We start from the raw sequence: 48,471 nt of genomic DNA, 5'->3' as shown, positions 1-48,471 counted from the left end.
CAAAGAATGGCGGACCGGTGGCACCCGTCTTTTTGGGATCCGCCTCTCCGCTGCTGAGTCGCCTGAGCAGTGACCTCGCGATCAACGTGGGTGCTTCTTCAGGTAGGCAAAAACCGTTTGGTCATGAGCCGTCGTCCAAGACTTGCGCCCGTGCATCGCAATCGCAAATTCAACAGCATCGATTTGCCGCTGTTTCTCACGGTGCGATGCAGAGTCGATAGTGCGCATCATGTACTCGTTCATCAGACCCCAAAGGTGGCATTCCTGACCTGAACCACCGCTGTCCTCAGTCATCAGTAAACAGTGCTTGAGGGAGTACAGGGAGCCTCTTCAGCACAAATGCGTCAGACACCAGCAGATGCAATGCGGCGTAGACCTACTTCACCTTTATCTCTCGCCAATCACTACGCTAGTACCAAAAGTGAGACCGAGAAATGGTGAAGAGCCTGTCAGCATTCCTGATCACACTGGTTGCAGCATTGCTGCTCAATGTAGCGCTAGTTTCTCGACACTATGATCAAAAGCCGCGTCCATATGAACCCAAGAGAATAACCAGTGGAGACATAGTCCAGCTCAGCGTGCAGGAGTTGCTCCCCCTAGAGATCGATCCAATCTTCGAACCTTCGACACGACGTCAACGACAAATCCAATAGCAGAAGAGACTAATACTTCGGATCTGCAGCCTCCCTGTTCCGATGCCAGGAAAAGTGGCGATGACTTGGTTCTTTTCATGAACCCATCGGCTGCTGGATTGCCCGAGCATCCGCTGTCATGAGCGTTGGACGAATGAGTGAAGCAGACCGACGCACCCTTGCGATCGGCCTGACAAGCGGTGCTGTTGGCCTTGCCGTTGGCTATGGAGTTGCTCGGATCAGGCGCTGAGGATTGCACCCGCAACCCCACCTAGGCCATAACCGAGTTGGAGGCGCGGTGAAGACAGCGCTGTCCGAGCGGGGGCCCACCACATGGCCCCCAACAACTCGAACCTGAGGGTCAGCGTGCTGTTGCGCTCACCATCAGGCCTCCCCGTGGGATGGGACTGGGAACCAGCTGCAGCGAAAGATCTTGATCCGGCTCCAGTTCCAGCTGAACCTGCTGCAACAAGCCAACGACCATCAAACGAATTTCCAATTCGGCCAGGGCTTTACCGAGACAGACCCTCTCGCCACCGCCAAAGGGCAGCAGTGTTTGCCCAAACGAACCATCGAGATAGCGCTGCGGACGGAACTCCGTCAGGTCTGTGCCGCTGCTGGTCGCCGTTGGAGTGAGCGCCACCTGGATCACACTGTTCGCTGGCACGGCCACATCAGCCAGCTCAATCGCCTGCAGGCTGCGGCGAAAGAACCCACCCACCGGCGGGGTTTGCCGCATCACCTCGAGCACGGTGGCATCCAGCTTTTGTGACTGCACTGCTGTGGTCGCAGGCCACCCCGTGGCCATGACATCGCTCTGCAGCCAATCCATCACCTCCGGATGCAGCAGCAAGGCGCGAAACAAGCAGCTCAGCGATGACGCGGTGGTTTCGTAACCAGCGAAGAGCAGCAGCAGCAGTTGCTCCGCCAGATCGTCGTCCTCCAGAGGAATCCCCGCCTCATCCAGGCCACCACTGAGGAGGTCAAGGCCACCTTGATTGCGGCCCTCCTTCAAGACATCTTTGATGCGCTTCAGCAGCCGCTGGCGAGCTGCCAGGGCTTTGGCAAAGGGTGTGCCCGGTATCGCCAAGGGAATCGAGAACAGAGCCTTGGTCCAGATCTCAAAGTCAGCGAACAGGGCGTCACGGCGATCCGGATCGAGCCCCAACACCGTGGAGGCGATCACGGCAAAGGCGAAGCGGCGCATCCTCCCGGCCAGGGGAACTGGGCCACCAGCCGAGGTCAGCTCCTCTGCGAGCTCATCCACCAGGCCCGAGATCGATGGGGTGTAGCGGGCTAGGGCTGCACTGGAGAACAGCTGACCGACCACACGCCGGCGGGCCTTATGACCCGCTCCACTGCGGTTGGCGAGGGAACGACTGCCTAGCAGCTGTTTGACACTCTCAGGCCACCAGCCCTCAAGTAACTCGCCTTGGCGAAAGAGATCGTTGATCGCCCGTTCGCCTCGGATGAAGACGATGGGCTGGGTCAGCAGCTTGGTGGCAAAGACATCGCCATAGGTCTCAAAACGCCGCTGGGCAAAGCTCGGATCGCCGAAGAAATCAAGGGTTTCCTTCAGGCCGCTCACCGCACCGGTGTTGGGCAGGGGCTTGACAGGCATGGGCCCAGGCGCGCGCAGGCGATCAACTTATCGATTGGATGACGGCGTCAGCCAGAGGGGACTGGGCCATCAACACAGGGGCCGGATCCGTCAACGCCTTCAGATAGCGACGACGCTGCGCGCTGTCCTCTGGACGAGCCTCCTGTTTCGCGCCATCCAGGCCGGAAGGGCGCTGTCCATTCAATGGCTGCCGCAGTGAAGTCAAAAAAATCCCCCTGCCCACCGGAAAGTGTCAGGGGTGAGCTATTCCGTCCCCCCGTTTTGGGGTTGAGCGAATCATCGGATTGATCGTCACGATCGCGATAGCCCCATTTGGGGGTAATTACACAGCAGCAGCCGTAGTGGTCTTGCGTTGTTGGACGGCGTAAACGGCAGCGCCTGCGGCTGCAACGGCCAAGCCACCGCTGACCGCAAAGAAGACCAGGGTCTGAAGAAGCAGCAAGAGGGCGCCCAGGCCTGAGAAGGTCGCAATCCGAATCTTGGACTTGATCAAAAGCGTCAGCAACAGAATCACCGTGGCCTTCAGACTGAGGATCTTGGCTCCAGCAATGGGGCAAAAGGGGTTGAGCAGCATGACGGACCGAGCACTCCACCCATGCTGGTGCCGCCATCGCAGGAGCGCGAGGACAGCAGCAAGCAACACCCTCTGCCCTCGGCACTCCCTGATAGCGTCCAGCTCACACGGATGGGCGGCAATGCTGACTGGACTCTTTGGCGTATTACTCGCGGCCCTCTCCTTCGTTCAAGTGCCTCAGTGGGACAACGACTGGACAAAGTGCTCTGTGTCTGTCCCCGACACCGCATGCCACTGGTATGTCGTCAATCCGGACAACACCTTCGGGAAAGGATTCAGCTGGATCACCGCTCCCAAATTGGATGTTGCGGCGCTGCAAGATGTCGCAGCACAACATGAATTCACCGTTCAAAACGGTTACCAGACGACGGTTGAACTGATGGATGCCACCTCTTCAGTGAAGTTCGGAGACGACTACTAAGCCCCAAGACCATCCTCGGGCCGGAGGCAGGAGGATGGAATCACTTTTTAAGGTGCGGCTTATACCCCCTTCGTCGAGCGATAGTTGACACCGCGGTGCATCAGATTCGCTTCTTGAGCTGTACATTGAAAGAGGGCATGGTGCCTGTCAACACACCAGTTTTCATGACCATATCCCCAAGGCAAGCCGAGTTCAGATGACGCCTCATGCTGGACACTGTTCAGCTGCGCAAGAGAAATCGCGACGATAATCTGATCATCTAAAGGATCAACGTTGTAATCGAGCACAGTTCCCCCCAGTGCGATGGATGAAGAGGGGCCTCTGCAGAGGATGATCCCCGAGGAGAACCATGGAAGCGAAGGATTCTCCCTATGCCTTGAGGTGGCACACCTCAGTTATGGCCTGCAAGGAGGAAAAGGGCTATGAGCATTTGAACGGATGCAGAACGCCACCAAACGATGCACGGCTCCAGAAGAGCCTTTGCTCAAGGCTCTAGAGATCGCTGCCCATCGAACTGATGGCCTCTAAAGGACCATGAAAAGCTGGCCCTGACGTGAGCGCCGGAAGGAGCTCAGGATCCAAAACAAGCCGCTGATAACGCTTGGCCTGCGCGGACCAAAGGTCATCATGGCTGCTGTCCAATACAAGTGACCGATCTCCGGCAACAGGAAGCAGAATGAACTGATCAAACACGTGAAGAACTCAATAGCAAAAAGACTTTTTGACGACAATCGGCACGCAAGAGGAAACGAGAAAACGAATGGTGCCCAGGAAAACAGCGGAGATATCAGAAAGAAAGAACGTTCTTCCCTTGTTGATCAGCCAAGAACAGGCCCGAGAAGCTCTATCCGCAGTCAGCGGGGAACCGCTCGGAACAATGAAGCCGTAAAAACCCTGTCCTTGATCCAGACAAACCCGAATGCGGAGAAAAGACGCTTGAACACTGCCGTCACGCGCCCGCAATGGGGATTGGAATGAACGGGCCGTGGTCGCTGTGGGCGACAACAAGCCGATATCTGAGCCTTACTCCGTGTATTTCAGTCGATGTGAGCGGCGACCATGCAGTGAAGGGCCGACGCAGCACGCCTGTGATGTCACAGGTCAACCTAACACCGCACCGACAACAACCTGACTCTGCACAAGGGGCATCAGCATGGATGTCAGCGGCCAGGTCAGATCGAAGGACAACGGAAATTCTTCTAAAGCTTTTGGAACCCAGCACCAGAACGGCCTATCAAGAGTGTGGTTTCTGTTGCCTCAGGCAATGCTCGGTTTTGATGTGACCGCCCAAACTCCCCACGGTGAGAAGCGGGTGCACCTGGTCGCCATCAACGAATCCGTGGCCCTGAGCCTGGCCAAACGGGCCTTTGGCGACCATCCCCTGAGCATTCGCACCTGCACCGGGCCAACCCGCCGGCAGCGGGATTCAATCCCCATCGAGGACTGAGTCGCCAACTGACGCCTTGCCAGAAAAAAGCGCCCCCGAAGGGGCGCATCCAGCTCTTGCGGCAACGATCAGAAAATCGGCACCACAACCCGGCTTAAACCGGCCAACTGAGCCTGCTCAAGACGCTTGGCCTTGAGGATCTGGGCGCGGATAAGGGCGAGAGTGTTCATGGCATGAGCCTCGAGATGACAGCCCCGTTCCCTGCTGTCAAATCATGCATCCCCAAAGGGGACGAACGTCTTCAAACTGTAGCGACTGCTACTGCTCAAAAGTGTGCCCTAGTGTACTCAGTCCTGCATTAAGGATTGCAGATGCTCAATGGCGCACGGCTCATTGTACGCTGTTCTGAATTTTCAGAAGTGCCTTGCCATCTGAACTGACGGAGACCTCGGTGATCACTGCAGGAGACCGTCCTTCCGTCTCCCAGCCAGGAGGGCCGCCGGAAAAGCGAAAGACGAAACCCAGGGCATCGGCTCGCATCAAACAACGTTGACGCGCAAGCGTTGTCGAAAACATGCAGGCCGCCGGCACGTACTGACCCAACCCACCGTTGAGTGCCACTGCTTTTGTCCGCGCCAGATTCATTGCACGCTGAAACGCTGGCCCCTCCTTCTGCAAGCGCTCGATCTGATCAAAGGTCTGCTGAACGCCCTGTGCACTGACCTGGATGGGCATCCAGGGCACAGCAGACAGGAGCAACAAGGCTTTCAAGAGAAAGCGTTTCATCTCTTTCCCTGCCAGAACAGAACGAAGAATGAGCGAACTCTGGTGCAAGCCAGACCTGGAAGCAAGCACAGAAAAAAGCGCCCCCGAGAGGGCGCTCAGATCAGAAGAGAATCACCCCCGGATCACCAGAGACCGCGCACGGGCTGCTTGACCGGCTCGGGAGCTTCGGCGGTGTAAGCCGCGATGCAAGCCGGGGTGTTCATGAACCAGCTGAGCAGCGAGGTGGCCTGCTGGCTGTTCTCAAGAGCGTTGACATCACAGACCTTCATTGAGCCCTGGAGGCGCTGGTCAGTCGGCAACATCTTCATCATTCCGTAGCTCGAGAGCTTGCCGTCGGCTGAGTCGAGAATGATGGCGCTACGCACGGCCTGCAGGCTGTTCTGCTGGCTGTAGTAGGGGGTGTAGTTGTTCTCCTGAATGCTCTCCTTCAGGAACTGCTCACCCTTGGGGGAATAGAGGAAATCAGCCACAGCGACCACGTCCACGCTGTATTCCTGCTGGAGACCAGCCTGAAGCTGTTGCCTGGACCAGCCGGACAGATCCGAGAGGTTCTCAGGAACGGGGTTATCGATCACCTCGGCACCGCCCAGGGGCAGCAGGGTGTTGGAGCGAACAAAGCCATAGCCGACAGCACGAGCCGTCATCCGTGGCCCGCCATGGGGAGGAATAAAAACGGCTTCCCCATAGGCAACTCCAGACTCATCCGAGGAGAGAGGCAAGGGGGCCTGGGGATTGGCCTGGGCCGAGAGGCCCAAGAACAAACAACTTGCACCGGCAAGAGGAACAATCAGTTTCAACATGGAAGGCAACTCGAGAAGGACTCTGCAAATGAACCCTTCCCGATATGGAAACCCCAAGAACCAGGCAGCTAAGATTAACTCTTTGTCTTTATTTTTGAACTCCAAGGGGCGTAGATAACAGACAAATTGGCTACAGAAAGACCGCAAGATGTAGCGAGAAGAACAAACGCGTCCAGGAAAATATTTCGCGGGAAAGAAAAGCATCAAGCCAGCCAACCCCTGGCGATTCAAAAGGCGCACGCCGCTTGCGTCATCGGATGTCAATCGGCGGGGTCTGCTTGCTGGTGATCCGCTCCACCTCTGCTGCTCGACGCGCCGATCCCGCCTCGCCCAACTCAACCGGAAAGCGGTTGGTCTTGAGGTTGCTCTGAAAGCGCCTCCAGAAGGAGCGGAACTTGTCTTTGCAATGGGCAGCCATCTCACCTCTGTCGAAACAACGACTCAAAGAAAGGATCAGCTGATCACTGTCGAATGCTTTCGCAGCTCAGGCAATGGGTATTCAGGCCGATTGCCATTGGCTCAAGCAACCGCCGGCTGATCCAACTGCCAGCAGCGGGAGCCCTGCTGCGTGAAGACGCAGAGGGTGCTCAGCTCCGGACTGGTGACGCGATAGGTGCGGCCATCGGCCTGACTCTTGAGCATGGCCTGCAATTCGGCGAGTTCCCGCTGCTCGTGCTCCTCTGACTGACTCCAGCCCTGGGGTGTGAGTCGTTCAATCCTGAACATGAAACCCTGCATGTGGTGGAGCACAAGCTCGGTCGCTCCAAGCCATTTAGGGGCAATCGACAGAAAAGCTTCGGGATCAAGCCAGCAGCAATCACCCTGCCGGGGAACGGGGAGCCAGCCCCAGATGAGCAACACTTCCGCTCCGCGGCCAAGAACCCAACCAACATCTCGATACCTATGAAGTGACCAAGACCGAGGGCCACTTGATGAGTCCCATTGCCGACGTCGTCTTAATCGTGCTCTTCCTCTGGGCTGCTTTTGCGGTCGTGCGCAGGCGCACAGCACGCAAAGGGGGCGCCTAAGCGGACCAGCCCTAAGCAGAAATACTCAACCAGGGGAAACGGTTCGACTTGAACCAGTCGACCGATCCGCTTCAGCAAAGGTCTTGCGATTGCAGGAGAGCCATGGGGTTCATCGCCGTCTTTGCCGCTTGCTACGCCGCAGGTGCGGCAGCCGTGCAACTTCAAAACACCGGCAAGGCCCGCGCCAAGAGCGCAGCCGGAATCTGGGAGACCGGCTCACGCTTCTCCGCCCTGAAGCAAAACAGCTACTGAGCCACCCCGAGAGCAAAGAGCGATCCACAGCCCCGGCCCGCGCGAGACAGAATGTAAAGACTTCGTTACAGATCTCTCATGTCTCTCGGGGCTGTCTTTCTGAGCTCAATCGCCACAGGGGTGGTCACCGAAGCCGAGGTGTCCTGGATTGCTTCCCACCAGGGCTCCTTCAACCGGCGTGAAGCGGCAGTGGCCCTACGGCTTGGGCGCCTGCTGGATCAAGGCACGGTCAACCTTGGCTGCCGCCTGGGTTAGCCCCATGTCGAGCGAACAAACCCTCGAATGGACCGAGGAGGAGACCCTCCAGTACTGGTGGTCCATGCGCCGAGCGATGGAATCAGCCGGTGACCGCTCCAGCGCGATCTATTTCCGCTCGGTGGCCATCACCGAAGGGGAACCGGACCCACTCGCAATCGAGATCAACAACCCAACCCGTTGACAGCCGCTCAAGACCAGGGCCATAACCGCTGAGGAGACGGGCGAGTGCATTCCCCCGTTGTCCGATCCGGGGGGCCTATTCCGCCCCCCAACCAACACTCCCCACCAGCCAAGCGATTCGGGAGCTGTTGGCTACACGTCACACTGAAGCGAGCGTCCGCAGGGGAATGAAGCTCGACAAACAACAGCCTTGGGGAGTCTGGGCCTTTGTCATCGGCCTCAATCTCGTCGGATTCACTGGCTACTTCATCCTGCGGGCCATGGGGATCACCCTGTACTCGATCCACGCCCACTGAGCTCAGCCAGGCCGCTCTCTCGTCTCGAGCCACGGGCCTTGTCACCTGCCGAAATACTGCTGACCAGACGGAAAAAGAGACCCGTAGGACAACTCCTTCATGCCTTCCATCCATGGCAGAACCCAAGCGGATATGCCGCACCTCCCGCGGCTCCACGATTGATGCGGTCGGCAATGGTCGCTATCGCGTCTGCGATCGCAACCTGAAGTGTGCCGAAGTCGAAGGACTCTGGAAGGCCTACGAAGCGCTCAAAGATCAGGAGTGCCGCAACCCCGTCGCCTGGCACCACTAAGGCTCAACCCGCGACGCAGCAGCCCAAGCTGCGATGAGACAACGAAGCGGGGATCTAAAGGAAGACCTGACTGACGGTGCTCTCAAGAATGTGCCCGGAGGAAGCAATCATCTCGGCATTGCCTGCGATGAATTGCTCCATGACACCGCTTTGCGCCTGCATGACGGCGCAGACCTTCGTCGGGTCGTCCTTACTCAAGCCGCGAAACAAGCTCTTGATTCCAGCCGCCTCCTGCATCGCGGTGGAAGAGTCATAGGTCTCAACCCACTCCTCGAAGGGCTTGCTGATCGAGAAGGTGAGAACGTGAGTTTCGAGCATGCTCAGGTGTGTTTCGTCGAGTCAATCACGGCTGTCAGGACTGGGGCGTGTTGAACACAACAGGACATCTCAGACCAATGGCCTAGCGGCGATGGGGTCCTGAACCCGCCAACCGACGCCGCTTGAACCGCTCGTAATAGACAAACATCGCTAGCCAAACCCAACCCAAACCGCAGGTGGTCAGGCCCACCAAAGCGATCTTGAGCAGTCGCAAACACCAGTGACCAAGCCAAGCCAGCAGGGAGAGCCGAGGCAACTGACGCCGCTGGCGCGATCGCTTCGGCAAGCAACCCATCACTTTCGGGCGATTAAGCCTGCAGGGCAATGGGCATTAAGTCCGATTGTCTTCCCCTCGAATCCGACTGAAGCTAGGCCCATCGAGATCGGAGACGCCTCAAATGGTCGACACTCCACCCAACCAGACGTCAGGAGCGAGCTGACTGAAGGCGCCTGCTCCAACAGTCTTCTCAAACCGTGAGCGGGCCGTCAGATCAAACAAACGTGTGCGTTTGAGCTGTCGGCACTCCATCTGCACCGCCACAGGTGCCCCAAGGAGTCACAACTGCTCCACACCTGGACACCTGGCCCCAGGTGACCTCCCTCAGCAGCTCCGACCCACTCTTTCGTCATCCACGAAACGGGTCATTCCATGCATGAACGAGCGAACTAGGCCGTCTCTTCCATCCGGGAGGGGCGGCCTCCTCCTATGGGAGATCAGGCAATCCAGCGGTCCTGATCCATGATTCGTTTGATCAGCAACCCCAGGCGCTTGAACTCGCCAAAGTTCAGCTCCTTCACCGCCCGGTCCAGGCCGCTGTCGACCCACTCACCATCGCGCTGCTCATAGATGGTGAAGTCCTGGTCCAGCGACGCACGCTTAATGCAGTAGGTCACCCCGTCCTCGTGCAGGAAGGCTTCGGAATGCAGCTGCAAACCCATGGATCCCGATCGCGCTGCGGAGAGGCTACGGGGCCTCCCTCAGGGCTCCGACTGACTGGCCTGATCGATCGCGAAGAGTCTCTGTTCGATCTCTCGAGCGATGCCTTGGTAGAGGCCAACCCGCTGCTTGGATCGGATCGCAATCTCGAGGTAGATCAACAGTCCAATGCTCAGCATCCAAGGCGATGCGCCTGGGCTGAAGCTGAACACCACCACAAGGACCGCAATGAAGCCCCGCAGAAAACGGCTGAAGGGATTGCGTTTCTGAGCCAAGAACCGGGCCGAGTCCTCTTGGGCCCGAAGGCGATCGGTGCCTTCCAGGGGGTCGCCATCGGTATCCAACCAATCAATCGGTAGACCACCGCGTCGCTGGTAGACGATGCGATAACTCAAGCCCTCAGGCGTTTCCTGAACACGGGTCCCCGAGTAAGGCGCCAACTGCAGATCTCGTTTGCGTCTCCAAGAGTTTGGCGCGGGATCCAATCGGCCCTTGCAATCGAGCCAGCGGCTGGGCCATGACTGCCTTGGAGACGGCTCGACGTCACGGACCGTCCTCATCAGGGGTGCGGTGCAACGCGCCCCACACCCTGGCTGGAGCCATGTCGGAAGAGGAGTTTCTCGAGGCGCTCTCCGGCCTTGACGCACAACTCAGCAGCCACAGCAGCTGGGAGCAGATCAAACGCGTGGCCTCAGACCACCCCTGGTCCCTGGGCGAGACGCCTCTCTCTCCCGGTCAGCAGTGTGTGCTGGCGTTCTGGCGCATTTTCTCGCGGGATGAGCAAGGTCAGTCCACCGCTCCGATGCCTGGACAAGGAACCAGCCAGGACATCCTGCAGAGCCTCAGTGATTTTCAGGAAGACTTTGAGAGCTCGGTCCTGATCAACACCGACCTCGACCTTGACTCCATCCGGGAGTTATTCCAGGCCCTGGCCCCGAACTAAGCCAGGGATCGCGGCGAAGGACGTGAGCTGAGCAGGGATTCAGCCAGCCAGATCTCCGTTGCGGTTTTCAGCACCAAGAGGGTGGCGACCAACGTCAACATTCGGAGCATGGTGAGAACACCGACTGGGGCGACTTTCACACCAACGCCAACCAACAACTGTTGCCGTCACTGCTGAGATCAGCAATCCCACATCTCTGGGCTCAGCCTTCCTGGAAGAAAGGATCCGGGAGCGATGGATCCAGGAGCTTGGCGACGCCGCCTTGTCCCACAACAGGCAGACCCTCAGGCTTCAGCAAGCCCAACTGCACCAGCACCGTGGCCTGATCCCAGTAGATGTGCTCATAGCTCACCCGATCTCCCTCGATCCCAACGATCACCACAAAGGCCACTTCCACACGCCGCCCTGTGGGCTCGACCCCCGGCAGCATCCAATCCATGGGATGGGTATGGGTGAAGCGGATCACCAATTCATCCACCAGCCGCTCCGCCGAATGGGTGCGCGAAATGGGCGCAAAGGTCACATCGGGCGGGAAAAACTGACCGACCAGGCGATTGGCATAAAAACGGCGGACCCCTTGCGGCCCCGAACCACCCACCATCGTGGGGATGTTCACCAGATGGGGATTGGCGCTCATCGTCGCCAAGGTGCCATCCAGATCTCCCGCTAACTCGGCCTGCATGTGACGCTCAAAAATCGCGTCAATGGCCTGAGCTAAGCCATCTGCCGTCATCGGAAAGCCACGAAGACCTCCATTGTCAGCAGCGCATTCGGCACGAACAAGCCCTGCCCCTTGCAATGACACCAAGTCAGTAGTAGTACAGGCGTACTCGCGCAGAGCACATGGATGAGTGGGAGTTCATGGAAGCCAGGCTGCTGCGGGCCTCACGCTCAGGCCGCGTCTGCATCACCTGCCAGCACTTCACCTACGGGACCGACGCCCACTGCCGCACCCTGCTGGGCTGCAAGCTCCAGTCCAAGCAGCTCGCCCAAGGCGAACACCTCACGAAGAAATGCCAGCACTGGCTGATCAGACGAGAGCGTCAGCTGGGCTGGTGCCCCGAGGCAGCCTGACCACAGCTCATAACAAGACAGGACGCCTCAGCCAAATACTGAGAAGCTGTGGTCAGCTCGCCTACCAAAGCCCCTCAACCGTGCCCTGGGAACCAACCGAGGACTTCCTCAACAGCGGCTATCAAGACGTCATCAAGCTGGTCGAACGCTGGCGGCAGCAATACGGCGCCGACCACCACGCCTGCGGAATGATGCTGCGCACGATGGGGCTTTCCTACCTCGAGCATTACGGAGAGGGTGGCGACCACAGCAGCACCCACCCCTTCCCCAATCACGCTGGCTCCAGACCACCAAAGCCCTGAGCAGAACCCAAATCCGCGCAATTTGGAAGAAAAACGGAAGGAACAGGTATTAATCCCTACGCCGCAAGGGGCTGAGCTCGATTAGTCCAGAAGGAAGAGGTGAGTGTCCAATCCTTGTCTCCTCCGGCTCCAGATGACCATGACCGAGAACATCCAGGAGCAGGTCAAACGCTCAGCCCATGAACGCTGGGTGAGCACCGGACTGGCTGGCCGCCTGGTGCGCCTCTGTCCCGCGCTCTTCCCGGACCTGCAATCGGCTGGGCAGTGGGTGAGCGAGCAAACAGGCACGGCGATAGGAGGGATGGGCGGAACGCGGCTGATGCTGCTGCTGCGGGATCACGAACTCAGGCGCATGGTCGAGGAGCAGCACGCCTGCGCCCTGACCTGTGCCATCCAACCCACTCAGTCCTGAGCTCAGGAGCGGGATCTCGAGATCCAGATGCGCTCGAGAACCTGACGGAATTCCGCCTCGCTCAGGGGCTTGGCCAGGGCTCGCCGACGGGCAAGTGCAGTGAGCCACCAGGCCTGCAGAACCAGAAACAGCAGAGCCCACACAGCGAGCTCAATCCATCCGCTCTGCAGTGCCGGCATGACGCCCCGAGTGCTTTGACCATCCAACCGCAGAGACTCGCCCTGGGCATTCAAGCTTGCTAAGAGAAGAGCAGTACCTGCGTGCGGCGATGGGCTACGTCATTGGCCTGTTGATGGTCTGCCTCCCCTGTGGCTTCATCTCGGCTTCGATCTCGCGCGCCAAGGCGCGTCGATGGGCGCGTTGGTTTTGGGCAGGCCTGCTCTTTGGCCCCCTGGGCCTGATCGGTGCAGCAGGGATGCCTGATCGCAAAAGCCAGGTCTGGCTGCGCTTTTTAGCAGAAGCCCAGGGCTATCAACCCCGCCATCACAAGGACAGCGAAGTGCCTGAGTGAAGCGCTGTAGCTGACGACAGAGCGCAGCATGGCTACGACATGGAGATGTGGCTGATCGGCGCCTGTTTTGCCCTGTTTTGATCTCACGGTTCATTTCCCCGATGGGGATTCAGAACTCCACCTCATTGCCTTTAGCGAAGGTCATGCCTTCAACTTGGCCAGACGGCAATTCGGCAATCGTCCGCTGACGATTCGCAAACGTCCCATGCCGCCGCGGCCCTCCAGCACTGGCGACTGAATTTCGTCATGACTGAGCATTTGCACTCATGACGGGAGTCGATGCCAGGGCGTCATAACAGTGCAGGAGACGATCGCCCCGCGACCGCGCTCCAACTCGGGGGCCTCTCTTTGCTGATCCTGGCCCCCACCCCCGAGCCTTGCCATCGCCGGCATCCTGGGGAGAGCTGACGGCGGCAGCATGCGCTCTCCATTCCGCGAGCCTCCCGAGGCGAAGATCTGGCGACTCAGTCGCACCTGGAGCCAACCCTGGCTGAAGAACTGGCGCGGGGACCTCACCGGCGGCATTACGACTGCCGTGGTGGCCCTGCCACTGGCCATGGCCTTTGGCCTGACCTCCGGAGCCGGGGCAATCGCCGGCCTCTGGGGCGCCATCGCTCTGGGCTTCATCGCCGCCCCCCTCGGGGGCACGCCCTCCCAGGTCTCTGGGCCCACCGGTCCAATGACCGTGATCATGGCGGCGGTGATCACGGCGCTGATCGGTCGCTATGGAGCAGAGGCGGGCCTGGCCGTGGCCTTCACCGTGGCCCTGTTGGCGGGCGCCCTGCAGGTGCTCTTTGGGGTCTTCCGCCTGGGGCAGTACATCGTTCAGATGCCCTACTCGGTGATCTCCGGCTTTATGTCGGGGATCGGCGTGATTGTCGTGGTGCTGCAGCTGCCGATCCTGCTGGGCCTCAGCCTCAAAGGCACCATCCCCCAGATCCTGGCGGCCCTACCCGCTCAGCTGCCCAACCTCAACGGCCTGGCCCTGCTGATCGGCGCCCTGACCTTTGCCCTGATCCGCTCCTACCCCCGGCGCTGGAACCGCTGGCTTCCCGCCCCGCTGGTGGCCTTGGTGCTGATCTCAGCGCTCAGCACCCTGTTGCCCGAGGGCTCCATCCCCCGCTTGGGCGCCATCCCCCAGGGGCTTCCGACCCTGCGCTGGCCGCAGCTGCGCTTCGACGACCTCCGCCTGTTGGGCGGTTATGCCATCACCCTCGCCGTCCTGGGCTCGATCGACTCGCTGCTCACCTCCTTGGTGGCCGACAACATCACCCGCACCCAGCACCGCTCGGACCGTGAACTCATTGGCCAGGGGATCGGCAACATGGCTGCCGCCCTGGTCGGGGGTCTGCCTGGAGCGGGCGCCACGATGCGCACCGTCACCAACGTGCAAGCGGGCGGACGCACTCCCCTCTCAGGGATGGTGCACTCACTCGCCCTACTGATCGTCACCCTGGGGGCCGGCTCCTTCGCCTCTGAGATTCCCCTGGCCGTCCTCGGGGGGATCCTGCTGCATGTCGGCCTGGAGATCGTCGACTGGAGCTTCCTCAAGCGCGCCCCTCGCCTGTCCTGGAAAGCCACGGGCCTGATGTGGCTCGTTCTGTTACTCACGGTCTTTTGGGACCTGGTCACCGCCGTCGTCATTGGGGTCTCCCTCGCCAATGTGATCACCATCAAGGACCAGGCCGATGCCCTCCAAAAAGCCAGCCGGCGCATCACCGGCGGCGATGGAGACCCTGACGACCCGTCCCCCGTCAGGCTCAACGCCGAGGAGCAAGTCCTGCTGAGGGAGGCCGGGAGTGAGGTGGCGCTGTTAAGCCTTGCCGGACCACTGAGTTTTGGGGCGAGCCGCTATCTAACCCAACTCCTCCAGGAGAGCTCCGCCTATGCCACCTTGATCCTGGATCTAACCGCGGTTTCCCACCTGGGGGTCACGGCCTCCCTGGCCATTGATGCGGTCTGCCGCGACGCCACGCGCCAGGGACGACGGGTGATCATCGCCGTTCCCCAGGAGCGCTACCGAGAACGGCTCAGGCGGCTCGCCATCACCCGTTTCATCGGCGTCGAGCTCTGCCTCAACCGCCAGGAGGCCCTGCTCAACGCCCGCGCCCATCAGCTTGCAGCCGAATCGGGACAGGCTCCCTAGCTTGACTGCAGTGGACCTGGGCCCTTGACGCGCACCATCCTCAGCCTGAGCAGCGGCAGTCTGCTGCTTCTGACCCTCGCCGCCGCAAGCCCCAGCTGGGCCCAGAAGCGAATCCCCAAGGCCGCAGGCCAGGACCAGTGCCCGCTCGGCTATGTCAACGACCTGGGGAGCCATTGCGTCTCGCCCATCTACTACGAGGTCGCTCCCACCAACGGACAACCCTGCCGCTCCGGCTGGATGAACATCGGAGCGGGCTACTGCAAGAAGAAGACCCTCGGCATCTTCTAGAACCCGTGAATGTGCCTATGGACCAAGGCTCAGGCACGAAGCCATAACGGTTGTGGAAGCGGTCGAGTACCAACCCGCTATCCGAACGGGGGCCGCCCCCCTTGAGGCCCCCAACAACAACCCTCCAGCGCTCCCGCCGAACGCTGGGGGGTTTGTTGTTGAAGCGGGTGCCGGACACTGTTGGGCAGCGATGGCCGCCATCCATGCCCTACCGGATCAAGACCCACGACGCCTGGGGCAGCACCCCGGTTGGCGACTTCCCATCCCTCGAAGCCGCCCGTCAGGCCTTCAGCAGCCTCTGCCAAGACCCCTGGTACCGGCAGGACGGAACCGTCAAAGGCCTTGAGCTCCTCGAGATCCAGGCCGATGGCCAAGGCCAACGCCTGGACTGGTTTGCCTTCGCCTAGGTGAATGCGCTCATGCCATTGCAGCCTTGAACTTTTAGCCCTGGAGAAGTTCACTCGCCCAGGCCGCAATGACCCGCTCCCCCGAGCAACAAGACCAGCTGCGCCAGGAGGTCCTTGAGACCGTAAAAGGTGTACTGCCGCTGCTGATTGCCCTGAGCGCCGCCTGGATCGCGATCGATTTCGCCACCCATCTCGCCAGCTGAGGGGACAGCTAGTCCTCGACCTGGCGCCGCTGGTACTCCATGCAGCCCTTGTAATCACGGGCCTTGAGACAGCGTTCATGGGCTGGCGGCGGCACCTCACCTGACTTGCCAAACAACTGTTCGGTGTCGTCCTCCGACAAGCCAAAAAAGGCAAACAGGACCGGGACCAGGATCAAGCCGCTGAGCATGCGCTGGGGGAAGAAGGCTTCACAACGCCAGTGACGCTGTTGGGATTCACCGTTCGGATCACCCCCGTGTCGACGCAGGCGATCTGAAAAAAGCTATTGCCATTGTCCCTGGCCCCGCCTTCGCGGTGAATCACCTGACCGACCCACCAGTCCTGCTCAGGGGGCTCCACCAGCACCACATCACCAAGACGCACCGAGAGAAAAGCGGGCATCAGCCACCCCAAGCGAACTAGTACAGGCGTTCTAGACTGCTTGGGCTTTGGTGTCGACCTCGGCCAGGTTGTGGTCCACGCGGGCCAAGCGCTCCATCACCCGATGGAGGTCCAACTCGGAGAGCTCGCCGCTGGCGGTCCACTTCATGCAGGTGGACCCCAGACAATCACGGGCCGCTCCACCGTTCTTAAGGGCTGCCATCGCGACCTCCCGCTTCCTGATGGAATCACTCTCAGGGAGCATCCACCGGTCGGCCTACCCCCAGATGGGGGCAGTTCAGCGGACGTAGGTCTGGGCCAAGGCCGTGAGCAACTCAGCAATGAAAGCCTCCGGACAACCCAGCTCCTGCTGCAGCTCATCGCATTCATCGCGGAAGAACTCCAACGTGCGTGCGATCACGCCATCGCGCTGCTCAGGGGTGGGTGTCCAATCGGCCATGGTCGACGCTGGAGGGGAGGGGAATGATGATCGATGCAGCCCTCCGAGTCCCAGTGAGTCAGCCGCCCAAGATGGCTCGCCGCAACATCCCCTGGGTGCTGTGGGAACTGCTGCTGCGGATGCGCCTGGACCTGCTGCTGATGCTGGTGCTCTGCGGGCTAGCCCTGGCCATCAAGGCCGATCCCCAGGTCGGGGACCTCTCGATCATTGATGGCTCGGGCCTCTCCATGCTGGGGATCGCGGTCTCGATCTTCGTGGGCTTTCGCAACACCCAGGCGATCAACCGTTGGTGGGAGGCCCGAGTGCTCTGGGGATCGATCACCAACGAAGCGCGGCAATGGCGCGACACCCTGCAGACCCTGATCGGCAGCCAGGAGTCCTGCCGCCAGCAACAGCAGCAACTGGTGGCGCTGCAGGTGCTGCAGTGCTGGGTGCTGAATTTTGAGCTGCGTGGGATCTGGTGCAGCGATGCCCGCACCCTGGTGGATGCCCTCAGCCGCAGCCTGGGACTCCCCGCGGACACCAGCCTGCAGCGCAGCCTGCAGCACAGGGCGCAGCTCATCGGATCGCTCTACAGCCAAGGCGCCATCAACGACTGGGGACGCGATGCCCTGCTGCGCTGCAGCAGCGCCTTCATCAATTCCCTGGGCGGCCTGCAGCGCATTCGCAACACTCCGCTACCGCCGACCTACGACGTCTTCATCCGCCTGATCTGCTGGCTCTATGGCTACGCCCTCTTCGCCAGCTTTGCCAGCCGCGACTCCGCCTGGACCGGCGCGGTGCTCTTTCTGGGCTTCATCACCGCTGAGCGAATCGGCGCCTACGTCGAGGGGCCCTTTGATCAAGACGGCAGCAGCTTTTGCGTGCCGATGGATGCGATCTGCAGCACCATCAGCGCCGACCTCCTGCCGACCTCTCCCTTGGGGCGGCTACCCATCAGCCGGGACCCCAGCCGCTGGTCCTAGGGCAAACCTCAGCTTTTTTAAAGGTCCGCTGTAGCAATCAACACGCTGCCCTTCTGACGAGCAAGGCCACGATCAAGGAGCTGGCGGAGCGCCACGGCGCACGCGGAGGAAGACACCCTGCGCCGTCAGCACCCTCTTAGGTGGGAAGGGTGAAGCCCGACTGCATGTTCTTCACGTCGAGCATCACCCAGGTGAGCCAGACCAACAGGCCGATCACACCGGAGACAGCCGCGACCTTGCCGGAGAGGCGCAGGAGCCATTCCCAAAAACTGATCTCTTTCACCGGCTTCAGCGCAACTGCTGCATCCTGCCTGGTGGCAGGCTGAGCAGGTTCGCAGGGCATCCCCATCAGCCTCCCGGCCTCCGACCTCGCGCACCTGGCTCGCTGCGCCTGGCTGCGCCAGCAGTGCGCCAGCGATAGCGAACGGGCGAACCGCGAATTCGCGACCTTGCTGATGTGGCATCAGGCCGCCAGCCGCTCCGGCGCTAACGCGGGGGCTGGGCCGTTGTGGTCAGGACCGTCGTAGGGGAACCCTGCACTCCCGCATAGAAGACGACCAGCTCCACGGGGCCATCGCCCAGGGCCTGTCCGGTGTGGACGGTATTGACCACCTCCACCAAGGCCTCGCCCTCGCCAAAGGTCCGCCTGGAGCCATCCGCCAACTCCAGGGAGAGGGCGCCCTTGAGAATCACCGCGGCATTGATCACCGGATGCCAATGCAAGGGAAGACGAACCCCCGCAGGGATCGTGATCCGCAGGACCTTGACCTGGGGCTGACCGGATGGATAGGGCGGAAGGGTCCGGCCATCCCACTCCTTGCTGGAGTTCGCGAGTTCCCTGACCTCGACACCGAGGCCAGCGGCTCCGTGGTCGTCATGGGCCCAGGCCTCTGGCACCAGTACGCCGCAGAGACAAATGAGGGCCAGAGGCGTTAGCCATGAGCAGCGATTCACAGGCAAGCGTCCTAAAAGGGAGCGATGGAACACGTCCTATTGGCCTTCCTCGCCTTTGGTGCCGCGGTGCTCAGCCTGCTGGCCTGGATGGTGGCCGCCTTCACCAGCGATCGGGTGCGCTAGCTCCATCAACTCCGCGTCGATGGCCACCAGGGGGCCCGTCGGATGGAAGCGCCGCGCCAGGGCAATGGCCTGCTCACGGTTCTCCGCCTGCACTGAGCGCGCACCCGGAGTGGAGGAACTGCAACTCCAGACCTGGTAGCGCCGAAGCATGGCAAGTGGGAGGTGGACCCTCGTCCTAGCCAGAGCGACGGCCTGCAACACACACCTGCGCAAAAGCTGAACAGAACCCTGCGTCTCGATCCGCTGATCCAGCCGCGTCGCTAGGGAAGGGGACCAGGCCCTGCCGTTGTGCTGCTGCTCACCGATCCGCTGGAACTGATCTGGGGCATCGCCGGACTGCTCAAGGCCTCGCTTCTGGATGAGCCCAGCTCAACGCTTCGGAACGACCGTCATGCCGACGGGAGCCAATGCGATCAGCGCCAACTTGATGTGCTGCAGGCCAAAGGGAATTCCCACAACCGTGAGGAAGCAGGCCAGGGCTGAGGCCAGGTGACCGATCGCCAGCCACCAACCGGCCACGAGAAACCAAATCACGTTTCCCATGGTCCCCAGTGGACCCGTACCCCAATCGCGGCGGCCCGTGAGGGTCTGGCGCGAAATGGCCTCCTGACCGAAAGGCCAAAAGGAGAAGTTTCCGATCACGAAGCAGGAGCGAGCCCAGGGCAGGCCCACCACGCTGATGGCACAGAGCAGGCCTGCGAACCACCAGCCCAGGCCCATGACCAGTCCGCCCAGGACAAACCACAGCAGGTTGAACAGGAAACGGAACAAGGAAGCTGCCGGTCGCGTTAACGGGACTGTCGAGCCGGCGCAGACGACTTGCCAAAGCACGTTACAGAGAGTTACATTTGCTTTACGTTTCGCAACACCACCATGGAAGCCGATTACGGGATGGCCATCACAGCGATGGTTGTCGTGGGTGCGCTCCTGACCGCAGGGGTGGTGTATGTGCTCTCTCGTCCCAGCGACCTGGGCCCCACCCGCAAATAAACGATGGCCCTGACCGCAGTTCTTCTCTTCGCCGGCTGGATCGCCGCATCCCTACTCAAATCCGAACCCCAACAGTCATGAACAACAACCAAGTCACAGACCAGTGGTGCCAGAACCGCGCTGAAGAGCTGATTCACGCGCAGCAGCTCAAGCAGGTCGAGCGCTTCAACGGTCGGATGGCGATGCTCGGCATCGTGATCGGGATCATCACCGAGGGCCTCACCGGCCAGGGCATCGCCCACCAGATCGGCCTGGGTCCCCTGATTGACGGCTACGCCGCCTGCCACACCCAGTACCTTCCCTTCTGTTTCTGATCCGGCCCAGGCGCTCGCGATGAACAAACAGGAGTTCCGCTACGAACCGGTCGAGTCCTTCGGTAAGAGCATGACCTCCCAGAGACCCTGGGACGTCTCCGCTCTGAAGGCCGTCGAGCAACTCAACGGCCGGGTCGCCATGGTCGGCTTTGCCGCAGCGCTCGTTGGCGAATGGCTCACGGGCTTTGGGCCAGCCGGCCAGGTCTTGGCGCTGGTGCGCTGGTATCTGAGCTGAGGCGCTGACGACAAGGGCATCGCGTTGCTAGGCCGGAGGCAGAGGCCATGGACGCGATGAATCACATTTTTGAGGTCTTTCACTCCGGGCCGGCTGACTATGGCCGCTTCCACGTGGTCGCAGAGAACCGGCAGCAGGCCAAGTCGCTCGCCGAAGCGGACTACCCACAACACCAGTTCGCGGTCTTCCGCAGCGAGCTGATCAGGCCGGAGTGGCGCTACCAGCTGCTCAACGAGTGGCGCTCGACGCTCTAGCCCCGAGGAGCGTCAATCCGCACTGGTGGAGCGCGAATAGATCAACCCCAACTCCGAGGCCCAGGCCAGCAGGTTGTTGGTGGCGGTCAGCACCTCCAAAGAACGGCTCCAGGCCTCATGGAGATCAGGGGCCTCCAGCACGTAGTGCTCGGCCCATTCGTAGGAGCGCACCAATCCGCAGGCCTCCTTGAGGCGATGGGGCGTGAGCGCATGGGACTCCACGCGCTCGATCAGCCCCTTCTCCCAAAAGGCCCGTCCCACACCCCGATCACCGGAGAAACTCTGGTGCAGCGTCGTGAGGACAGTCTCGAATTCTGGTCGTTGGATCTGGTCCATGAACCAGCCCTAACACTGTCTAAATACCTCGCGCAGGCGAAAAATTCAGGCCAGGCCCAGGCTTGCCAATCCCCAGGCAGCTGAGCCATGACTGATCGGCAGACGAGAAGGCGATGGAGCATTGCGCAATCAATCCAGACCGGGTGCTGGTGATCACCCCCAAGGGCTCCAGCATCGAAGCCCTGCGTGATGGCGACTACCGGGTCTGCTGGGCCTCAGGCCTCTGCCAGACCGTCACTGGTTTGCACCGAGCCAACTCCCTGCTCTATTGGCATGAAGAGAACAGCCCTTGACGCCAACGAAGGGGCTTGTTTGATGGGCTCGACTGCGGATCCTTGATGAAGATCAAGACGGCGTCACTCCAGAGCACCGCCCGAGAGACCCTGGGCCTATTGGAGGACCTGCGCGCTGAGCTGGCCCCCAGCACGATGGGCACCGCGCAGTGGAGACGAATCAACCAACTGGAAGACAAGGTGCTGGCACTCCTGGCCCTCACCCAGGCCAGCTAGGACACAAAAAAGCCCCCGGGTGATCCGGGGGCCAGTGTTTTAACGGACCTAGGCGTCAGCGCTGGTGCAGCGCTTGAGGTTCTGCCAATCCTCAAGAACATGACCGCAGCCATTGACGACACAGTGGAGCGGATCATCGGCAACGATGGTGAAGATGCCCGTGGATTCAGTAATCAAGTCACTGATCCCCGGGATCAAGGCACCACCACCGGCGAGCACGATTCCGCGGGCGTGAACGTCAGCGGCGAGCTCAGGGGGAGTGCTCTCCAGGACGCGCTTAATCGAGTCGACGATGGCACCAAGAGGTTGTTGGATCGCCTCACGAATTTCACCGGCGGTGACGGTGATGCTCTCGGGAAGTCCGGTGCGGTTGTTGAAGCCGCTCACCTCCATATGCCGCTCATCGTTGCGGGCATTGGAATGGGCCGAGCCGATGCTGATCTTGACCTTCTCAGCGGTGGATTCACCGATCACCAGGCCATAGGTCTTTTTGAGGTAGTCCGCAATGCTCTCGGTGATTTCATCACCGGCAATCCGAATGGACTCGCTCGACACGGGTGAGCCGAGGCTCAGAACAGCAACGTCGGTTGTGCCACCACCGATGTCAACGATCATGCTGCCGACGGGCTCGGTGATCGGCAGGCCAGCGCCGATGGCGGCGGCAACGGTCTCATCGATCAGATAGACCTCTTTGGAGCCGGTGATGCCGGCTTCACGGACAGCCCGGCGCTCCACGTCGGTGATGCTGCTGGGGATGCCAACCACCATGCGAGGGGCGGTGGACTTACCGGCATTACCGCGGCGCATGAAGGTTTGGATCATGAGCTCGGCGGCGGCGTAATCAGCAATCACGCCATCGCGCAGGGGACGAATCGCCTGGATCGCTTTAGGTGTTTTACCGATCATGCGTTTCGCGCCTTCTCCCACCTCCAGTGGGATGCCGCGTTCTAAATCAAGAGCGACAACTGAGGGCTCGTCGAGGACGATTCCTTTGCCTGATACGTACATCAGGGTGTTCGCCGTCCCCAGATCGACACCGATGGAGGAGTTAGTCCGGAAAGGCCAGAACATGGTGTTTTTTTGCTGATCAACCCAAAACTGATCAAACCTGAATATCCGTTCTTCGGACTTAATCAAATCTTCCACTCTTCGATGCAACTCGTCGAAAACCAGCTCAGCGCCACTGATCCCACAGGGCCACAAGGCGCTCCTGATCGGCACTGGGGCTGCTGCTGCAGAGGTAGGCATCCGGCCTAATCAGATAGGTCTGGCCAGCCACGTAGCCCTCCTGGGGTTCTGCGCTGGCCGGAACCAACCAATCGCTCGCCAGGGCAGAGCCGGCCGGCGGCAGCGGCGCACCAACAGACAGCAACACAAAGCGACCGGAGCGCAGCAGGGCGTGCAGTCGCGTCTGGCCACTGGGGCCCTGGCAGGGCAGATCCGGCGTGCGCTCACCGGGGCGCAGTCCGCCTCCTGAGCGAGCCAGAACCGGAGCCAGGGCACTGCCGCGGTAGTGCAGATCGGTCTCGCAGAGCTGCGCCACCAGGCGACCTTGAACGCGACGACTGCGGCCCAAATTCGTGAACGCCAGATTCCGCAGCCGACGCAGCAGGGGCTGCCGCAGCAGAGCCACCCGCGTCAACACACCGGCATTGCGCAGCACCCGATCGCCAATCCCGCTGCGTTCCGGGGAATAGGTCTCCAGCAGCTGTGGCCCCGCCTTGCCCTGCAGCACTAGGGCCAGTTTCCAAGCCAAGTTGAAGGCATCCTGCATCCCGGTGTTCATGCCCTGGCCCCCGGCCGGGCTGTGGATATGGGCCGCATCCCCCGCCAAGAAGACCCGACCGACGCTGTAGCGATCGACCTTGCGCTCGTTGATCCGGAAATGACTGAGCCAGATCGGATCATGGGCGCGGAAGCCTGATCCCAAGCGCTGCTCCACCAGGCTCTGAACCTGCTCCAGGCTCGGATCGGCCGCCTCCGTCCCCGAGACATCGCCAATGATGCGGAAGCGATCTCCGACGATCGGGAACAGGGCCAGGATCCCCTCGGGATTCCAGACCACGGCCACCTGATCGGAAGCTGCGGGGCCGTCGAGCTTGACGTCCGCCAGAACCCAATTCGATTCCAGGGTTTCGCCGCTGTAGGCCAGACCCAGCTGATGGCGCACAAGGCTGTGGGCACCATCGCAGCCCAGCAGATAACTGCACTCCATCGTTTCCTTGCTGCCATCGGCTCGGCTGAGTTCGGCCGTCACACCGCCATCGGAGGCGGTGAACCGGCTGAGTTCCAACTGGCGCTCGACTGACACGCCCCGCTCCGCCAGCAACTGGGTCAGGACCGCCTCCGTGCGGTTCTGGGGAATCATCAAGGCGTAGGGGAAGGCGCTCTGCACCTTGGAAAAGGAGAGCGCCGCCAGAAGGCGTTGACCGGCCTGGATCCGAGCTCCATGGCCCTGAATCCCAGCCTTCAAGAAAGGCTCAACGCAGCCCTGGAGATCCAACAACTCCAGGGTCCGCGGCCAGATCACCAGGGCCTTGGAGCGCTCGGAGGGTTTCGGCTCCCGTTCCACCACCCGAACGGCGATGTCCTGCTGACGCAGGGCCAGCGCCAGGGTGAGACCCACCGGCCCCGCTCCAACCACCAACACCGGTTGGGACATCAGACCAACGTCAACTCTCCGCCAAGTCTGCACAACAACACGCGTTGGGCATGGAGAGTTCCACTTCTTTTTTGGCGGCTTCTTTCACTGAGAGAGCAACCGCCGCAGTGCGTTAGGGTCGATTTATCAAGCGAAGCAGAAATGACCCTCGGCCGATTTCTGGTCTTCTTTGTGATCGGCCTGGTGCTGGCGACGGTGCTGAACCTGACCTGGCTCTATTGGATCTTGGCGGCGGCCGCCGCCACGGTTGCGATCAAGCTTTGGCTGAACCGATAGCGCGATGACGGAGACCACCACCCATAACGGGGCGAACTACAAGCTGACCCGACTGCCCTCCGCCCTGGATGCCAGCAAGGCGGCCAATCGGATTCGGCCCTGGCTCAGCCGCAGCGAAGAACAGCAGCGCGCCAGCGAACGCATCGCTCGGGTGCGCCGCGAAAGCGGCATCCCCTCCCCTGACGAGTGGATGTGGTGAGCATGGAACGCACGCTCAAGGGCATTGCCTATGTCTCGGTTTGGGTGATCCTCTGGGGGACAGTGGCGTCCGTGATGGATTACGTCCTGCTGGAGCGTGAGCTGTATGGCACGGGCAGCTTCGGCCAAGCGACCACCTTTGTGGCCTACGGCCTCGCGAGCCTTGTGTTGGCCTGGCGCTTCGCTCCGCGCTTCCTGCAGAGCGACGACTGAGCCTTAGCTCTGGGGGTTGGCAGCAGGAGCATCCCCCTTCGGCGGGCTCTTCTGGGGAACACTGACCTGGCCGCACTGGTCGTCGAGGACAGGCTTGTAGGAAGCCCGCACCTCCATCCAGTCCGTAGCGGGATCGCGCTGCTCAAACACGGCGAAGTGCTCAATCAACAGGCCATCCATCGCCTGCATGGAGCGGCAGAGCCGATAGAGATCGCCCGAATTCTGAGCCTTCAAGACCCGTTCGTAGTGCCCCATGAACTGGGCATAGGGATCAGGCTCCGCCGCGAAGACTGGAGCAGCCAAGACGGCAACGGCAGCCGCAGAAGCGCCCAGAAGACGGGCCAGAGGGGATGCAACGTTCATGCCGATGACCCTACCGAGCGAGCCAAGACCCGATCTTTTTCTCTGAATAGAGAGAACAAACACAGACAATCTTCAACAGGGAGAGAAGCTGAACTCAGGCCAATCGCAGCAGATCTACCGCTAGCGGTAGGTGGATCTTTCCATGGAATACGCCATGTCAAGACATCAACTTGAACTGTTCATGCGTAAAGCCAAGGGCAACACAAGCATGCAGCGCGAGCTCGACAAGTGCGGCGCAAACAACAGCTGCGTGGTTTCTGTTGCCCGCAAGCATGGACACAAGTTCTCCCCAGCGACCCTGACCCGCTGGCAGCACGACCACAGCGAGGAGGCTCCGCAAGCGCACTAGCGCGATCACAACGCAAGACGTCCGCAGCCGGCTCCAATCGGGGCCGGCTTCTTAATGTTGCGCTCATCGGCCGATGCCCCGTTGAACCGCCGTTGGCTCCTGCTGTTCGCGCTGCTGGCCGCTCCAGCGGCCCAGGCCCAGTCCCTGCTCAGCCTGCAACAGGCGGCCATGCGCTGCTTCAACGGTGGTTCGCGGGCGGACTGCAGCGCAGCGATGGGAATCTCCCATCAACTGAAAAACCGCGCCGATGATGCCAACCAACTGCGCTGCTACACCGCGCTGCTCGGACTGGAATCGCGGCTAAGCATGGCCATGCAAGGGACGGGATCGCTGGATCGCGATCACAGCAGCCTGAAGGAAACGTTTTTCGAATGTCAGGCCCTCAATCCGAGCTAGCCCAGCAATCCGCTGCCAGCCTTGAGGGCAGAGGGGAAGGCCCAGCCCATGCACTCTGCACAAGCGCTACGTGAGCGTTACGCCAACGGGAGCAGCACCCCCGGCGAGGTCAACGCGATTGCGCGGGTCTACGCCTCGATCAAGCAGCTGAACTTCCCGCAGGCCCTCGAGGAGGTCCATGACGGCCTGGGCTACGGCATGGGGGAGGACCTCGACTGCAAGCAGGGGGGATTTCCCTGGCGGGAAGTCGAGCAGTCCCTGGTCCCCGCCGGTCGGCGCTGGATCAACGGACTGGAGCCGTCCGTAGCTATGTCTGGAGAGAGCCGCTGAACCCCAATGAACGGTTGGCGCCAGAGCAGCTTGGCCGTCGGCACCGCCGCACTGCTTGGATTCTCAATGCAGGGCCTGGCTGCGGAAGGATCCGTCTCCTCGCAATCACCCCTTAGCCGCCAACAGGCCTGGCAGGAGGCCATGTCACAACTGCCCAAGGGGGCCAGGGTGACCAGCAGCAACTGCAACGACGTGGAGATCGGCTACGGCAATACGCGCTACTACTGCGTCTTGACCTTCACGCAGCCCGATCCAGCCGAAGCCGAACACAAAAAAGCCGCCGCCCAGGACTAGGCGCGGCGGCTTCGATGAACGGTCTCAGCTCTTGGCGGAAGCCTGAGACAGGAAGAAGACCAGCAGAGCAATCAAACCTGCACCGCCGAGGGCCGGCAGGATCACGGGAACGCCTCGGGGAGCGACAGCGGAGGCAAGCACGAGGTAGTCCATTCCGGAACGATCAGAACTGGATTTTTTTAGCACCGCCGCAACGGAAAGCGGGGGTTTCCGAGACCTGTCGAAAACCAGCCGTTAGAACCACTCGGTCTGGGCCTCTTCGGCGGTGTTGACCCGAGCGTGGGGGGTGCGGCGCTCAAACTCCATCGCAATGGAGCGCTCCTGCTCACCATCAGCGGCAATCGCGCGAACCGGGTAGAGCTGCTCACCATCACGGAAGGGGACGTGAATGCGGAAGGTGCCATCGCGCTCCAGCTGAATCTGCTCGTCACCGATGAACAGGCTGGCGGAGGGATCCGTGGCGCCGTAGACGATCAGCTCGGCATCAGCCACCAACCAGAAGGAGCGCTGACGGGCTGCGCCAGCACCGGACTCGGTGCGGCCACTGGCCCAGACACCCACCCCGGAATCATTCAGGGGACCAGGGCCCGCCAGGTCGTATTCGTGCAGCACCTCGGAGCCGACGCGGCGGCTACGGGTGGGAAGGGTCGCCCGCTGGTAGTGCTGCTCGTGCTGCACGCCCGCACCAAAGCTGGGGGTGGTCAGCGCTTGAGGAGCAGCGCTCGGGCCAACCTCCAGGGAGAAGGGAACAAAGGCATCGGCAATGCGCTGGGAGGGCTCCATGCCTGGGACGTGAGCCACGGCCGAGAAGGCCAGGGAATACCAACCACCGGAGCGCAGGCGATAGCCCAACTCGACCCGGTAGTCGCGGCCATCGAGGGGCACGGGCAAGAACCATTCACTGGCGTTGCCATCCACCACCAGCTCCTGCAGGGTGTGGGGATGGGACTGCTCGCCGCCTAGGCCCGTCACGTCCGCTAGACGAATGCAGAGCTGGGTCGCACCGTCCTTCTGGGCGCTCTTGCGATCCGCCGCGCTGATGGACCAGAAGCAGTAGGCCCATTGGGGATCACGGGGTAGAAACACCAAGTGGGTGGAAGCGTCCTGGACACCCTCGACAACCTCGATGGAGTCGCTGGGAGGCGGAGCGATCCCAGGAACCGTCTCCTTAATCTTTTCTTTGATCCCCGAGGGAATCAGGTCGCGGATCCAGGCGAAGGGACGCTGGTTGCTGCTCTTGGCGTTGGAGTTGCTTTGCGTCACGGTTCAGCCCTGGATGGCGACGGGACCCATCGTCACCGACTTCCCTCACTCAGCAGCGGCTCTGTCAGCGGATCGCTACGACAGGCGACCGCATCACTCAGCCAGCAACTGCTCGCGCGCCTGGGCCAGGGCCTGTTTGGCCTCCTGGCTGACCTCGGGATAGCGCAGATCCAGGCCATCCAAACTCTCAATCACCGCCGCTGCGACCACCAAGCGGGTGAACCACTTGTGATCAGCCGGGACAACAAACCACGGCGCATGGGCTGTGGCGGTCTCGCGAATCATCTCCTCATAGGCCTGGCTGTAGTCCTCCCAGAACCCCCTCTCGCGGATATCAGCCGCTGAAAACTTCCAGTTCTTCTCGGGACGCTCCAAACGCTGCAGGAAACGGCGCTTTTGCTCCTCTTTGGAGAGGTGCAAAAAGAACTTCAGGACCACCACCCCGTTACGGCTCAGATAGCGCTCGTAGTGGCGAATGTCCTCGAAACGCTGTTTCCAGAGCTTTGGCCCGACCAAATCAGGCGGCAAGGACTGCTTGGCCAACAGCTCCGGATGGACCCGCACCACCAGGGTCTCTTCGTAGTAACTGCGGTTAAAAATCCCGATGCGCCCGCGCTCCGGCAGGGCTTGATTGGCGCGCCAGAGGTAGTCGTGATCAAGGTCCAGCGCAGAGGGGGCTTTAAAGGAGGTCACCTGGCAGCCCTGGGGATTCACCCCACTCATCACATGCTTGATCGTTCCGTCCTTGCCCGCGGCGTCCATCGCTTGAAAGATCAGCAGCACCGCCCACTTGTTCTGGGCATAAAGACGCTGCTGCAGCTCCGAGAGCATCTGAACGCCCTGCTCGAGTGCCTCTCTGGCCGCCTTCTTGTCGGAGGGCAGCTCCAGGGTGTCGCCAGGATCGATCTGATTCAGCCGGAATCCATCCCCGCTGTCGATTCGATAGGGCCTGGTGAGGTGATGGCACTGCTGAAGCACCTGGCTCAGTTCCCTCTCCATCGGCAGCCTCAGAACCGCAATCGCCTGAAGTCACCCTGACCACCACAGGAGGCGATGTCAGCCCTGACAGCCGCTGAGCCGACTGCACAACTGGTTTTTCTCTGAAAAGAGAAAAAGAAATCCCCCTAGGACACCTCGATCTCACGCGGGAGTCCCATGGGTCGCAAGCTTGGTCAGCTGCTGGGTGGCTGCGTTCTCGCCGCAACCCTGGCACCATCCGCCGCGGCCCAAGAGCTGGCCATTGCCGAGCCGGAAGCGCCAGCCCCAAGGCTGACGCTTGAGCGCACCAACCGCCGCCTCCCCCGCACAGGGGATCCGATCTGGGACCTGAAACTCGAGATCCCTGGACAACCGGTGCGGCATTTCGAAGCCGTCAGCGGACGGGCGGAATACCAAGGCGCCAACCGGCACCAACTGGGTAGCCAGGCGCCCCTCCCGCCAGGGACCTATTCGATCGGCGCAGTCGAACCATTGGGCCATGAGTATCCGCGGGAGCTCGGCCCCGTCTGGATCGGCCTCGAGCCCCTCTTCCGCACGGGCCGCCGCGTCTTAGGAATCCACCTGGACCCAAGTGCAGGCCGCAACTGGAACAGCGGAACCGGCGGTTGCATCGGCCTGATCCACAGGGCCGAGATGTTGAGCCTGGCCGAGCTGGTCCGCCGCAGTGCAGCCCAGACCCTGATCGTCAGCAACTAAGCAGAAGCACCCGCTGCCAACCGCCCAGGTCCTGGCTAGAGCAGAAGTACCGCCGAGGTGGAACAGCGGCCATCAGCGCTCCACTGGTTCATGCCGGCGGCATGGTCTACCTGCATGGGTTGCACCATTCCTCACACCCCCCGACCCCGCCCTCGGCGGGGTTTTTTGTGGGCAAGCTCCAGTCACAAAAAAGCCCCCTCATGACGAGGGGGCTTGCCGTGGTGTGAGGTTGGAATGGAATGTTTCCAAGCGCCGTTCTAGGGAAGCGAATGTCCCAGAGCCTGTGCGGTTGAACAACTGGTTACAAAGAACTGGCACTGTGCCAGTCCTCTGGCGATGGTTGGTGCGTGTAAGGAGTGGATTCGCCTCAAAGGTGGAAACAAGGTCACACCCTTGAAGCGAATCCCGAAAAGCCCTGCCTTTGGCGGGGCTTTTTTTGCCTAGGCGGCCATCAGTTCCCGCTTGAGCAGGACTGCTCCGTTGGAGAGCAACAGGCGGTGGCGCTGGACCTCCTCATCGAGTGGGACAACAACGCTCTGGGCTCCGCCATTGGTCCAGTAGTGGAGTTTGACCTGAGGCGTGGTGGATGACGTGGGGATCTCGATCGAACCCGTCATGCGGCGACGAATGGCTCCTCCAATTGAGCCGTATCCGATGGGGGGGTGACGTAGTCAGCGTTACGTCCTGCTGATCGACATTGACCCGCCGCGGCCAAGGCCTGCTGAAGATCCTGGCTACAGCTGAGCACCCGGGACCAGCTCGGCAGTTGCTGAACCGAGGGTGTCTCCATCAGATCCTTGATGGCCGGCCGCAGCAGCTGCGCAAAGTCCTGAACGGCCAGTTCTTCGCCATGGCGGTCATGGGGGAGGCCATTGATGGCTGAATCGAGCCCGAACTGCCGGACCCGATCTTGGCCGACCCTGCGATAGAGCGCTTCCAGGGTGGGGAGTTGCTCGTTGAGCAAATTGCAGCCCTCGTGCTCCATCAAGCCCCGCAGGACCGTGCGCAGGATTTCGCTGGCCATCCGCTTGAGTCCCTGCTCAGGGGTCGCCCCGAGATCCTTGTGCTTGTGGTCAAACACCCCCAGGTCCACCTGGGCAATCCGACTCATGGCGACGTGGCGATAAACCTCGGAGAGCAATCCGATCTCCAAGCCCCAATCGCAAGGAATTCGCAAATTCATCGCCAAATCGGTCGTGAATGCAAACTCACCGGCCAAGGGATAGCGAAAGGACTGGAGATAACGGAGATAGGGAAGAGGGCCGACGATCTGCTCCAAGCTGCTCAGTAAGGGACCCACGAACAAACGGGTCGCCCTTCCCTGCAGAGCATGGGTTTCGAGGGAAAGCCTGCTGTAGAAGGCTTTGACATAGGCGACCCCCGTGGAGCGATCCAACAGGGGCTGGAGCATGCGCTGGGGATAGGCCGACGAAAACGTCCGGATGTCGGCGTCGAACAGCCCGACAACTTCAGCCTCGCGGCAGGCCACCCCCAAGCCCTGCCAGACGGCCCATCCCTTGCCAGGGGGACCAAGCACGTCCAGACCTAAGGATTTGACTGACTGCAGCAGCTCGATGACCGCCGGGCCATTGGTCCAGTGCACGTGCACGGGGAAGGGCATCGCCGCCCAGAACGCCTCGGCCTCATCCACCTCCTCAACGGAGTCAGCCGCCAGGGCGATGACGAGCGACTGCAGACCTTCGAGCCCCGACAACACCTCACGGATCAGGCGCAAGGCCGGGCGGCGGAACTCCTCCATCAAGCAGGGGAGCAGCAGAGCCGTCGGACGATCACGTAATTGCTGATGGAACAGCTCAGGGGCTGCCCCTGAGAAGCCGTAGTCATGAACAGTGGTGATCAGTCCTTGCTGGAAGTCCATGCAGTAATCGATGCAACAACACCCAGGAGCCAGCTGCTCGATATCTGGTGGAGTGGAGGGAGCGCTGGTGGTTGGGTTGGACCGGCAGAGACAGCTGGAACTGTTACTGGGAGGTCTTTACCCGGGGCAGTCTTCAAACGAGATCAAAAGCTTGTCGTCGCATTTGCTGCAGTCCGAGTGTCTCGGTGCGCAGACGCACACCCAAACGCAGCGCCCCTGGAGCAGCGCAACCTGCGTGCTGATCTGCTACGCCGATTCGGTGATCGAAACCGATCGCACCAGCCTTCCTCTACTGCGAGAGCTGCTGAATGGCCCGCTACTCGCCCTCTCCTCCATCGTCCATGTGCTGCCCTTTTGGCGCTCCACCAGTGACGGGGGCTTCGCAATCTCCAGCCACGAGGAGCTCGAGCCGCGCTTCGGTGATTGGAAGGACCTGGAGGCCCTGAGCCACGGACGTCTCCTGATGGCGGACCTTGTGCTGAACCACGTCTCGGCCTCCCACCCTTGGGTCCACCAATGCCTCCAAGACAGGGCACCCGGCAGCTCCTGCATCCTGCAGGCCAGTCCTGATGTCTGCTGGTCGGATGTCGTGAGGCCCCGCAGTTCGCCCTTGATCAGCAGCCTGGCCGGCCGCAGCGGCAGCAAGCAGGTCTGGACCACCTTCGGTCCGGACCAGGTGGATTTGAACTGGCAGGAGCCAGAGGTGCTGCGGCACTTCAACCGTCTGATGCAACGCCTCTTCCGCCACGGCGTCGGCTGGTTGCGGCTGGACGCGGTGGGGTACGTCTGGAAGGAACGCTTCACCAGTTGCATCCACCGACCTCAAGCCCACGTCATCGTCCAAGTGCTCCGCCTCCTGCAGGAAGCCCACGCCCCTGGGGGGGCCGTGGTGACCGAGACGAACGTGCCGGAGGCAGAGAACCTCTCCTATCTGCGGTCCGGGCGGGAAGCGCACCTGGCCTACAACTTCCCCCTGCCTCCGCTGTTGCTGGAGGCGAGCCAGAGCGAGCGCTGCGATCTACTCAACCGCTGGCTAGCGGGTTGGCCAGAACTACCCGAGGGCACCAACCTGCTGAACTTCAGCGCCAGCCATGACGGGGTTGGGCTTCGACCACTCGAAGGCCTGATGGATCAGCCCCGGTTACTCCAACTTCTGGCCGGGTGCGAACAACGGGGTGGGCTGATCAGCCACCGGCGCCTCAGTGATGGCACTGAAGTTCCTTACGAAATCAACATCAGCTGGTGGAGTGCCATGGCCGATCCCGGTCGGGACTCACGGCGCTGGCAGCGGGAACGCTTTCTGCTGAGCCAGCGCTTCAAGCTGGCCCTACCTGGGGTGCCTGCGTTTTATTTACCAGCCCTGCTGGCGGCCCCAAACGACACCGCTCGCTTTCAGGCCAGCGGCCATCGCAGGGACTTGAACCGGCCGCAGTTCAATGCTCAGGCACTGCAGCTGCAACTCCAGGACCCTGGCCAAGACGCCAGCCTCAATGTCGCCCAGCTGCAGTACGCGATGGAGCAGAGGGCCAACCTGCCCGCCCTGGATCCTGATGCACCGATGCGAGTCATCAGCGCAGGCCGCTCCGATGTGGTGATCCTGGAGCGGGGCCAAGAGAACGCGCGTCTGTGGGCTATCCACAACTTCACCGCCACGCGCCAATCACTCGTGTTGGCATCGCTCTGGGGTGCGTCCTCTCCTCGGGGATGGATCGATCACCTCAATCCGGCTGGAACGGTCAGAACCGAGCGCCAACTGGAGCTGGAACCCTTTGGCGTCTATTGGATCAGCAGCCGATGAGTCAACCCAAGACCTGGTGGATCGTCACGGACCTGGACGGGACTCTGTTGGACCACAACTACAGCTGGGAACCAGCTGCCGAGACCCTGCGATGGCTGCAGCGCGAACAGATTCCGGTCATCCCCTGCACGAGCAAAACCGCCGAAGAAGTCCGGGACTTTCGGCAAGCCGCTGGGCTCCGTGATCCATTCATCGTCGAAAACGGAGGAGCGATCCATGGAGAAGCACCGAGCGGTGAGGAATGGGAAGAGGCCCTCGGCATCCACCACAAGCTCCTTCGGCCTCGGCTGAGTGAGTTGGAGGCCTTACTGGGTGAATCCCTACTCCCCTTGGAGGAGCTCAGCGAAAGTGAAGGCTTGCGTCTACTGGGCCTTGGTGGTGAGGCCTTAGCCCAAGCCCAGAGACGCTGTTGGAGTGTGCCCTTTGTTCCCCCCTCGGATGAAGGGCGTCAACGCCTACCAGCCCTGGCCGCCTCCCTGGGTCTCAGCGTCGTCCAGGGCAACCGCATGGGCCACCTCTTGGGGCCAGAGGTGAGCAAAGGTGAAGCCCTAACTCGTCTCAAACAACGGCTGGGAGGCCAACAACCCAGGGTGCTGGGGCTGGGGGACTCACCCAATGACATTCCCCTACTGGAAGCGGCCGATGTGGCCGTCGTTGTTCCAGGTCCGGATGGCCCGCACCCCGCCTTCCACCGCGCCCTTGAGCAGAAGCGCTACCTGTTGGCCCCCGCCGCCCATGCCGAGGGATGGGCACGGGTCATCCGCGAACTCATCGGTTAAGCCGCCGAGGGATCGTCCCCGACGAGCGGTGTGACCGTTCGGTTGAGAGCCGTGCCTGCGGGATTGGGCAGTTCAGCAAAGGAATCACGCCATTGCTGCACCCAGAGTTGCTGACTGCGCTCGTACAGCGCCATCAGGGAGTCGACAGCGCGCTCTTCAAAATCCACCCGCAGATCCAACAGCGGGAAAGCCGCCTCGCCGCTGACCTGCAGGGCAGCCGAGGTCGCATGGGGGGAGCGCAGATCACCGCCGGCCTCCTCACCGGCGCGAAGGGCGCTCAGCATGCGACGCCCCAATTTCCAGGAAGGATCACTCAACAGAAAGGCCTCCTCCATCGCCAGCAGGACAGCCTCGCCAGCGAGAAAGTTGCCCGCGACCGCCAGATCCGGATGGCAGCGATGGCTGGCATAGGGACCGCATTCAGAGCCCGTCCAGCCCGCCGTACGGCCGCAGGCATCAATCAGGTGCAGCTGACGGTGCTCCATCTGCGGGTCATCCCGCAACAGGCTGGCCAGGACGGTTTCCGCATCCCGGTTCTGCTCCATGCGCTCGAGGCCGCAAATCCCCAGATAGGGGTTCGTGTGGGCCTGGGTCGCGACGGCCCCAACCCCAGAGCGGATATGGGGAACCGTTGATCCGACGGCGAGGTGACAGGTGGCAACCGCCACGCCAAAGCGCCCGTTGGATGGATCCCGCGCCAGGATTGAAAAGGTCATCCCGAGAGCTGGGCATCCAGGCGCAGAAACGCCTCCAGCAACACCGACGTTCCGGCAACACACTGCTCAAGGCTCGTGTACTCGGCCGCGGAATGGCTCAGGCCCCGATGGCTTGGGACAAAAACCATGCCCATCGGCCAACGGCGGCCCAATTCCTGGGCGTCATGGCTGGCGCGACTGGGAAGGGCGCTGTGGGAGAAGCCCAAGGCTGAGGCCGAGGCGGCGATCGCCTCCATCAGCAGCGGTGCAGCCGGGGTCGGATCCACAGAGAACTGGGGCTCCATCGTCACGCTGCAACCACTGGCCTCAGCAATAGACGCCAGGCGTTCCTCGAGCTGCGCACTCAGGGAGGCCAAGACCTCGGGGTCCAGATCGCGCAGATCGACGCTGCACTGAACCTCCCCGGGAACGACGTTGGCGGCATTCGGCCAGACCTCAAATCTGCCGACCGTGGCCACCGGATCACCGGGGTGCTCGAGGGCCATGGTCTGAACCGCCAAGACGACCTGCGCGGCGGCCACCAGGGCATCCTGCCGCTGATCCATCGGCGTCGTACCGGCGTGGTTCGCCTGCCCGCAAACGCGGATCGTGAAACGGCGCTGGCCGACCACCCCTTGAACGACACCAATGCTGTCGCCGCGTTGCTCCAGGACAGCACCCTGCTCCACGTGGAGCTCGAGAAAAGCAGCAATGGCGTCATCGCTGCGGGCCGCAGTGGTCAGGCGCTCCCAGTCCCCACCGAGGCGAGCCAGGTTCCGATCAATCGGATCACCGTTACTGGTGGTGTAATCGCTGGGGTCGCCGCTGGCCGTTCCGGCCATCCCTTTGCAGCCCACCATCGTGGACTCCTCATCGGCAAAGACGATCAGCTCAAAGGGGTGCCGCAGCTGAAGCGAGGCATCCTTCAGGCAGCGGACCAGTTCCAGTCCAGCCAAGACGCCGAGGGTGCCGTCGTAGCGACCACCGGTTGGAACGGTGTCCAGATGTGAGCCGCTCACCAGCGCGGGAAGGTTTGGCTCTGAGCCCTCCAGGCGGCCAATCAGATTGCCGGCGGCATCGATGCGCAGGCTCATCCCCGCGTCGATCAGCCATTCACTCAGCAGTTCACGGCCCTGACGGTCCTCGGCGCTGAAGCCGCGCCGGCAAATGGAACCATCTGGCTGAAGACCGACTTCGGCCATGGCCTCCAAGGAGGCCAGGAGGCGCATGGCGTTGACCGAGGGTCTCTTCAGTTGAGCGGTGGGCGCAAGGGTTTGGGAGCCCGGGGCAGAGAGAACCAACCGCAGACCTGCACGTTCAAAAGAGCCCTCCCACCATCCGCCAGGAGGGCCAAGTACTGCGTAACCGTTGCGACCGTTTAAGCCGCAGCGGCCGGGTGCCAGCCGAGGGCATCGGCCTTGGCGCGGGCCTGGGCCGGCACATCCGCGGCAATGAACATCCGGTGCAACATCTGCACGCCAAGCAGGTGGTTGATCATGGCGTCCATCTGAACGCGGTCCGCATCGGTCGTGGCCGGGTCGTCATGGCGGGCGAAGAGGGCCCGAACACCCGCGACGCTCAGGAGTCCCGCCGCCTCGATCGCCTGATCACTCAGGTAGTCATCGGCCAGCTGCTTCATCTGCTCCCACTTCTCGGGCTCGGTGTGGGCCGGCGGAGCCATGAAGGCAAATTTTTCGCGCTTGTAGAGCACCTCCGGCAAAAGGCCCGCCATGGCCTCGCGCAGGACGTACTTCTCGGTCTTGCCCTTGATCCGCAGCTCAGGTGGGACCTGAACCGCCGCTGCCGCCAGGTGGTGATCCAAGAAGGCCGGCCGCGCCTCCATGGAGTTGGCCATGTCCACCCGGTCACCGCCCCAGGTGAGGATCTGCCCCTCCAGCATCGTCTTGATCCAGACGTACTGGGCCTTATCGAGGGCATGGCGCCCCTCCAGCTGATCGGGATCCAGGGTCTTGGCGATGGCCTGGCCCGGCGAATAGTCCGAGAGGGCCGAGCGATGGGCCTCCGCGAGCAGGGCCGGCACCAACGGCGCACAGGCCAACCAAGGCTGGAGGCAACTGGGGGTGAAGCCCACGACCGCATCAAGGTCGGGGTCATCCACTTGATCCGCCGCCAACATCGCCCCCTGCACCAAGGCATTGGATTGCTGCAGCAGGTCTTCCCAGGCTTTGCGCTCCGGCTCCGGCAGATCCTGCAGACCGTGCAGGAACATGTCTCGGCGGAAGGCGGGATAGCCACCGAAGAGCTCATCGGAGCCCTCTCCGGTCATCACCACCTTGTAGTTGACGCTGTTGACGTGGCGGCTCATCAAGAACTTGGCCACCGCCAGGGTGTTGTAGATCGTGCGCTCCGTGTGCCAGAGGGTGCGCTCCATCCAGCCATAGAGCTCCTTGCCCGAGAGACGCATGACGTCCTGCTCAGCGGCTGTGGCCTCGGCCATCTCCTGGGCGATGGGCGACTCGTCGTAGCGCGCGTCGTCAAAGCCAATGGTGAAGGCCTTCACCGGACTCTGGCTGACGGCAGCGGCCAGCCCCAGGATTGAGCAGCTATCAATGCCTCCGGAGAGGTAGCAACCCACCGGGACATCAGCGACCATCCGCAACTCCACCGCTTCCAGCAGGGCGGCACGGATCGCCTCGATGTGGTCGGCTTCACTCTTACTGCTGTCCCGCTCGCCCTGGCGCGGGAAGTCCATGTCCCAGTACTTCCAGGTCTCCACCTCAAGGTTGCCGTTGCGCCGGCGAACACTGATGCCATGGCCAGGCGGCACCTGATGGATGCCCGCGAAGGCCGTGGTCCCGGGGACCATGGTTTGCATCAACTGGTGGAAGAGCCCTTCGGAGGTGAAACGCCGCTCGACCGCCGGATGGGCAAACAGGACCTTGAGTTCCGAACCAAAGACCAAGCCCTGGGGTGTGATCGTCCAGTACTGGGGTTTGATCCCGAAGCGATCCCGGACCAGGTGCAACACATCGCCGGTCTCGTCGTAGATCGCGAAGGCGAACTCACCGCGCAATTGCGGCAGCGTCGCCCCTAAACCCTGCTGTTGATACAGACGCAGCAGGATCTCGGAATCGCTCTTGCTGCTGAAGCGAACACCGCGGGCCGTCAGATCAGCGCGGATCCGCTGAAAGTCATAGAACTCGCCGTTGTGGGCCATCAGGACCCGGGCGCCGGCCCCCGCCTCTGCGCTCAGGAAGGGTTGACGGGCCCGGGTCTCATTCAGGTCAATGATCGAGAGGCGGGCATGACAGAAGCCCACGCCGGCTTCATCCAGCGTGCGGTAGCCAAAACCATCGGGACCGCGATGCTCCTGGATCGCAGCCATGTTGACCAACAGCTGCGGGTCAACGGGCTGATCCGCCCTGGTGCTGAAGACCCCACCAATTCCACACATCCCTTCGTCCTCCTCAGATCACATCCATGACCCGGTTGGTGCGGTCCACCATGCAGGTCAACAGAGCCATGCGCAGGAAGACCGCCCCCCGGGCCTGACTGAAGTACCAGTTGTGGGGGGTGTCATCGAGGCAAGTACTCAGTTCCGGCCCACGGGCCAGGGGATGCAACACGATGGCGTCCGGCTTGTAGGGCAGATCCCGCGTCAGCCGAAAGCTGTTGCCGTGGACCTCATAGCTATCGCCCACCCAAGCAATGGCGTTGATGTAGATGACATCCAGACCGGGGATCTCGCCCTGCAGGTCTCCGGTGCAGCGCACCTTCAGACCCGCCTGCTGCAACTCCTCCAGCTGGCCGCGATCAAAGAGGTCCTCTCTGGCGTCGTTGGCCGGGTCATGGATGAGGACCAACTCCTCCACCATCTGCGGGAATTTCGCCAGGATCCGCAGCAGTGAGCGAACCGTGCGCATGCGGCTGGGGATGCCAACGATGCCGATGCGCGCCCGCTGATCCTCGGGGACCTCAGGGGACGCCAAGGCGGGGCGCCACTTGAGCATCGTGTAGAGGTCGGCCATTGCCTGGGTGGGGTGTTCATCAATGCCATTGCCGGCGTTGATGATCGGAATCCGCAGGGTGCCGGTCATCGCATAGATGGCCTGGGAGTCGGTATCGCGCAGAACGATGCAGTCGCCGTAGTTGTTGAACATGTGGGCGACGTCTTCCAGCGACTCCCCCTTCGCCAGGCCAGTCGTGGCGCGGTCGGTGATGTTGATCGAATCGCCGCCCAGACGGTGCCAGGCGCTGTCAAAGGACAGCCGCGTGCGGGTGCTGGGTTCGTAGAAGGCGTTGATCAAAATCTTTCCCTTCAACGGCGTGTTGTGGGCCGTGTAGCGATCGGGATTGCTCTCAAACTTGGCTGCCAGACGAAACAACTGCAGCAGGGTCTCGGGCCGGAAGGGCTGAATCGAGATCACGTGCTGCCCCACCAGATCCTGGAGCGCCTCGCCGTCCTCTTGAATCGCCCCCAACAGGGCCTGGGGAGAGGCTGCGCCAAAGACATCCGGCCCCAGTGGATCAAAACGCACGGGTGCGTCAGCGCCGGTACTCGTCTTGACGGAGTGGAGTGCAGTCATAGCGATTAGGGGACCCAGGCCCACTGCTGCAGAACGCTGCGGCGGAATTGGTCGCACTGAGTCTCAAACCAAAATCCACCCTGCCACATCACTTTCTCCAAGTTCAAGTTGCTTAAAACGGGGCAGATTTGCGTAGCAACGGCTACACAAACGCCACTCTTCTTGCCATGGGGCATGCAAACAAAGGCGTTACCAGACATCGCCGCGCCTCCATTCGTTCCACCAAATCAGCAGAAGAACCAGCACAGAAAGCGCCAACCCCGCCACACTTCCATAAATCACCAGGCGCAACAGCGGTAGATCCACCAGCCAGCGCGGGGAGTCCGTCGACTGCGCCGCTCGGGCGGCGGGCAAGGCCAGAGCCAGGGCTGCCGCAGCAAGGGCAACACGGGTTTTGAGCGACCAACGTTTCATCCCTATCCCTCCTTCAGGGTCAACCAGTTGAAACGCTCCGGTTGGAGCTGGGTACCGACGGCCATGACCACTGCGGACACCGCCGCAGACAGCAGAGCTGCGCAGTAAGGAGCGATCAGGAAATAGGCGCCTAAGCCCACGGCGCTGCCTGAGACCATGGCCGCAATCGCCGCCCAGCGGTTGGCGCTAGGCCAGTAGAGCCCGTAGGCCACCGGCCAAATCGTGGACGCCACCAGGGCACCGGTGAAGAACAGCACAGAGGCCAGAGAGTCGAGCCGCGGCCAGGAGAGCAGCAGGGTCAACAGCCCCAAACCCAGCACCACCAAGCGGGTGGCCTGCCGCAACTGGGCATCACTCAAGTTGGGGTTCAGCAACTTGAAGACCACGTCCTCCGCCACCAAATCCGCCGTCGACGCCAAGAGGGAATCCAGGGTGGAGGTCAAGGAGGCAAAGACCACCACAAACACCAGCGCTGCACCACCGGCGCCCAAGAGCTGGGAGGCCACCACCGGGAAGAGCATGTTCACCTGGGGCAGATCCACCGCCTGCGCGAGCGCCACCAGGCCGATCGAACCGGTCACCAGCGGCACCGTCATCCAGGCCAAACCGCCCAGCACAAACGAGGCAAACACCACGGAGGCGCGGCTGGAGAAGACCCGTGACCACCAGATGTTGTTGTGAAACACCTCTCCCATGGAGAAGAGAGCGGAGTTCCAAGCAATCAACAAGCCAGCGGGCAACAGCAAATTCAGGCGCTCTGGATGCTGCGCCGCCAGTTCCCGGTGGAGCTCCTGCACCGGGAACTGCTGCAGGGCAAGAACAGCGACCAACACCAGCAAGCCCATGATCAGCAGGGACTGAATGAAGTCCGTTCCCACCACGGCGCGCATGCCGCCATAGAGGGTGTAGATCGTGGAGACACCGATGACGACAACCATCCCGAGCCGATAGTCGAAGCCGGAGAGGGCCTCCAGCAGGATCCCGGCCCCCATCGCCTGGGTCACCAGGAAGCCCAGGGTGTAGATCGCCGTGATCACCATGAAGACCCACCAGGCGGCTCGGCCATAGCGCAGGCGGATGAAGTCGCCGCTGGTGCGCCCCTTGGGCATCAGCGTTTTGATCCGCAGAGCCAAGGGTGCAAACAGGACCAGGCCCAGGCCGGCCAGGGCATAGCTGAACATCCCCCAGAGACCGTTGCGATAGCCGAACTCAGGCGCCAGCAAGGTGGTGTTTCCGGTCACCCAGGACGCCATCAAGGTGGCTGTGCTCAGGGCCAAACCGATGTTGCGGCCGGCCAGCATGTAGTCATCGGCATCGCCAGAACCCCGGCGTCCCCAGGAGACCCCAAGGGCGATCCAAAGGACCGAAAAAATCACCACCAGGGCCCAGGCGATCCCGGGGGCCAAGAAGGGTTGAACAGCAAGCGTGGGGCTGAACACCATGGCTTAGCCCTCCCCCCAGGGATCACGGCCGCGCCAATGGAGATGGCCCTGAATCACCATCACGGTGGTCGCCAAGGTGACGACACCGCCCACGACAAAAATCAACACAGCTCCTGCAAATGACTCCATGAGCGATCTCTAAAACGCGCCAAATAACCGCGACATGGATCAATCCAAGCTGGGGAGAGCGTTAAGAAAACAGCGCAGCAGTTAGGGCTGTCTCTTGGTCGCAACCTATCGATGGCCGCTGACACTGTCAGCGCAGACAACGCAGCAGACCGACGTCAAGAGGTTCACAGATTTCCAACATCGAAGGCCACCAATGGCATCAGAGCAAATGTTGGAACTTGCTAAAGAAAGCGATGCCCATGCCCCAGGGCCGGTACGGACCCAAGCAATGGCAACCTGTCCCCACAGCTCGAGTAAGCAGCCGTGGCCAAAGCCAAGACCAAAGCCAAAGCAGCCGCCAAGCCGGTCCAGGCGGAGCCCTCGGCCACCCGGATCAAGCTTCAGATTGCTGGGGCCGTCTTCGTGCCGATGCTGGGCTTGGGGCTCTGGCTCAACAGCAAGGGCTTCTTCGGTTAAAGGCCAAGGTCTGCTCGACAGCGGCCCGCCACTCCCCGGGGGCAAACGCGTGGGCGTGGCCATGGCCGGGGAGCAGCCAGGCCACATCCAGCTCCTTTAAGCGCTCCACCGAGCGGAGCTGCTCCTTGAAATCCCACCAGCAGTACCGCTCCGAAGCCACCACCACCGCTTGCTCAGGGCGCCACCAGAGGTGATCACCGCTGAAGAGCACCGAGCGGCGCTCACCCAAGAGGACCGCCATTGACCCCGCCGTGTGGCCGGGGCAGGGAATCAATTGCAACGCCCCATCCAGCGCAACCACCGCAGATCCCTGAACCTGATGCTCCGCGTCTGGCGCGGCATCGGCGTCGGCCTGGTGAATCCAACGGCTGCAACCCAAGGCCTTGGCCCAGCGCTTGTGGTCGGCCACGTCATCGCGATGGGTCAACACCAGGGCTTGAAGACCGCCCAAGGCGGCGATGCGCCGAGCCAAGGGTGCACTCCAACGGGGCGAGTCGATCAGGACGTTGCCTTCCGGCCGAACCACGAGCCAACTGCTGGCCCCGAAACTGCGGCGTGACGCCCAACCGCAGTAGTAGACGTCTCCAGCGGTATGGCGGGTGACCAGGGCCGGAAAGCCATCGCTTGGGGTCAGCCGCCGCAACTCCGGGGTCGTCCCAATGGCCGCCACCGGACAGGCCTGCAAGGCCAACAGGGCCTGACGGGTTTCGGCTGCTCCCTCGGGCTGACGAATGACCTGGGAGCTGCTGCCCGTGGGGGCGAAGTGCAGAGGATCAAATTGCCAGCAGGTGCCGCAATCAATGCACCTGTCATTGACGCTGAAGGGCCCCGGCGCGGCGTCCATCAGCAGCAGCTGGCGGAGGCCCCGCTCGCCGCGCGGTCCTGATCAAAGGGAATCGCCGAACCGCAGCCTTCAAAGAGGCCGTAGTGACGCTCGAAGTCACCCATGAACTGGAAGTGGGGAGCGAAACGGGTCTGGTGCAGCATCCGATAGGTGTTCCCGCAGACCGGGAAGACCTTGCCGGCCTCGATGCTGTGGTGCTTGTCGAACTCCAGTCGCGTGGGCGCCTGGTCGATGGAGCCGCGGTAGATGACGGCCTGACCGTGGTCCTCGCAGGCATCCTCCAGTTCCGGGATGTTGAAGAGCCGGTAGGTGGCGGAGTAGAAGCGGGCCTCACCCACCAGAGCCGCCAGCTGGGGCTCGGTGATCTCCAGGGGACGGTCGCTCACCAGGCGCGGATCCGTGAAGGCCGCCCCGCGGGCCATCCGCAGGAAGTCATTCCAATAGAGCGCTCCGCCCAGGCATTCGCCGTAGAGCACCGGATGACGCTGAACGGCCGCCGGTAGGCGCCGGTCCACGTAGACGTCCGAGAAATAGAACTCCCCACCGGGCTTCAGGAGCCGCTGAATCCCCCTCAAGACCGCAGGCTTGTCGGTGGAGAGATTCAAGACGCAGTTGCTGACGATGACGTCAAAGCTGGCGGGCTGCAGATCCAGCTCCTCCAGCCGCTCGATCTGCCCCTCGAGAAAGCGGACGTTGGCATAGCCAAATTGCTCCGCATGGAACGGCAGGTACTCCCGAGCCACCGCCAGCTGTTCCGGGGTCATGTCCACCCCGACGACCTCACCCGAGGCACCCACCAACTGGGAGAGCAGATAGACATCGCGGCCACTGCCACTGCCGAGATCCAGCACGCGGCAGCCCTCCAACAGGGGCGGGCAGACCAAACCGCAGCCGTAGTAGCGGCTGCTCACCTCAGGGTGGACCCGACTTAAGAGGGGCTTGAGCCAGTTGGGGACCGCGTCGGCATCGCAGCAGGCACTGGTCTTGAGATCAGCGGTGCTCTGCAGTTCCTTGCCGTAATAGGCCTGAACGACGTCTTGCATGCCTGGGCGTTGGGCGCGTCCTGACCGTAGTGCTCACGCTCGCGCCCAGGGCCTCCCTACATTCTGAGGACAAGAACACAATTGTTCATGTTCGACGCTTTCACCAAGGTTGTTGCCCAGGCTGACGCCCGCGGCGAATTCCTGAACGCTGGTCAGATTGATGCCCTCGCCGCCATGGTGAGCGAGAGCAACAAGCGCATGGATGCTGTGAACCGCATCACCTCCAACGCTTCTGCCATCGTCACCAACGCAGCCCGCGCGCTGTTCGACGAGCAGCCCGCTCTGATCGCCCCCGGCGGTAACGCTTACACCCACCGTCGCATGGCTGCTTGCCTGCGCGACATGGAGATCGTTCTGCGCTACGTCACCTACGCCGTGTTCACCGGCGACGCTTCCGTGCTGGAAGACCGCTGCCTGAACGGCCTGCGTGAGACCTACCTGGCCCTGGGCGTTCCTGGCGCTTCCGTGGCTGAAGGCATCCGCAAGATGAAGGACGCTGCCATCTCGATCGCCAACGATCGCAACGGCATCACCCCCGGCGACTGCTCCGCTCTGATGAGCGAGATCGGCACCTACTTCGATCGCGCTGCTGCTGCTGTTGCCTGATCTCCGCTGAGATCAGCTCTTGCCGGCCTGCCGAGGCACCCCTTGATCGGGGTCCTCAGGCAGGCCTTTCCATTGCAAGGCCTGCCGGCGGGCCCAGAGCAGAAGGGGATAGAGGCGGCGGGCCTGGGGCGGAGCGGCAAAGAGCTGACGCAGCAAGGCCAGCAGGGGATCACTCGGGCGCAGCCGGCCGCAGAGTTGGGCGATCGCCTCGGCCCCATGCCAGGCCTGGTCCCCCTCCAGCACTACCGCGCCGCGGGCCAGGTCCAGGCCACGGCGCTTGAGCTCGGCGCGCAGGGCGTGATCGGCGCGCCCATCGCGAATCTCCAGTCCCGGCAGCCCGCCCACCAGCTCAGAGCGCAGGGCGAAATGACTGCAAAAAGGGCAGCCGCCGTCGTACACGAGCACCAAGGTCATTGCGCCATCCTGATCACCGCTGTGCAGCTGCCGTGACCGCGTTGCTCCATCTGGGACTGGCCTTGCTGCTGTTGCTCTGGCCGCTGCAGGCCAGCGCCACGCAATACCTCTGTGAGGGCGATCCGTTGAGGGCCGAAGTGCACCAGGGCGCCGTGGATGCCAGCGGGATTCCCAACAGCGCGGGCGGGACCGTTCCTGGTGCCTTTGTCGTGATCGAGTGGCGAGGCGTGAGCCTGCAACTGCCCCGCACCAATAACGCCGGGGCCCCGAGTTACACCGATGGGCGCTGGTGGTGGCAGGCCGCCGATCCAGCCAAGCCTGACTTTGCTGAGCGCCGGCGCGGCGGCGGCGAGATCGCCCATTACCGCTGCGAGTCCGCGGCATGAGTGACGCTCTGCCGCCCTGGAGGCCGCTCCTGCGCGGAGCGCGGCAGCGGGAAGGGCGGTCTCCCCAGGCCCGATGGCTCCAATTGGCCACCCTTGGAAGCGATGGGGCACCTCGGGTGCGCACGCTGGTCTTCCGCGGCTGGGCCGGGGCCTGCCAACTGGATTTGCTGACGGATCGACGCAGCGAGAAGAGCGCTGAACTCAGCGCTGAACCCAGGCTGGAGCTCTGTTGGCTTCTGCCTAAGGCGAAATCACAGTTTCGGCTCAGGGGTCATCGCCTCCTCCTGAACGCCGACGACGATCAGTCCGCCCGCAACCAACACTGGCAACAACTCCATCCAGGAGCGCGGAGTCTCTGGGGCTGGCCCCAACCCGGAGCCCCTTTCGATCCGCAGGGGGACTTTCCCGAGGCCCTCGGTGATGCGGTCCCGCTACCGGAGACCTTTGAATTGGTGCGGATTGAGATCCAGCAGGTGGAGTTGCTGGAGCTGGTGGGCCACCCCCACCGGCGTCGCCGCTGGCGGCTGGATCAGGACTGGGCGGAAGAGCGCCTCAATCCTTGAGCTGATCCGCCAGATCCTGCAGGCGCTTCGCATTCACACCCAGGTCCGAATCGCCCAGACGTGAGACCGAGCGGGCCTGAAGCACACCAGCATTGGGATCGGCGTAGAGCTCGAGATCGTCGACGAAGCCAAACAGGGCACTCGTGGCCGTCGCGTGCAGGTAGCCGTTCACCTCTTCGACGATCTCGGTGCGCGGGGTGGCCCGGATCACCGGGAGTAGAGATTGAAGGGCCGCCTCGGGATTGGCCACGGCCCAATCCACGCGGGCGCAATGGGCCGGACTGGGGCAGGGGGAGAGGGCGCCGTTCTGCACACCCAGGTCCTCCGGCACGGGACCCACCAGATGAAAGAGCCCCAGGGTGAAGACCAGCAGGAAGTGGGAGAACAGAGCCGTCATGGATTGGAGGGAGCAGCAACAGGAGCCGGGGTAGGGAGGGACTCTTCAATCCCCACATCGATCTCAGCAATCCAGAGCAGCAAGCTGCCGATGCAAGCCAGGGCTGCGATCAACAAGAGCCAACGATGACGGCGCATGGGCAGGCCTCCCCTCTCGCCATTGTGCTGGATACGACCAGGAACAAATGCCTATGGCGCCAGGGCTGGTCGACTTCCTAGGAAAGACCTGCGCTTTTGACGAAGAGACGCACCTCCGCCGGTCGATTGACCAGCGGAGTTTTTTTTTGGCTTTTCTGCAGTCGCCAACCCTCCGTGGACAACATCCCGGGGCGATGGCATCAATGGATTGAGGTTGCTCTCTTCGTCAGACGCACCTCAAACGGGGCGAGGTGCATCTCGCCCCACCCCACCCGTTCAGCGAGGCTGAGGAGACGTTGAGACCAGAGCCGTCCTCAACGCCGATGACCTCAGACCCATGACGACGCCCGACCTTCTGCTGGACGCCCTCCGCTCTATCCCAGGGATGGAGCCAGGGTCCAGACGGCTGGTGATCCTGATGAGCCAGCTCGGGGATTTCGATTCGCTGGAATACGCCCAGGCGCTTGCCCCCGTTTTGCCCAGGCTGGAGCAGGCCGGAATCAAGACCCTGGCGATCGGCATTGGTGACGAGGCCGGAGCCGAGCGGTTCTGCCAGTTCACCGGCTTTCCCCGGGGCAACCTCAGGGTGGAGAGCGAACCGAGGTTGCACCGCGCGCTTGAGCTCTACTCCGGCCTGCAGACGCCCGGCGGACCTTGGCCGGGGCTGCTGTTGATGTGTGCCGGCATCGGCTCACCGGGAACCTTGAGCGAGGTCCTGCGCGGCTACACCGGAGATCGCTCCGCGCCGCAGCGCTTCGAGAGTCCCCTCTTTCGCCTGGCGGGCGGCGAGGGATTCCAGCGGCCCTTTGAGCTCGCCACCGTGCGCCTGCGCAACATGACCGAGGTGCTGGGGAATTGGCGGACCTATGTCCCCCGTGATGACTTCATCACCCAACGCGGAGCCACCTTCCTCTTGGAGAGCGACGACTCCCTGCTCTATGAGCATCGGGACCAAGGAATGCTGGGCTTCTCCGCAACAATGAGTCGCCCGCTGTCCTTCTTGGATCCCTATCTGAGCTGAAAGACCGATGGTCTGGGACAGGATCCAGTCGGAGCGCCAACGGGGCAGGGACTACCAACCGCGCTTCCAACAGCGGCAGGTGATCGGAGCTTGGCTGGGTGCTCTGCTGGCCATTACGGCCCTGGGCCTGATCAGTCTCTGGAGCCACTACCCCCTGGTCGTGGCACCCTTCGGAGCCTCGACCGTTCTGCTCTTTGGCCACCCGTCCAGCCCCCTGGCGCAACCACGGAATGTGGTCCTGGGGAACACCGTGGCCGCCATCGTCAGCGTCGCCTGCGTCATGGCCTTCGGCGATGCCCCCTGGGTGATGGGCCTGGCCGTGGCCGTGACCATTGCACTCGGACAAGTGCTGCGTTGCCTGCATCCACCGGCCGGGGCGGTGGCGCTTCTGGGGGTCCTGCTCAAGGCCCAGCCTGGATTCATCTGGATGCCCGTGCTCAGCGGTTCGCTGGTGATGATGCTGATCGCCGTGGCCTATAGCCGGCTGCAGCCCGGTGCGGAGCACTATCCGCATCACTGGCTCTGAGCCTCTGGGAGACTGTTGCGCCCGACGGCGCTGCCATGTCGCTCGATCAACTCAAGGACTTCCTGGCTCGCCTTCAGGCCGATGAGGCCCTGAAGCAGCAGGTGCTGGCCGCCGCCACCGCCGATGACGTGGCGCAGATCGGCCTAAAGCTCGGCTTTGAGTTCTCCGGGGATGAACTGCTGCGGGTCTCCGGCAAGAAATTCGATCGGGTCACGGTCCATAAGAACGACATGCCCGGCGAATACAACTGAGCGCCAGAAGGGGGATTGAGCCCCCTATTTCTTTAGCCGTCGCAAATTGAGAGCAACGTCACCTCAGACCGTGGCGTCCCTCAACAACTTCTCCTCCCAACCGGGCGAGCTTGTGATCAGCGGGGAACACATCCCCCTCTCCTCACTCCTCACACGCTTCTCCCATGACCTCCCTCTCCTTCTTCCGTCAAGGCTTCACTGGCATCACCGCCGCTGCACTTGCCGGCTCCTCCCTCCTGGCCATCACCTCCAACGCTCAAGCCGCCTCCCTCGATTACGACTGCTTCTCTCGGCAAACCGGCGAGCTCCTCCTCAAATCCGCCGTTGACATGACCAGCCTTGATCTGGCCTGTGTCCCTGGTCTGCAGGCGGTCGCTCCGGCTCCCTCTCAAGTCATTCCCGTCACCTACACCCAACCCGTCGTTCAGCAATCCTCCTCGGGAGAAGCCTTCCTGGGCGGCGTCCTCGGCGGTGTCCTCGGTGGCGTCATCCAAGGCTCGATGAATCAAGGCCATCAC

The 48,471-nt window shown here is 62.1% G+C and carries 82 protein-coding genes; 40 read left to right on the top strand and 42 right to left on the bottom strand.

Going from position 1 to position 48,471, the window contains the following annotated elements:
• Positions 1-81 precede the first annotated feature (81 nt).
• The 3 genes from CB0205_RS0107655 to CB0205_RS0107640 form a co-directional block, all read right to left on the bottom strand.
• Positions 82-294, bottom strand: a complete 213-nt coding sequence (locus CB0205_RS0107655) for a hypothetical protein (protein WP_010316165.1) — start codon at positions 292-294, stop codon at positions 82-84.
• Between the two features lie 699 nt (positions 295-993).
• Complete coding sequence (locus CB0205_RS0107650) at positions 994-2,253, bottom strand: cytochrome P450 (protein WP_010316163.1); 1,260 nt, start codon at positions 2,251-2,253, stop codon at positions 994-996.
• A 322-nt stretch (positions 2,254-2,575) separates the two neighbouring features.
• Complete coding sequence (locus CB0205_RS0107640) at positions 2,576-2,827, bottom strand: hypothetical protein (protein ID WP_010316159.1); 252 nt, start codon at positions 2,825-2,827, stop codon at positions 2,576-2,578.
• 121 nt (positions 2,828-2,948) lie between these two features.
• On the opposite strand from CB0205_RS0107640, the gene CB0205_RS0107635 reads away from it, so the two are divergent.
• Both CB0205_RS0107635 and CB0205_RS0107625 read left to right on the top strand, forming a co-directional pair.
• A complete protein-coding gene (locus CB0205_RS0107635; RefSeq protein ID WP_010316156.1) occupies positions 2,949-3,248 on the top strand; it encodes a hypothetical protein in 300 nt (99 codons plus the stop codon).
• A 1,264-nt stretch (positions 3,249-4,512) separates the two neighbouring features.
• Positions 4,513-4,695, top strand: coding sequence for a hypothetical protein (locus tag CB0205_RS0107625; RefSeq protein ID WP_010316152.1), 183 nt, complete (start codon positions 4,513-4,515; stop codon positions 4,693-4,695).
• A 330-nt stretch (positions 4,696-5,025) separates the two neighbouring features.
• Here the strand turns inward: CB0205_RS0107625 and CB0205_RS0107615 are convergent, their stop codons facing one another.
• The 4 genes from CB0205_RS0107615 to CB0205_RS15925 all read right to left on the bottom strand — a co-directional run bounded on the left by CB0205_RS0107615 (position 5,026) and on the right by CB0205_RS15925 (position 6,947).
• Positions 5,026-5,421 (bottom strand): hypothetical protein, encoded by a 396-nt coding sequence (locus tag CB0205_RS0107615; RefSeq protein ID WP_010316147.1) that lies wholly within the window; start codon positions 5,419-5,421, stop codon positions 5,026-5,028.
• 122 nt (positions 5,422-5,543) lie between these two features.
• Positions 5,544-6,221 carry an alpha/beta hydrolase gene (locus CB0205_RS0107610; RefSeq protein ID WP_010316145.1) on the bottom strand — a complete coding sequence of 226 codons (678 nt, stop codon included), beginning with the start codon at positions 6,219-6,221 and terminating at the stop codon, positions 5,544-5,546.
• Between the two features lie 250 nt (positions 6,222-6,471).
• Positions 6,472-6,639, bottom strand: a complete 168-nt coding sequence (locus CB0205_RS15930; RefSeq protein ID WP_010316143.1) for a hypothetical protein — start codon at positions 6,637-6,639, stop codon at positions 6,472-6,474.
• Between the two features lie 101 nt (positions 6,640-6,740).
• On the bottom strand, positions 6,741-6,947 hold the full coding sequence (locus tag CB0205_RS15925; protein WP_029626217.1) for a hypothetical protein: 207 nt from the start codon (positions 6,945-6,947) through the stop codon (positions 6,741-6,743).
• Positions 6,948-7,351: 404 nt separating this feature from the next.
• On the opposite strand from CB0205_RS15925, the gene CB0205_RS15920 reads away from it, so the two are divergent.
• From CB0205_RS15920 to CB0205_RS0107570, 5 genes are all read left to right on the top strand, one after another.
• A complete protein-coding gene (locus tag CB0205_RS15920) occupies positions 7,352-7,501 on the top strand; it encodes a hypothetical protein (protein WP_010316137.1) in 150 nt (49 codons plus the stop codon).
• 78 nt (positions 7,502-7,579) lie between these two features.
• Entirely contained in the window at positions 7,580-7,756 is a 177-nt protein-coding gene (locus CB0205_RS16335; protein WP_010316135.1) for a hypothetical protein, read from the top strand.
• Between the two features lie 4 nt (positions 7,757-7,760).
• Positions 7,761-7,940: a hypothetical protein gene (locus tag CB0205_RS0107580; RefSeq protein ID WP_010316133.1), complete on the top strand. Its 180-nt coding sequence runs from the start codon at positions 7,761-7,763 to the stop codon at positions 7,938-7,940.
• A gap of 166 nt (positions 7,941-8,106) precedes the next feature.
• Positions 8,107-8,235: a hypothetical protein gene (locus CB0205_RS16635; RefSeq protein WP_010316132.1), complete on the top strand. Its 129-nt coding sequence runs from the start codon at positions 8,107-8,109 to the stop codon at positions 8,233-8,235.
• Between the two features lie 112 nt (positions 8,236-8,347).
• Entirely contained in the window at positions 8,348-8,527 is a 180-nt protein-coding gene (locus CB0205_RS0107570) for a hypothetical protein (RefSeq protein ID WP_010316130.1), read from the top strand.
• 54 nt (positions 8,528-8,581) lie between these two features.
• Here the strand turns inward: CB0205_RS0107570 and CB0205_RS0107565 are convergent, their stop codons facing one another.
• The 4 genes from CB0205_RS0107565 to CB0205_RS14455 all read right to left on the bottom strand — a co-directional run bounded on the left by CB0205_RS0107565 (position 8,582) and on the right by CB0205_RS14455 (position 10,222).
• On the bottom strand, positions 8,582-8,845 hold the full coding sequence (locus tag CB0205_RS0107565) for a DUF3764 family protein (protein WP_010316128.1): 264 nt from the start codon (positions 8,843-8,845) through the stop codon (positions 8,582-8,584).
• An 82-nt stretch (positions 8,846-8,927) separates the two neighbouring features.
• The gene (locus CB0205_RS0107560) at positions 8,928-9,131 is read right to left on the bottom strand and encodes a hypothetical protein (protein ID WP_156797862.1); all 204 of its coding nucleotides are present in this window, start codon (positions 9,129-9,131) and stop codon (positions 8,928-8,930) included.
• Between the two features lie 428 nt (positions 9,132-9,559).
• A complete protein-coding gene (locus CB0205_RS0107555) occupies positions 9,560-9,784 on the bottom strand; it encodes a hypothetical protein (protein WP_010316123.1) in 225 nt (74 codons plus the stop codon).
• Positions 9,785-9,823: 39 nt separating this feature from the next.
• Positions 9,824-10,222: a hypothetical protein gene (locus CB0205_RS14455; protein ID WP_156797861.1), complete on the bottom strand. Its 399-nt coding sequence runs from the start codon at positions 10,220-10,222 to the stop codon at positions 9,824-9,826.
• Between the two features lie 161 nt (positions 10,223-10,383).
• Here CB0205_RS14455 and CB0205_RS0107545 point away from each other — a divergent pair, with 161 nt between their 5' ends.
• Complete coding sequence (locus CB0205_RS0107545; RefSeq protein WP_010316119.1) at positions 10,384-10,725, top strand: hypothetical protein; 342 nt, start codon at positions 10,384-10,386, stop codon at positions 10,723-10,725.
• A gap of 202 nt (positions 10,726-10,927) precedes the next feature.
• Here CB0205_RS0107545 and CB0205_RS0107535 read toward each other — a convergent pair whose 3' ends face one another.
• Positions 10,928-11,458: an ester cyclase gene (locus CB0205_RS0107535; RefSeq protein WP_010316116.1), complete on the bottom strand. Its 531-nt coding sequence runs from the start codon at positions 11,456-11,458 to the stop codon at positions 10,928-10,930.
• Between the two features lie 110 nt (positions 11,459-11,568).
• On the opposite strand from CB0205_RS0107535, the gene CB0205_RS0107530 reads away from it, so the two are divergent.
• The 3 genes from CB0205_RS0107530 (at position 11,569) to CB0205_RS0107520 (ending at position 12,513) form a co-directional block, all read left to right on the top strand.
• On the top strand, positions 11,569-11,799 hold the full coding sequence (locus tag CB0205_RS0107530) for a hypothetical protein (RefSeq protein WP_010316114.1): 231 nt from the start codon (positions 11,569-11,571) through the stop codon (positions 11,797-11,799).
• Positions 11,800-11,879: 80 nt separating this feature from the next.
• Complete coding sequence (locus CB0205_RS0107525) at positions 11,880-12,101, top strand: hypothetical protein (RefSeq protein WP_010316112.1); 222 nt, start codon at positions 11,880-11,882, stop codon at positions 12,099-12,101.
• Positions 12,102-12,240: 139 nt separating this feature from the next.
• Complete coding sequence (locus CB0205_RS0107520) at positions 12,241-12,513, top strand: hypothetical protein (RefSeq protein ID WP_010316110.1); 273 nt, start codon at positions 12,241-12,243, stop codon at positions 12,511-12,513.
• Positions 12,514-12,515: 2 nt separating this feature from the next.
• Here the strand turns inward: CB0205_RS0107520 and CB0205_RS16330 are convergent, their stop codons facing one another.
• Positions 12,516-12,692, bottom strand: coding sequence for a hypothetical protein (locus tag CB0205_RS16330; protein ID WP_010316108.1), 177 nt, complete (start codon positions 12,690-12,692; stop codon positions 12,516-12,518).
• A 56-nt stretch (positions 12,693-12,748) separates the two neighbouring features.
• Here CB0205_RS16330 and CB0205_RS0107510 point away from each other — a divergent pair, with 56 nt between their 5' ends.
• The 5 genes from CB0205_RS0107510 to CB0205_RS16630 all read left to right on the top strand — a co-directional run bounded on the left by CB0205_RS0107510 (position 12,749) and on the right by CB0205_RS16630 (position 16,068).
• Positions 12,749-13,024, top strand: coding sequence for a hypothetical protein (locus CB0205_RS0107510; RefSeq protein ID WP_029626215.1), 276 nt, complete (start codon positions 12,749-12,751; stop codon positions 13,022-13,024).
• Between the two features lie 418 nt (positions 13,025-13,442).
• Positions 13,443-15,170, top strand: coding sequence for a SulP family inorganic anion transporter (locus tag CB0205_RS0107505; RefSeq protein WP_010316104.1), 1,728 nt, complete (start codon positions 13,443-13,445; stop codon positions 15,168-15,170).
• Positions 15,171-15,194: 24 nt separating this feature from the next.
• Positions 15,195-15,458, top strand: coding sequence for a hypothetical protein (locus CB0205_RS0107500; protein ID WP_010316102.1), 264 nt, complete (start codon positions 15,195-15,197; stop codon positions 15,456-15,458).
• 167 nt (positions 15,459-15,625) lie between these two features.
• Positions 15,626-15,865: a hypothetical protein gene (locus CB0205_RS0107495; protein WP_232197264.1), complete on the top strand. Its 240-nt coding sequence runs from the start codon at positions 15,626-15,628 to the stop codon at positions 15,863-15,865.
• 68 nt (positions 15,866-15,933) lie between these two features.
• Positions 15,934-16,068, top strand: a complete 135-nt coding sequence (locus CB0205_RS16630; RefSeq protein ID WP_010316098.1) for a hypothetical protein — start codon at positions 15,934-15,936, stop codon at positions 16,066-16,068.
• Positions 16,069-16,076: 8 nt separating this feature from the next.
• Here the strand turns inward: CB0205_RS16630 and CB0205_RS0107485 are convergent, their stop codons facing one another.
• From CB0205_RS0107485 to CB0205_RS15915, 4 genes are all read right to left on the bottom strand, one after another.
• Positions 16,077-16,256 carry a hypothetical protein gene (locus CB0205_RS0107485; protein WP_010316095.1) on the bottom strand — a complete coding sequence of 60 codons (180 nt, stop codon included), beginning with the start codon at positions 16,254-16,256 and terminating at the stop codon, positions 16,077-16,079.
• Positions 16,241-16,468: a DUF3104 domain-containing protein gene (locus CB0205_RS14450; RefSeq protein WP_043705725.1), complete on the bottom strand. Its 228-nt coding sequence runs from the start codon at positions 16,466-16,468 to the stop codon at positions 16,241-16,243. Before CB0205_RS14450 ends, CB0205_RS0107485 begins: the two co-directional genes overlap by 16 nt.
• Before the next feature lie 31 nt (positions 16,469-16,499).
• Complete coding sequence (locus CB0205_RS0107475; RefSeq protein WP_010316091.1) at positions 16,500-16,670, bottom strand: hypothetical protein; 171 nt, start codon at positions 16,668-16,670, stop codon at positions 16,500-16,502.
• Positions 16,671-16,745: 75 nt separating this feature from the next.
• Positions 16,746-16,907, bottom strand: a complete 162-nt coding sequence (locus tag CB0205_RS15915; protein WP_010316090.1) for a hypothetical protein — start codon at positions 16,905-16,907, stop codon at positions 16,746-16,748.
• A gap of 53 nt (positions 16,908-16,960) precedes the next feature.
• Between CB0205_RS15915 and CB0205_RS0107465 the strand changes: the two genes are divergently transcribed.
• The gene (locus tag CB0205_RS0107465; RefSeq protein WP_010316087.1) at positions 16,961-17,872 is read left to right on the top strand and encodes a bestrophin family ion channel; all 912 of its coding nucleotides are present in this window, start codon (positions 16,961-16,963) and stop codon (positions 17,870-17,872) included.
• Between the two features lie 136 nt (positions 17,873-18,008).
• Here the strand turns inward: CB0205_RS0107465 and CB0205_RS16325 are convergent, their stop codons facing one another.
• From CB0205_RS16325 to CB0205_RS0107445, 4 genes are all read right to left on the bottom strand, one after another.
• The gene (locus CB0205_RS16325) at positions 18,009-18,155 is read right to left on the bottom strand and encodes a hypothetical protein (RefSeq protein WP_198001916.1); all 147 of its coding nucleotides are present in this window, start codon (positions 18,153-18,155) and stop codon (positions 18,009-18,011) included.
• 203 nt (positions 18,156-18,358) lie between these two features.
• Positions 18,359-18,769: a cupin domain-containing protein gene (locus tag CB0205_RS0107455; RefSeq protein ID WP_010316083.1), complete on the bottom strand. Its 411-nt coding sequence runs from the start codon at positions 18,767-18,769 to the stop codon at positions 18,359-18,361.
• Positions 18,770-18,862: 93 nt separating this feature from the next.
• Positions 18,863-19,099: a hypothetical protein gene (locus tag CB0205_RS0107450; RefSeq protein WP_010316082.1), complete on the bottom strand. Its 237-nt coding sequence runs from the start codon at positions 19,097-19,099 to the stop codon at positions 18,863-18,865.
• 219 nt (positions 19,100-19,318) lie between these two features.
• Positions 19,319-19,720: a YccF domain-containing protein gene (locus tag CB0205_RS0107445; RefSeq protein WP_010316079.1), complete on the bottom strand. Its 402-nt coding sequence runs from the start codon at positions 19,718-19,720 to the stop codon at positions 19,319-19,321.
• 296 nt (positions 19,721-20,016) lie between these two features.
• Here CB0205_RS0107445 and CB0205_RS0107435 point away from each other — a divergent pair, with 296 nt between their 5' ends.
• Genes CB0205_RS0107435 through CB0205_RS0107425 form a run of 3 tightly spaced genes read left to right on the top strand, consistent with a single transcriptional unit; the run spans position 20,017 to position 20,742 of the window.
• On the top strand, positions 20,017-20,253 hold the full coding sequence (locus tag CB0205_RS0107435; RefSeq protein ID WP_010316075.1) for a chlorophyll a/b-binding protein: 237 nt from the start codon (positions 20,017-20,019) through the stop codon (positions 20,251-20,253).
• Positions 20,254-20,272: 19 nt separating this feature from the next.
• On the top strand, positions 20,273-20,488 hold the full coding sequence (locus CB0205_RS0107430; RefSeq protein WP_010316074.1) for a chlorophyll a/b-binding protein: 216 nt from the start codon (positions 20,273-20,275) through the stop codon (positions 20,486-20,488).
• A 56-nt stretch (positions 20,489-20,544) separates the two neighbouring features.
• Complete coding sequence (locus CB0205_RS0107425; RefSeq protein ID WP_156797860.1) at positions 20,545-20,742, top strand: hypothetical protein; 198 nt, start codon at positions 20,545-20,547, stop codon at positions 20,740-20,742.
• Between the two features lie 12 nt (positions 20,743-20,754).
• Here CB0205_RS0107425 and CB0205_RS0107420 read toward each other — a convergent pair whose 3' ends face one another.
• Complete coding sequence (locus CB0205_RS0107420) at positions 20,755-21,078, bottom strand: hypothetical protein (protein ID WP_010316070.1); 324 nt, start codon at positions 21,076-21,078, stop codon at positions 20,755-20,757.
• A gap of 113 nt (positions 21,079-21,191) precedes the next feature.
• Between CB0205_RS0107420 and CB0205_RS0107415 the strand changes: the two genes are divergently transcribed.
• Both CB0205_RS0107415 and CB0205_RS0107410 read left to right on the top strand, forming a co-directional pair.
• Positions 21,192-21,371 (top strand): hypothetical protein, encoded by a 180-nt coding sequence (locus CB0205_RS0107415; RefSeq protein ID WP_010316068.1) that lies wholly within the window; start codon positions 21,192-21,194, stop codon positions 21,369-21,371.
• A 45-nt stretch (positions 21,372-21,416) separates the two neighbouring features.
• Positions 21,417-21,587: a hypothetical protein gene (locus CB0205_RS0107410; protein WP_156797859.1), complete on the top strand. Its 171-nt coding sequence runs from the start codon at positions 21,417-21,419 to the stop codon at positions 21,585-21,587.
• 48 nt (positions 21,588-21,635) lie between these two features.
• Here the strand turns inward: CB0205_RS0107410 and CB0205_RS0107405 are convergent, their stop codons facing one another.
• Positions 21,636-22,658, bottom strand: coding sequence for a rod shape-determining protein (locus CB0205_RS0107405; protein ID WP_029626212.1), 1,023 nt, complete (start codon positions 22,656-22,658; stop codon positions 21,636-21,638).
• Positions 22,659-22,761: 103 nt separating this feature from the next.
• Positions 22,762-24,249 carry an FAD-dependent monooxygenase gene (locus tag CB0205_RS14435; RefSeq protein ID WP_010316062.1) on the bottom strand — a complete coding sequence of 496 codons (1,488 nt, stop codon included), beginning with the start codon at positions 24,247-24,249 and terminating at the stop codon, positions 22,762-22,764.
• Positions 24,250-24,390: 141 nt separating this feature from the next.
• Between CB0205_RS14435 and CB0205_RS16625 the strand changes: the two genes are divergently transcribed.
• Genes CB0205_RS16625 through CB0205_RS0107385 form a run of 3 tightly spaced genes read left to right on the top strand, consistent with a single transcriptional unit; the run spans position 24,391 to position 24,936 of the window.
• Complete coding sequence (locus CB0205_RS16625) at positions 24,391-24,525, top strand: hypothetical protein (RefSeq protein ID WP_010316060.1); 135 nt, start codon at positions 24,391-24,393, stop codon at positions 24,523-24,525.
• Between the two features lie 4 nt (positions 24,526-24,529).
• Positions 24,530-24,724 (top strand): hypothetical protein, encoded by a 195-nt coding sequence (locus CB0205_RS0107390; protein WP_010316058.1) that lies wholly within the window; start codon positions 24,530-24,532, stop codon positions 24,722-24,724.
• A 2-nt stretch (positions 24,725-24,726) separates the two neighbouring features.
• Entirely contained in the window at positions 24,727-24,936 is a 210-nt protein-coding gene (locus tag CB0205_RS0107385; RefSeq protein WP_029626211.1) for a hypothetical protein, read from the top strand.
• Between the two features lie 3 nt (positions 24,937-24,939).
• Here the strand turns inward: CB0205_RS0107385 and CB0205_RS0107380 are convergent, their stop codons facing one another.
• Complete coding sequence (locus CB0205_RS0107380) at positions 24,940-25,299, bottom strand: hypothetical protein (protein WP_010316054.1); 360 nt, start codon at positions 25,297-25,299, stop codon at positions 24,940-24,942.
• 130 nt (positions 25,300-25,429) lie between these two features.
• On the opposite strand from CB0205_RS0107380, the gene CB0205_RS0107375 reads away from it, so the two are divergent.
• The 4 genes from CB0205_RS0107375 to CB0205_RS0107360 are packed head-to-tail and all read left to right on the top strand — an operon-like array spanning position 25,430 to position 26,668.
• Positions 25,430-25,648 carry a Nif11 family protein gene (locus CB0205_RS0107375; protein ID WP_232197263.1) on the top strand — a complete coding sequence of 73 codons (219 nt, stop codon included), beginning with the start codon at positions 25,430-25,432 and terminating at the stop codon, positions 25,646-25,648.
• A gap of 54 nt (positions 25,649-25,702) precedes the next feature.
• Complete coding sequence (locus CB0205_RS0107370; protein ID WP_010316049.1) at positions 25,703-26,044, top strand: hypothetical protein; 342 nt, start codon at positions 25,703-25,705, stop codon at positions 26,042-26,044.
• A gap of 48 nt (positions 26,045-26,092) precedes the next feature.
• Positions 26,093-26,374 carry a hypothetical protein gene (locus tag CB0205_RS0107365; protein WP_010316047.1) on the top strand — a complete coding sequence of 94 codons (282 nt, stop codon included), beginning with the start codon at positions 26,093-26,095 and terminating at the stop codon, positions 26,372-26,374.
• 6 nt (positions 26,375-26,380) lie between these two features.
• Complete coding sequence (locus CB0205_RS0107360; protein WP_010316046.1) at positions 26,381-26,668, top strand: hypothetical protein; 288 nt, start codon at positions 26,381-26,383, stop codon at positions 26,666-26,668.
• A 24-nt stretch (positions 26,669-26,692) separates the two neighbouring features.
• Here the strand turns inward: CB0205_RS0107360 and CB0205_RS16620 are convergent, their stop codons facing one another.
• The 3 genes from CB0205_RS16620 to CB0205_RS0107345 all read right to left on the bottom strand — a co-directional run bounded on the left by CB0205_RS16620 (position 26,693) and on the right by CB0205_RS0107345 (position 28,930).
• Positions 26,693-26,821, bottom strand: coding sequence for a hypothetical protein (locus CB0205_RS16620; protein WP_010316044.1), 129 nt, complete (start codon positions 26,819-26,821; stop codon positions 26,693-26,695).
• An 81-nt stretch (positions 26,822-26,902) separates the two neighbouring features.
• The gene (locus tag CB0205_RS0107350; RefSeq protein WP_010316042.1) at positions 26,903-27,931 is read right to left on the bottom strand and encodes a DUF4912 domain-containing protein; all 1,029 of its coding nucleotides are present in this window, start codon (positions 27,929-27,931) and stop codon (positions 26,903-26,905) included.
• 93 nt (positions 27,932-28,024) lie between these two features.
• Positions 28,025-28,930 (bottom strand): polyphosphate kinase 2 family protein, encoded by a 906-nt coding sequence (locus CB0205_RS0107345; RefSeq protein ID WP_010316040.1) that lies wholly within the window; start codon positions 28,928-28,930, stop codon positions 28,025-28,027.
• Positions 28,931-29,086: 156 nt separating this feature from the next.
• On the opposite strand from CB0205_RS0107345, the gene CB0205_RS0107340 reads away from it, so the two are divergent.
• The gene (locus tag CB0205_RS0107340) at positions 29,087-29,626 is read left to right on the top strand and encodes a hypothetical protein (protein WP_010316038.1); all 540 of its coding nucleotides are present in this window, start codon (positions 29,087-29,089) and stop codon (positions 29,624-29,626) included.
• A gap of 440 nt (positions 29,627-30,066) precedes the next feature.
• On the opposite strand, the gene CB0205_RS15910 is transcribed toward CB0205_RS0107340, so the two are convergent.
• Both CB0205_RS15910 and CB0205_RS14430 read right to left on the bottom strand, forming a co-directional pair.
• Positions 30,067-30,243 (bottom strand): hypothetical protein, encoded by a 177-nt coding sequence (locus tag CB0205_RS15910; protein ID WP_010316036.1) that lies wholly within the window; start codon positions 30,241-30,243, stop codon positions 30,067-30,069.
• The gene (locus tag CB0205_RS14430; protein WP_010316034.1) at positions 30,240-31,505 is read right to left on the bottom strand and encodes a glycosyl transferase; all 1,266 of its coding nucleotides are present in this window, start codon (positions 31,503-31,505) and stop codon (positions 30,240-30,242) included. Before CB0205_RS14430 ends, CB0205_RS15910 begins: the two co-directional genes overlap by 4 nt.
• A 10-nt stretch (positions 31,506-31,515) precedes the next feature.
• Between CB0205_RS14430 and CB0205_RS0107325 the strand changes: the two genes are divergently transcribed.
• Positions 31,516-33,303 carry an alpha-amylase family glycosyl hydrolase gene (locus CB0205_RS0107325; protein WP_083797911.1) on the top strand — a complete coding sequence of 596 codons (1,788 nt, stop codon included), beginning with the start codon at positions 31,516-31,518 and terminating at the stop codon, positions 33,301-33,303.
• A complete protein-coding gene (locus CB0205_RS0107320; protein ID WP_029626207.1) occupies positions 33,300-34,082 on the top strand; it encodes an HAD-IIB family hydrolase in 783 nt (260 codons plus the stop codon). Before CB0205_RS0107325 ends, CB0205_RS0107320 begins: the two co-directional genes overlap by 4 nt.
• Here CB0205_RS0107320 and CB0205_RS0107315 read toward each other — a convergent pair.
• The 7 genes from CB0205_RS0107315 to CB0205_RS16615 all read right to left on the bottom strand — a co-directional run bounded on the left by CB0205_RS0107315 (position 34,079) and on the right by CB0205_RS16615 (position 41,309).
• Positions 34,079-34,798 (bottom strand): DUF1028 domain-containing protein, encoded by a 720-nt coding sequence (locus tag CB0205_RS0107315; RefSeq protein WP_010316028.1) that lies wholly within the window; start codon positions 34,796-34,798, stop codon positions 34,079-34,081. The genes CB0205_RS0107320 and CB0205_RS0107315 overlap by 4 nt on opposite strands.
• Positions 34,795-36,006, bottom strand: a complete 1,212-nt coding sequence (locus tag CB0205_RS0107310) for a Zn-dependent hydrolase (RefSeq protein WP_083797913.1) — start codon at positions 36,004-36,006, stop codon at positions 34,795-34,797. The genes CB0205_RS0107315 and CB0205_RS0107310 overlap by 4 nt, the downstream gene beginning before the upstream one ends.
• A gap of 149 nt (positions 36,007-36,155) precedes the next feature.
• The gene (gene asnB, locus CB0205_RS0107305) at positions 36,156-38,192 is read right to left on the bottom strand and encodes an asparagine synthase (glutamine-hydrolyzing) (protein WP_010316023.1); all 2,037 of its coding nucleotides are present in this window, start codon (positions 38,190-38,192) and stop codon (positions 36,156-36,158) included.
• Between the two features lie 13 nt (positions 38,193-38,205).
• On the bottom strand, positions 38,206-39,324 hold the full coding sequence (locus CB0205_RS0107300) for an aspartate carbamoyltransferase (protein WP_050778445.1): 1,119 nt from the start codon (positions 39,322-39,324) through the stop codon (positions 38,206-38,208).
• Positions 39,325-39,513: 189 nt separating this feature from the next.
• Entirely contained in the window at positions 39,514-39,738 is a 225-nt protein-coding gene (locus tag CB0205_RS14425; RefSeq protein WP_010316020.1) for a hypothetical protein, read from the bottom strand.
• 2 nt (positions 39,739-39,740) lie between these two features.
• Positions 39,741-41,180 (bottom strand): urea transporter, encoded by a 1,440-nt coding sequence (locus CB0205_RS0107290; RefSeq protein WP_010316019.1) that lies wholly within the window; start codon positions 41,178-41,180, stop codon positions 39,741-39,743.
• Between the two features lie 3 nt (positions 41,181-41,183).
• The gene (locus tag CB0205_RS16615) at positions 41,184-41,309 is read right to left on the bottom strand and encodes a hypothetical protein (protein WP_255344645.1); all 126 of its coding nucleotides are present in this window, start codon (positions 41,307-41,309) and stop codon (positions 41,184-41,186) included.
• A 303-nt stretch (positions 41,310-41,612) separates the two neighbouring features.
• Here CB0205_RS16615 and CB0205_RS15905 point away from each other — a divergent pair, with 303 nt between their 5' ends.
• Positions 41,613-41,765: a hypothetical protein gene (locus CB0205_RS15905; RefSeq protein WP_010316015.1), complete on the top strand. Its 153-nt coding sequence runs from the start codon at positions 41,613-41,615 to the stop codon at positions 41,763-41,765.
• On the opposite strand, the gene CB0205_RS0107275 is transcribed toward CB0205_RS15905, so the two are convergent.
• Both CB0205_RS0107275 and CB0205_RS0107270 read right to left on the bottom strand, forming a co-directional pair.
• Complete coding sequence (locus CB0205_RS0107275; protein WP_010316013.1) at positions 41,740-42,609, bottom strand: MBL fold metallo-hydrolase; 870 nt, start codon at positions 42,607-42,609, stop codon at positions 41,740-41,742. The genes CB0205_RS15905 and CB0205_RS0107275 overlap by 26 nt on opposite strands.
• Positions 42,609-43,652: a methyltransferase domain-containing protein gene (locus CB0205_RS0107270; protein ID WP_010316010.1), complete on the bottom strand. Its 1,044-nt coding sequence runs from the start codon at positions 43,650-43,652 to the stop codon at positions 42,609-42,611. The genes CB0205_RS0107275 and CB0205_RS0107270 overlap by 1 nt, the downstream gene beginning before the upstream one ends.
• A gap of 87 nt (positions 43,653-43,739) precedes the next feature.
• On the opposite strand from CB0205_RS0107270, the gene CB0205_RS0107265 reads away from it, so the two are divergent.
• Positions 43,740-44,258 (top strand): phycocyanin subunit beta, encoded by a 519-nt coding sequence (locus CB0205_RS0107265; protein WP_010316008.1) that lies wholly within the window; start codon positions 43,740-43,742, stop codon positions 44,256-44,258.
• A 12-nt stretch (positions 44,259-44,270) separates the two neighbouring features.
• Here the strand turns inward: CB0205_RS0107265 and CB0205_RS0107260 are convergent, their stop codons facing one another.
• Complete coding sequence (locus CB0205_RS0107260; RefSeq protein ID WP_010316006.1) at positions 44,271-44,672, bottom strand: DCC1-like thiol-disulfide oxidoreductase family protein; 402 nt, start codon at positions 44,670-44,672, stop codon at positions 44,271-44,273.
• Positions 44,673-44,704: 32 nt separating this feature from the next.
• Between CB0205_RS0107260 and CB0205_RS0107255 the strand changes: the two genes are divergently transcribed.
• Both CB0205_RS0107255 and CB0205_RS0107250 read left to right on the top strand, forming a co-directional pair.
• Positions 44,705-45,058, top strand: coding sequence for a hypothetical protein (locus tag CB0205_RS0107255; protein ID WP_010316004.1), 354 nt, complete (start codon positions 44,705-44,707; stop codon positions 45,056-45,058).
• Complete coding sequence (locus CB0205_RS0107250) at positions 45,055-45,621, top strand: pyridoxamine 5'-phosphate oxidase family protein (protein WP_029626206.1); 567 nt, start codon at positions 45,055-45,057, stop codon at positions 45,619-45,621. Before CB0205_RS0107255 ends, CB0205_RS0107250 begins: the two co-directional genes overlap by 4 nt.
• Here CB0205_RS0107250 and CB0205_RS0107245 read toward each other — a convergent pair.
• Together CB0205_RS0107245 and CB0205_RS16320 are read right to left on the bottom strand one after the other, a co-directional pair.
• On the bottom strand, positions 45,611-46,018 hold the full coding sequence (locus CB0205_RS0107245; protein WP_010316001.1) for a DUF1499 domain-containing protein: 408 nt from the start codon (positions 46,016-46,018) through the stop codon (positions 45,611-45,613). The genes CB0205_RS0107250 and CB0205_RS0107245 overlap by 11 nt on opposite strands.
• The gene (locus CB0205_RS16320) at positions 46,015-46,155 is read right to left on the bottom strand and encodes a hypothetical protein (RefSeq protein WP_010315999.1); all 141 of its coding nucleotides are present in this window, start codon (positions 46,153-46,155) and stop codon (positions 46,015-46,017) included. The genes CB0205_RS0107245 and CB0205_RS16320 overlap by 4 nt, the downstream gene beginning before the upstream one ends.
• Before the next feature lie 337 nt (positions 46,156-46,492).
• Here CB0205_RS16320 and CB0205_RS0107235 point away from each other — a divergent pair, with 337 nt between their 5' ends.
• The 4 genes from CB0205_RS0107235 to CB0205_RS14420 form a co-directional block, all read left to right on the top strand.
• Positions 46,493-47,176 (top strand): peroxiredoxin-like family protein, encoded by a 684-nt coding sequence (locus tag CB0205_RS0107235; RefSeq protein WP_029626205.1) that lies wholly within the window; start codon positions 46,493-46,495, stop codon positions 47,174-47,176.
• Between the two features lie 7 nt (positions 47,177-47,183).
• The gene (locus CB0205_RS0107230) at positions 47,184-47,702 is read left to right on the top strand and encodes an HPP family protein (RefSeq protein ID WP_010315995.1); all 519 of its coding nucleotides are present in this window, start codon (positions 47,184-47,186) and stop codon (positions 47,700-47,702) included.
• Positions 47,703-47,737: 35 nt separating this feature from the next.
• Positions 47,738-47,953: a Nif11-like leader peptide family natural product precursor gene (locus CB0205_RS0107225; protein WP_010315993.1), complete on the top strand. Its 216-nt coding sequence runs from the start codon at positions 47,738-47,740 to the stop codon at positions 47,951-47,953.
• Between the two features lie 164 nt (positions 47,954-48,117).
• A partial coding sequence (locus tag CB0205_RS14420) for a hypothetical protein (protein WP_010315991.1) occupies positions 48,118-48,471 on the top strand: 354 nt, incomplete at its 3' end.

Source organism: Synechococcus sp. CB0205 (assembly GCF_000179255.1).
In the GTDB taxonomy this organism is placed as follows: domain Bacteria; phylum Cyanobacteriota; class Cyanobacteriia; order PCC-6307; family Cyanobiaceae; genus Vulcanococcus.
This window is presented reverse-complemented; position numbering and strand designations above follow the sequence as displayed.

Excerpts from the sequence above, each read along its gene's own strand:
- CB0205_RS0107520 (WP_010316110.1), top strand. The coding sequence starts at position 12,241 with ATGACCGAGAACATCCAGGAGCAGGTCAAACGCTCAGCCCATGAACGC.
- CB0205_RS0107505 (WP_010316104.1), top strand. The coding sequence starts at position 13,443 with ATGCGCTCTCCATTCCGCGAGCCTCCCGAGGCGAAGATCTGGCGACTC.
- CB0205_RS0107235 (WP_029626205.1), top strand. The coding sequence starts at position 46,493 with ATGACGACGCCCGACCTTCTGCTGGACGCCCTCCGCTCTATCCCAGGG.
- CB0205_RS0107415 (WP_010316068.1), top strand. The coding sequence starts at position 21,192 with ATGGAGCATTGCGCAATCAATCCAGACCGGGTGCTGGTGATCACCCCC.
- CB0205_RS0107485 (WP_010316095.1), bottom strand. The coding sequence starts at position 16,256 with ATGCTCAGCGGCTTGATCCTGGTCCCGGTCCTGTTTGCCTTTTTTGGC.
- CB0205_RS15910 (WP_010316036.1), bottom strand. The coding sequence starts at position 30,243 with ATGACGGGTTCGATCGAGATCCCCACGTCATCCACCACGCCTCAGGTC.
- CB0205_RS0107310 (WP_083797913.1), bottom strand. The coding sequence starts at position 36,006 with ATGCGCCTCCTGGCCTCCTTGGAGGCCATGGCCGAAGTCGGTCTTCAG.
- CB0205_RS14430 (WP_010316034.1), bottom strand. The coding sequence starts at position 31,505 with ATGGACTTCCAGCAAGGACTGATCACCACTGTTCATGACTACGGCTTC.
- CB0205_RS0107405 (WP_029626212.1), bottom strand. The coding sequence starts at position 22,658 with ATGTTCTGGCCTTTCCGGACTAACTCCTCCATCGGTGTCGATCTGGGG.
- CB0205_RS0107380 (WP_010316054.1), bottom strand. The coding sequence starts at position 25,299 with ATGAACGTTGCATCCCCTCTGGCCCGTCTTCTGGGCGCTTCTGCGGCT.
- CB0205_RS15920 (WP_010316137.1), top strand. The coding sequence starts at position 7,352 with ATGGGGTTCATCGCCGTCTTTGCCGCTTGCTACGCCGCAGGTGCGGCA.
- CB0205_RS0107475 (WP_010316091.1), bottom strand. The coding sequence starts at position 16,670 with ATGGCAGCCCTTAAGAACGGTGGAGCGGCCCGTGATTGTCTGGGGTCC.
- CB0205_RS0107360 (WP_010316046.1), top strand. The coding sequence starts at position 26,381 with ATGAACGGTTGGCGCCAGAGCAGCTTGGCCGTCGGCACCGCCGCACTG.
- CB0205_RS0107420 (WP_010316070.1), bottom strand. The coding sequence starts at position 21,078 with ATGGACCAGATCCAACGACCAGAATTCGAGACTGTCCTCACGACGCTG.
- CB0205_RS0107565 (WP_010316128.1), bottom strand. The coding sequence starts at position 8,845 with ATGCTCGAAACTCACGTTCTCACCTTCTCGATCAGCAAGCCCTTCGAG.
- CB0205_RS14425 (WP_010316020.1), bottom strand. The coding sequence starts at position 39,738 with ATGAAACGTTGGTCGCTCAAAACCCGTGTTGCCCTTGCTGCGGCAGCC.
- CB0205_RS16625 (WP_010316060.1), top strand. The coding sequence starts at position 24,391 with ATGACCCTCGGCCGATTTCTGGTCTTCTTTGTGATCGGCCTGGTGCTG.
- CB0205_RS0107315 (WP_010316028.1), bottom strand. The coding sequence starts at position 34,798 with ATGACCTTTTCAATCCTGGCGCGGGATCCATCCAACGGGCGCTTTGGC.
- CB0205_RS0107650 (WP_010316163.1), bottom strand. The coding sequence starts at position 2,253 with ATGCCTGTCAAGCCCCTGCCCAACACCGGTGCGGTGAGCGGCCTGAAG.
- CB0205_RS0107615 (WP_010316147.1), bottom strand. The coding sequence starts at position 5,421 with ATGAAACGCTTTCTCTTGAAAGCCTTGTTGCTCCTGTCTGCTGTGCCC.
- CB0205_RS0107625 (WP_010316152.1), top strand. The coding sequence starts at position 4,513 with ATGCTCGGTTTTGATGTGACCGCCCAAACTCCCCACGGTGAGAAGCGG.
- CB0205_RS0107345 (WP_010316040.1), bottom strand. The coding sequence starts at position 28,930 with ATGGAGAGGGAACTGAGCCAGGTGCTTCAGCAGTGCCATCACCTCACC.
- CB0205_RS0107570 (WP_010316130.1), top strand. The coding sequence starts at position 8,348 with ATGGCAGAACCCAAGCGGATATGCCGCACCTCCCGCGGCTCCACGATT.
- CB0205_RS0107535 (WP_010316116.1), bottom strand. The coding sequence starts at position 11,458 with ATGACGGCAGATGGCTTAGCTCAGGCCATTGACGCGATTTTTGAGCGT.
- CB0205_RS0107265 (WP_010316008.1), top strand. The coding sequence starts at position 43,740 with ATGTTCGACGCTTTCACCAAGGTTGTTGCCCAGGCTGACGCCCGCGGC.
- CB0205_RS0107260 (WP_010316006.1), bottom strand. The coding sequence starts at position 44,672 with ATGACCTTGGTGCTCGTGTACGACGGCGGCTGCCCTTTTTGCAGTCAT.
- CB0205_RS16635 (WP_010316132.1), top strand. The coding sequence starts at position 8,107 with ATGAAGCTCGACAAACAACAGCCTTGGGGAGTCTGGGCCTTTGTCATC.
- asnB (WP_010316023.1), bottom strand. The coding sequence starts at position 38,192 with ATGTGTGGAATTGGTGGGGTCTTCAGCACCAGGGCGGATCAGCCCGTT.
- CB0205_RS15930 (WP_010316143.1), bottom strand. The coding sequence starts at position 6,639 with ATGGCTGCCCATTGCAAAGACAAGTTCCGCTCCTTCTGGAGGCGCTTT.
- CB0205_RS0107275 (WP_010316013.1), bottom strand. The coding sequence starts at position 42,609 with ATGGACGCCGCGCCGGGGCCCTTCAGCGTCAATGACAGGTGCATTGAT.
- CB0205_RS0107610 (WP_010316145.1), bottom strand. The coding sequence starts at position 6,221 with ATGTTGAAACTGATTGTTCCTCTTGCCGGTGCAAGTTGTTTGTTCTTG.
- CB0205_RS14435 (WP_010316062.1), bottom strand. The coding sequence starts at position 24,249 with ATGTCCCAACCGGTGTTGGTGGTTGGAGCGGGGCCGGTGGGTCTCACC.
- CB0205_RS0107555 (WP_010316123.1), bottom strand. The coding sequence starts at position 9,784 with ATGGGTTTGCAGCTGCATTCCGAAGCCTTCCTGCACGAGGACGGGGTG.
- CB0205_RS16620 (WP_010316044.1), bottom strand. The coding sequence starts at position 26,821 with ATGGACTACCTCGTGCTTGCCTCCGCTGTCGCTCCCCGAGGCGTTCCC.
- CB0205_RS15915 (WP_010316090.1), bottom strand. The coding sequence starts at position 16,907 with ATGGCCGATTGGACACCCACCCCTGAGCAGCGCGATGGCGTGATCGCA.
- CB0205_RS0107340 (WP_010316038.1), top strand. The coding sequence starts at position 29,087 with ATGGGTCGCAAGCTTGGTCAGCTGCTGGGTGGCTGCGTTCTCGCCGCA.
- CB0205_RS0107290 (WP_010316019.1), bottom strand. The coding sequence starts at position 41,180 with ATGGTGTTCAGCCCCACGCTTGCTGTTCAACCCTTCTTGGCCCCCGGG.
- CB0205_RS0107365 (WP_010316047.1), top strand. The coding sequence starts at position 26,093 with ATGCACTCTGCACAAGCGCTACGTGAGCGTTACGCCAACGGGAGCAGC.
- CB0205_RS16330 (WP_010316108.1), bottom strand. The coding sequence starts at position 12,692 with ATGCCGGCACTGCAGAGCGGATGGATTGAGCTCGCTGTGTGGGCTCTG.
- CB0205_RS16335 (WP_010316135.1), top strand. The coding sequence starts at position 7,580 with ATGTCTCTCGGGGCTGTCTTTCTGAGCTCAATCGCCACAGGGGTGGTC.
- CB0205_RS0107545 (WP_010316119.1), top strand. The coding sequence starts at position 10,384 with ATGTCGGAAGAGGAGTTTCTCGAGGCGCTCTCCGGCCTTGACGCACAA.
- CB0205_RS0107430 (WP_010316074.1), top strand. The coding sequence starts at position 20,273 with ATGAACAAACAGGAGTTCCGCTACGAACCGGTCGAGTCCTTCGGTAAG.
- CB0205_RS0107530 (WP_010316114.1), top strand. The coding sequence starts at position 11,569 with ATGGATGAGTGGGAGTTCATGGAAGCCAGGCTGCTGCGGGCCTCACGC.
- CB0205_RS0107450 (WP_010316082.1), bottom strand. The coding sequence starts at position 19,099 with ATGCTTCGGCGCTACCAGGTCTGGAGTTGCAGTTCCTCCACTCCGGGT.
- CB0205_RS0107640 (WP_010316159.1), bottom strand. The coding sequence starts at position 2,827 with ATGCTGCTCAACCCCTTTTGCCCCATTGCTGGAGCCAAGATCCTCAGT.
- CB0205_RS16320 (WP_010315999.1), bottom strand. The coding sequence starts at position 46,155 with ATGCGCCGTCATCGTTGGCTCTTGTTGATCGCAGCCCTGGCTTGCATC.
- CB0205_RS0107385 (WP_029626211.1), top strand. The coding sequence starts at position 24,727 with ATGGAACGCACGCTCAAGGGCATTGCCTATGTCTCGGTTTGGGTGATC.
- CB0205_RS0107435 (WP_010316075.1), top strand. The coding sequence starts at position 20,017 with ATGAACAACAACCAAGTCACAGACCAGTGGTGCCAGAACCGCGCTGAA.
- CB0205_RS0107245 (WP_010316001.1), bottom strand. The coding sequence starts at position 46,018 with ATGACGGCTCTGTTCTCCCACTTCCTGCTGGTCTTCACCCTGGGGCTC.
- CB0205_RS16630 (WP_010316098.1), top strand. The coding sequence starts at position 15,934 with ATGACCCGCTCCCCCGAGCAACAAGACCAGCTGCGCCAGGAGGTCCTT.
- CB0205_RS0107410 (WP_156797859.1), top strand. The coding sequence starts at position 21,417 with ATGAAGATCAAGACGGCGTCACTCCAGAGCACCGCCCGAGAGACCCTG.
- CB0205_RS0107320 (WP_029626207.1), top strand. The coding sequence starts at position 33,300 with ATGAGTCAACCCAAGACCTGGTGGATCGTCACGGACCTGGACGGGACT.
- CB0205_RS0107655 (WP_010316165.1), bottom strand. The coding sequence starts at position 294 with ATGACTGAGGACAGCGGTGGTTCAGGTCAGGAATGCCACCTTTGGGGT.
- CB0205_RS0107230 (WP_010315995.1), top strand. The coding sequence starts at position 47,184 with ATGGTCTGGGACAGGATCCAGTCGGAGCGCCAACGGGGCAGGGACTAC.
- CB0205_RS0107250 (WP_029626206.1), top strand. The coding sequence starts at position 45,055 with ATGAGTGACGCTCTGCCGCCCTGGAGGCCGCTCCTGCGCGGAGCGCGG.
- CB0205_RS0107300 (WP_050778445.1), bottom strand. The coding sequence starts at position 39,324 with ATGACTGCACTCCACTCCGTCAAGACGAGTACCGGCGCTGACGCACCC.
- CB0205_RS16615 (WP_255344645.1), bottom strand. The coding sequence starts at position 41,309 with ATGGAGTCATTTGCAGGAGCTGTGTTGATTTTTGTCGTGGGCGGTGTC.
- CB0205_RS0107425 (WP_156797860.1), top strand. The coding sequence starts at position 20,545 with ATGAATCACATTTTTGAGGTCTTTCACTCCGGGCCGGCTGACTATGGC.
- CB0205_RS0107390 (WP_010316058.1), top strand. The coding sequence starts at position 24,530 with ATGACGGAGACCACCACCCATAACGGGGCGAACTACAAGCTGACCCGA.
- CB0205_RS14450 (WP_043705725.1), bottom strand. The coding sequence starts at position 16,468 with ATGCCCGCTTTTCTCTCGGTGCGTCTTGGTGATGTGGTGCTGGTGGAG.
- CB0205_RS0107580 (WP_010316133.1), top strand. The coding sequence starts at position 7,761 with ATGTCGAGCGAACAAACCCTCGAATGGACCGAGGAGGAGACCCTCCAG.
- CB0205_RS0107325 (WP_083797911.1), top strand. The coding sequence starts at position 31,516 with ATGCAACAACACCCAGGAGCCAGCTGCTCGATATCTGGTGGAGTGGAG.
- CB0205_RS0107635 (WP_010316156.1), top strand. The coding sequence starts at position 2,949 with ATGCTGACTGGACTCTTTGGCGTATTACTCGCGGCCCTCTCCTTCGTT.
- CB0205_RS0107225 (WP_010315993.1), top strand. The coding sequence starts at position 47,738 with ATGTCGCTCGATCAACTCAAGGACTTCCTGGCTCGCCTTCAGGCCGAT.
- CB0205_RS15925 (WP_029626217.1), bottom strand. The coding sequence starts at position 6,947 with ATGTTCAGGATTGAACGACTCACACCCCAGGGCTGGAGTCAGTCAGAG.
- CB0205_RS0107270 (WP_010316010.1), bottom strand. The coding sequence starts at position 43,652 with ATGCAAGACGTCGTTCAGGCCTATTACGGCAAGGAACTGCAGAGCACC.
- CB0205_RS0107370 (WP_010316049.1), top strand. The coding sequence starts at position 25,703 with ATGTTGCGCTCATCGGCCGATGCCCCGTTGAACCGCCGTTGGCTCCTG.